Below are 40,819 nucleotides of genomic sequence, written 5' to 3' on the forward strand. Positions count from 1 at the left end.
GCTTCTTGTAACAAAATAAGTGGAGGACAACTTCAAATGGTACTTATAGCAAGAACTCTTATAAAGGATCCTAAAATATTAATAATGGATGAACCGGAATCTAATTTAGATTTAAAAAATCAAATGAAAATATTAAATATTATAGAAAAGTTAAATTCTAAAAAACAAATGGCTATAATTATTAATACTCATTTTCCACATCATGCTCTTAAAGTAGCTCAAAATACTTTAATTATAGGAGAAAATAATCATGTGCTAGGTTCCACTAAAGAAATTGTAACAAAAGAAAATATGAAACAGTATTTTGATATAGATACAGAAATAATAAGTTACTCAAAAGATAACAAAGTATATAATACTATACTACCTCTCGGACTTAGTAAAAATAAGACAGTAATTAATTAGTATAAAGATCAAATATGTAAAGATAAAATATATATGAATAACTTATTTAAAATAGTCATTTATGTACAAAATTTAGGGTATGTATATCTAAATTTTGTACATAAATCTATATAAGAATATTTGTAAACTTTACAATAATAAATTAATACAATATAATTATTGATAATGAGAATCCGTATCACTGAAATTCTTTAGTCAATATAATAAGTTATTAACATAAAATGTTTTCATAAATTATTACCGTATAGAGAATTATTTTAATATCTAGATTAGAACAGCTAAAAGGGGGATTTATATGAATAAAGAAATTGTTATTAGTAATGCAGATGATTTTTATAAGTTTTTCGTAAAAAAGTGTAATTTTGAAAATAAAAAGATAGGAATGTATGAAAGATATTATGTAAGTCCCGAATTTGGAGAGGGAAGTTTGGAGCAAATAAGATTTAAAAATGGGTTAGAACTTTGTATTACTGATTTAAATTTAAAAAAATCTATTGAATTACAATACAATCTTATAGATCCTCCTTATGAGGTAAATTATATTTTAGAGGGGAACCTTTTTCATAATGAATTAAAAGCAAAAGATATGAATTTAAGTAGTGGAAGTATAAGTGTATATTTTAGAAAAGAGATGTGTGGAATTACTAAATTTATTTCAGGTAGAAACATCAAATATATTACGATTATAGCAGATAAGCGTTTTATTGAAGAAAGTTTATTAAATAATGAATATCATAAAGAGTTAAATGATTTTAAAATGTCATCTAGAGCAATTGAACTAACTAAACCACATAGACCAAGATCAGAATTAAAATCAACCTTTTTAAAAATGAAAGATTGTGATTTTTCTAGTATTGGTAAGCTTATGTATTTACAAAGCAAAGCTATAGAAGCATTATCTTTTGTATGGGAAAAAGAAATTAAATTATTAGAAAGTAAAAATAATATATTATTTTTAGACAAACAAGCTGTTGAATCTATTGAAAAAGCTAGGCAGCTTATTGAAGAAAACATGGTAGAACCTTATACAATTGATAAAATATCTAAAGAAGTAAATATGAATGCTTATAAACTAAAAAAAGGATTTAAACAAGTTTATAATATGACTATTTTTGGATATTTAAAACATATAAGAATGATAAAAGCAAAAGAACTATTAGAGAAAAAAGAATTAAATATAGGTGAAGTGTGTTCTGCTGTAGGATATACTAATGCAAGTCATTTTGCTAAAAATTTTAAAGAGGTTTATGGAGAAACTCCAAAATATTTTCGTTTTGGAGCATAAAAACTCCTTTTGTAGGCAGAAAGAAAATAAATAAGACGATATAATCTTAAATATAGATTATATCGTCTTATTTATTTGAAAGGGGGAAGCAGAAATAGTTATTTAATTACTATTATGCAATAAAATTATTATGATTAACAGTATAAAAGAACTTATGAGTATTTGTAAAGAAGAGAGAGTGAAATTTTCTTTCTCTGTAATTTTAGGATTTTTATCCGTTATTTTTTCTATAATTCCATATTATTGTACCTTCAAAATTATTATAGAAATATATAATTTAAACTATAATGTTGAATTATATATATTAGGTGCAATTATAGGTATTGCTATGAGATTTATTTGTTTTTCTATATCTTCCTTTATTTCTCATAAAGCTACAGCAGATTTATTATGTGGTATTCGTTTAAAGATACTTGATAAACTTGAAAAGTTATCTCTTGGAGAAGTTACTAAACAAAATAGTGGTTACTATAAAAAATTGATAGTAGACGATGTAGAATCTCTAGAAAAATTTCTTGCTCATTATGTACCAGAAGTATCATCAAGCTTAGGAGTCCCAATCTTTGTTGGAATTCTACTTTTTATTTTAGATTGGAAGATGGCTCTTGCAACGGTAATAATGATTCCTATTGCTTATAAAATACTATCTGGAATGATGAAGGGCAGCGAAGAAAAAATGCAAAATTATTCGACTTCATTAATGAGAATGAATTTCTCTATCATAGAATATATTCAAGGAATGACAGTTATCAAATCTTTCAACAAAACAGATAAGGCTGTTAGAAAGATTGAATCTAATGTAGACAACTTCAAATATCATGTTCTAAATTGGTATAAATCTTGTTGGAGATATATGTCTGGTTTTGCAATACTTATAAAATCCAGTCTTTTAATTCTTTTGCCAGTAGGAGGAATATTATTTTTAAGAGGTGAAGCTGATATTGGAAAAGTTATGTTTTTCTTTTTAATGTCCTTTTCTTTTTCAGTGCCATTAGTAAAATTAGGAGAATTTACAGATACAATGCCTATGATTAATCAATCTTATCAACAAATTAGAGATTTTCTCTCTAAAAAAGAACTTGAAGATTCTAAAAAAACTGTAGATTTTAAAAATTATTCTATAAAATTTAATGATATTTGTTTTAGTTATACTAAGGAAAAACAAGTTATTAATAATATTTCTTTTGTAGCAGAAGAAGGAAGGCTTACTGCATTAGTTGGAGAATCTGGCTGTGGTAAAAGTACTATTGCAAAACTTGCTGCTCGATTTTGGGATGTAAATTCTGGCGAAATTTTAATTGGTGATATTCCAATTAGAAAAATACCAGTAAATCAACTTATGAAAAAAATAAGTTTTGTTTTTCAAGATACTATAATTTTTAATGATACTTTAAGAAATAACATTAAAATGGGAAAAACAGATGCTACAGATGAAGAAATTATAAAGGCAGCTAAACTTGCTTCTTGCAGTGATTTAATTAAAGACAAAGGACTAGATACAGTTATAGGAGACAAAAATATTAAGTTATCTGGTGGAGAAAAACAGCGAATTGCTATTGCAAGAGCTATCTTAAAAGATGCACCTATTATTATTTTAGATGAGGCTACAGCTTCTTCAGATGCAGAAAATCAAATGGAAATTCAAAAGGCAATTTCTAATTTATCAAAGAATAAAACAGTTCTTGTCATTGCACATAGACTTTCTACTATAGAAGATGCAAATAAAATAGTGGTTCTTTCACAAGGGGAAATAAAAGAAGAAGGAAACCATTATGAATTATTAAAAATTAAAGGATTATATAATGAAATGTACAAAAAATATCAGGATTCTCTTAACTTTAAAATAAATACAAAGGAGGTATGCTAATATGTTTCGTTCCATTCGTAGAATTTTAGCACTATCAGGTAATTTAAAATCAAAAGTGAAAAAAGGAATAATATATGGAACTTTAGAAAGCATATTTTCTTGTTCACCTCTTATTTTTATGATGTTTTTTATAAAAGATATGGTAGAAAATAATCTATCTAATACAAAAATTATTAGCTATACTATAGCTTTTGCTATATGTATTTTTATACAATATCTTTTTCATTTTAAAGAAACAGCAACTATCAGTAGTGTTGGTTATGAAGTAATATCACAAAAAAGAAAAGATATTGCATTATTCTTGAAAAAAATGCCAATGGGAGATTTCATGGGAAAAAGTCTTGGAGAAATAAATGCTATTGTAACTAATGAACTTACACAAATTGAACTTTATGCAATGCAACTTATATCCAAAGTAGTAAGCAGTATTACAATACTTTTAGTAACCATTTTATTTACAGCATCATTAAGTATTCCAATGACAGTAGCTTTTTTTACCGGTTTTCCTATTTCTTTTATAATAAATAAATTATGTAATAAATTATATGTTAAATCTGCAAAAACTAAATTAGAAGTGGAAAGTAATCTTATAGATAACATAGTAGAGTATACTCAAGGAATTAGTACAGTAAAAGCTTATAATGATAATGAAAATCACTCTAACAGAATGAAGTCTATTTTTAAAGAATTCTCTAACAAAACTATTAAAAAAGAAGCAAAAATTATTCCTCTACTACAAGGATATTCTATGTTTATGTATTTAGGTTTTGGAATTATGTTATCCTTAGGAACTTTCTTGCTTATAGATCAAAAGATAGATTTTACTGTATTTTTAATGTTTGCAGTTGTAGGAATCCATATTTACCAACCTTTTGAAATTTTATCAGCTTATTCAGGAACTTTGAAAGCTATGGAGGTGAGTCTTGATAAAGTGGACTATTTAATGAAATTTAAAGCAATGAAGGAACCAGATGATATAGTTAAATGTAAATCATTTGACGTAGAATTTTCTAATGTATCCTTTGGCTATACAGATGAAACTATTCTTAAAGACATTTCTTTTAAATCTCTTGAAAATACAACTACTGCAATAGTAGGAGCTTCCGGCAGTGGTAAAACAACATTAATACAGCTTTTAATGAGATTTTGGGACATAGATGCTGGTGAAATTAAAATTGGAGGGAAAAATATTAATGAATATAAGATAGAGTCTCTTATGAAATATATATCAGTAGTATTTCAAGATAATTATCTTTTTAATGACACAATATATAACAATATAAAATATGGTAATGAAGATGCAACTGATGAAGAAATAAAAACAGCATCAAAGCTTGCATGTTGTAATGAATTTATTAAAAAACTACCAAAAGGATATGAAACAATAGTTGGTGAAGGTGGTTCTACATTGTCTGGTGGAGAAAGACAAAGAATTGCTATAGCAAGAGCTATTGTGAAAAATTTACCTATTATAATTTTAGACGAAGCTACAAGCGGAGTAGATCCTATTAACGAAATTGAAATTCAAAAAGCTATAACAGAACTTATAAAAGGAAAGACTGTATTTATTATAGCTCATAAGTTTGCAACTATTACTAGTGCAGATAAAATTCTTGTTTTAGATAAAGGAAGATTAAAAGAAGAAGGTACCCATAAAGAGCTAACTTTAAAAAAAGGTATATATTATTCTTTATGGCAACGTCAGATAGGAGTAAATGAATGGAAAATTCGAGGCAACTAAAGAAAAACTCTAAAATGAAAAAGTTTGTAATTAAAAGAATTATTTCTTTATTTTTAGTACTTTTAGGAATTACTTTACTTTGTTTCTTTTTATTAAATCTTTCTCCTATAGATGCCACAGATGCGTATATTCATAAACATATGATGCCACCTACTGAAGAGACGGTACAAAAAATACAAAGAGAGTTAGGTCTTAATAAGCCGCTTTTAGAAAGATATTTTTTATGGCTAAAAAACGTTTTTACACTAAATCTAGGTGATTCTTTTGTAACAGGAAAACCTATAGCAAAAGAAATACCAATATGTTTTATTAGAACTTTTAAAGTCGTATCTGGTGCTGTAATAATTATGCTTTTTTCATCTATTATTTTAGGGATTTTATCTTTTTTAAAAAAAGATAAAATATGTGATCAAATAATTAGAGCTTTAACTTTAATGGGAATGTCAATACCTTCCTATTGGATGGGGTTTATGCTTATTTATTTATTTTCTATAAAATTAAATTTATTACCATTTATATTTAATGATACACCAAAAGCGTATATTTTACCTAGTATTTCTTTGTCAATTCCTTTTATTGCAACTTATACAAGAATGATTAGAACTAATATATTAGAGAAGTTTGGAGAAGATTTTGTTATATATGCAAAATCAAGAGGAATTCCATTATATAAAATTATTACAAAGCATATTTTAAAAAATTCTAGTGTATCTTTAGTTTTACTTTTAGGTCAAAATATTGGAAATATTTTAGCTGGCACAGCAGTTATAGAAACAGTATTTTCTATAAAAGGGTTAGGGAGATATGGTCTTGATGCCATATTATCAAGGGATAACCCTGCAATTAATGCATATGTGTTAATTATTGCACTTTCCTTTGCAACTATAAATTTACTATCAGATATTATTGCTATGAAATTAGATAAGAGAGTAGGTGAAAATAGCTTACTATGAAGAAAGTTTTAAAAAATAAACAGTGTTTTTATGGTGGTATTATTCTATTGACAATCATTCTTTTAGGTATTGTATATCCTATTATATCACCTAATGATCCTTCAGCAATATCTTCTTTAGATAGATTCAAACCTATTTCAAAAAGTTTTCCTCTAGGAACAGATAGTTTTGGAAGATGTATTTTTACAAGAATAGCTGTAGGAACTAAATATTCTCTTGGAATATCCTTTGTAATAATGATAAATATTTTTATTATTAGTTTATTAATAGGAACTATTCCAACTTATTTAGGGGGAAAATACGATCGTATTTTTGTTTCTATATGTGATGTGATTATGGCATTTCCACAAATGGTTTTTGTATTTGTTCTTATTGGAATTATGGGAAAAGGTATTGGAAATCTTATGTTATCAATGATAGTTTCACAATCTCCATGGTATGCTAAATTTGTCAGAGGATACGTATTAGAAGAAAAAAACAAAGGGTATATTAAAGCTGCTATAGCAGCTGGAAGCAGTAGCTTAGAAATAATTTTAAGACATATTATTCCTAATATATTACCTCAATTTATTGTCTATATAAGTGTAGGAATGGGAAGAATTATACTTGAACTTTCTGCATTTTCATTTTTAGGTTTTGGTGTAAGTTCAAAAGTGGCTGAATGGGGAGTTATGTTAAATGAAAGTAGGAGATACATATTCCTTCATCCTCAATTAATGCTTTATCCTGGTTTATTTATATTTGCGACTTCAATAGGATTTAATTTATTAGGTGATGGATTAAGAGATTTATTTGATAAAAAAAGAGGAGATGGAGATATCAATGTATCAATTAAATATTGAAAATCTTATAGTACAAACTCAAAATAAAGTTTTAGTGAATAATATTAATCTATCAGTAGAAAAAGGAGAAATATTAGCTGTAATAGGACAATCAGGAAGCGGAAAAACTATGACTTTTAAGGCTGCAATTGGGTTATTAGATAAAAATCAATTTAAAATTGCAGGAGATATAACTTGGAATAAAAACAGGTGCTCTCCAGAAAATATGACTGCTTTTTTAGGCAAAGAAATTTCATATGTTATGCAAAATCCTATGACTGCTTTTAATCCTGTAATAACTATTGGTTCTCATTTTAGAGAAACTCTTATGTACCATTTAAATATAAATAAAAAAGAAGCGGATTATATAGCAAAACAATGGTTGAAAAAACTTAGACTAAAAGATATAGATAGAGTATTTTCAAGCTACTGCTACGAGCTTAGTGGAGGTATGCTTCAAAGGGTTATGTTAGCACTTTCAATGGCAGTAGGAAGTAAAATATTAATAGCTGATGAACCTACTACAGCTTTAGATACTATCACTCAAAAGAAAATAATAACAGAATTTCAAAGACTTAATAAAGAATATGGAGTAACAATTGTTTTTATATCTCACGATTTTGCGATTATTAGTCAAATTGCAGATAGAATAGCAGTTATTTCTTGTGGTGAAATTGTAGAATGTGGAAATACAAAAGATACACTTACAAATCCTAAATCAGAAGTAACTAAAATAATGTTAAAGGAACTTATTAACTATGATTAAGATTAAACATTTATTAAAAGAATATGGAAATAATACTATCCTTAAAGATATTTCATTTCACCTGAAACCTAACAAAAGTTTAGCAATTGTTGGAGAAAGTGGAAGTGGCAAATCTACTATTGCCAATATTATGTTAGGATTTGAAATATGTGATAAAGGTGAAATTGTTTATAAGGGTAAATCATTAAAAAGTTTTAATAAGAAAGATTGGAAATTATATAGGAATAATATACAACCTGTTTTTCAAGACTCCAAAGATAGTTTGAATCCTAGAATGAAAATTAAAGATATAATTTCAGAACCACTTAAAAATTTTACTCTCATAGATAAAGAACAGAGATATAAAAGAGTTAAAAATGTTCTTCAGCTTATAGGTTTAAATAAAGAAGAAGGAGAAAAATATCCTTATGCTTTTAGTACTGGCCAACAAAAAAGAATAAATTTAGCTAGAGCAGTTATATGTAATCCTAAAGTTATTATTCTTGATGAAGTAACTTCAGGTCTTGATCCTAAGGTTAAAAATAATATTATAAAACTAATAAAGAAGCTTCAAAGGCATCAAAATATTACATTTGTAATAATAACTCATGATATTAGTATTGCAGAAAAATTAGCATCACATATCATTGTATTAAAAGAAGGACAAGTAGTAGAGGAGGTAGAGAATTTTAAAAACACAGATGAACTTAAAAGTAATTATTCACAAAAACTTATAGACGCAGTACCAAAACTTAAATATATAGGAGGATTAAAATGAAAAAATTAATAAATGTTTTAATTGTTTTTATGATGTTTACTGTATTATTAGTTGGATGCTCTAAAGATTCAAAAAATGAAGCAAAAGAAAATAACTCTTCAAAAAAAGATGAAATTACTGTGGCGTGGTCTAGTGATTTAGATAATTTTGGTCCACTTACATCAGAAGATGGGTTTAGCCATGAAATTTTAGGACTTGTTTATGAACCACTTATGAAATTTGATGGGAAAAAAGCAATACCTAATTTAGCAGAAAAATTTGAAATATCTAAGGATAAGAAAGAATATACATTTCATCTTAGAAAAAATGTAAAATTCTCAGATGGAGTAGCTTTTAATGCTGAGGCTGTTAAGAAAAACATGGATGGCATTTTAAAAAATGCAGATAGATTTTCTTGGATGGGGGCAATTGGAAAACTAGATAAAGTGAAAGTTATAGATGAATTTACAATTAAATTTATTTATAAAGAACCTTATTATGCTGCACTTTTAGATATGTGCTCTCAATTTCCTATTCGTATGATTAGTCCTTCTTCTATACCAGATAGTAAAAACACAGCAGAAACTTTAAAAAGTAGTGTTGGAACTGGACCATACGTATTAACTAAATCAATAAAAAATCAAGAATACATATTTGAACTTAATAAAAATTATTGGGGCGAAAAACCAAAATTTAAAAAAGTTACAGTGAAAATTATTCCAGATCATGATTCCAGAGTTATGGCATTAAAAAGTGGAGATGTAGATTTAATATATGGTGCAAAACAACTTTCATATGAAGCATATTCACAGTTTAAAAATAATGATAAAATTGGAATTGCTTGTTCTAAAAATGAATCAGAAACTAGAAGCATTTTAATGAATACAACAAATAAAATATTATCAGACATTAATGTTAGAAAAGCTATTTTACAAGGTATAAACAAAGAAGATATTATTAGTAATGCACTTTTAGGAATAGAAGAAAAAGCAAATAGTATATTAAATCCAAAACTTCCTTATTGTAATGTTTCTATAAAACCATATAAATATAATAAGAAAAAAGCATCTGAAATATTAAATAATGCTGGATGGGTATTAAAAGATGGAAAAACTATAAGAGAAAAAAATGGTAAGCCACTTTCACTAAAACTTATGTATGTAAATAGTAGAGGTGCAGAAGGAAGTATAGCACAAATGGTTGCAGCTCAAATGAAAGAAATTGGTATTGATATTAAATTAGAAAGTGTAGAATTAATGGATTGGGGTTCAAGAGGCTTTGAAGGAAAATTTGACCTTGCTTTCAATTCTACTTATGCAGCACCTTATGATCCACACAATTATATTGGAGGAATGATGAGTTATAGTCTTGATAATCCTGCCCAAAAGGGACTTCAAAATAAAAAAGATTTAGATTCTAAAATTTCTCAATTATTCTCAACTAATGATGAGAATAAAATACAAGAATGCTATGATTATATATTAAATAATCTTCATGATAGTGGAATGTATATTCCAATTTCATACCAAAAACAGATTGCTTTATATAATAAAGATGTTATATCAAAAGTGGAATTTCCTAATATTCCAGGTGAGCTAGATATGCTATTGATAAAATAGATATTTTTAAACTTATTAATAAAATATAGATTGTATTTATTAAATAGTTATCCTGTAGTAATAAAATTACCCCTATCCTATATATTTTAAGGATAGGGGCTATTTTTATGTACCATTATTTATATAATATAAAATTGCTATTTGTAAATTAGTTAGTGTAATAGCTAAAGAAATTACATGATTTAAAAATAGTAATAATTCATATCAATAATATTTACTTTATATAATAACTTAGACTAAGTTAGAAGGTTATTAGTTTTTTATAATATTTCTAATACTTCTACTTTATATTTTTCTTCTGGAGCATTAACTTCAACAATATCTCCAACGTGTTTTCCTTTTAAAGCCTTTCCTAGATCAGATTCAATACTAATTTTCATATTTTCAGGATCTAAATCCATAGTAGTTACAAGTGTTACTTCTGTTTCAAAATCATCATCTATAAATTTAATTTTAGCTTTAGTATTAACTCCTATTTTTGAAGTATCTTTATTTTCATCAGAAATTACATTTGCTGTTGAAATCATAGTCATTAAATATTGAATTCTATTATCATTTTCTCTATAATTTGCACAAGCTTCCTTATACTCTGCATTTTCTGATCTATCACCATGGGATGCAGCTATTAATTTTTCTTTTGCTATTTGAGCTCTTTTTTTAGTCATCCTATATTCTAATTCTTCTTTCAATTTTTTCATGTTTTCTTCTGTCAATGTATTATTCATAAAAAATAAGCCTCCATTAAAATATATTACTTTAACATTATACAATATTTATAAAAAAATGAAAGTAATTTAATATAAATATTATTTTTTTTATATCAAAAAAATAATAGTAGATATTTTAGATATTTTATTTTTTTATAAAGATTGTATGTATTTTAACTACAAATTATAATTTAGAAGACATATAAATATAGCAAAATATTATAAATTAAGGATAAATTTATAATATTAACTATATTATTATATAAAAATATATAGATTAATTATGTCGAAAAATTATATAGGAGGGTAAAATATATGATAAAAAAAATATTGAAAGTGCTGTTTGTGATTATTTTATTGTTTGATAATTTTATCGTTGTTAAAGCGGTTAGTAACACTGAATTTCTTCCCCAAAAATATGATTTGCGAAATGTAGATGGAAAAAGTTTTGTAACTCCTGCACGAAATCAGGGAAGAGCAGGTTCTTGTTGGGCATTTGCAGCAATGGCTTCTTTAGAATCTGGTATTATGAAAAAAAATGGTGGCATTTTAATAAAAAATCAGGAAGAGAAACATAAGGGAATTGATTTTATTGATTTATCAGAAGAACATATGGATAGAAATCATGGATATGGTTATTTTCCTAAAAAAGCAGGTCGTTATGAATGTGCAATATCTTATTTAAATAGCAGGAAAGGTCCCTACTTAGAAAAAGATTTTCCCTTTGGAAAAATTAATAGTGATGGTACATATGAATCACCAAATAACAAAGAAGTAACAGATGAAAAAATTCCTTATTTTGTTCAAGGAATACAATTCATAGAAGATATAGATGTAAATACTTTTACTGATAACAAAACTATGCTCCATAAGATAAAAGCTACTAAAAAAGCAATTATGAATTACGGTGCAGTTTCATCTAATATTTATCAAGCACATGATAAAAACGGAACTTTTCCTTATACAAATGACAAATATTACAATGAAAATACTTTTGCTTATTATTGTGATGGAAAAGATGGAAAATATGATAATAATTCTAATCATGCTATATCAATCATAGGATGGGATGATAATTTTTCTAAAGACAATTTCAAAACTAAGCCTAAATATAATGGCGCATGGATTTGCAAAGAAGAGCAAGGAAGTTCCTTTGGAGATAATGGATTTTATTATGTTTCTTATGAAAGTGCTTGTGTAACTACAACTCAATATTGCTTTAAAGATGTTGTAAAAGCTGAAGAAGGATTTGATGGAATTGTACAAAATGATAAATTAGGATTAACCGGTTTTATGGAAAATAATTTTAGTTCTTCAAAAGGTAAGGATACATATTTTAATGTATTTACTGCAAAAGAAGATTGCAAATTAAAAGCAGTTGGGTTTTATTCTATGGGAAATAGCTCTAGATACAAAATATATATAATAGACAATTTTAAAAAATTCTCAAAAGAATTTAATGGATTAAAGGATTTTTCAAACATTGGGAGTAAATATTTAAATACTTCAGGAACAACTTCTAATGCAGGATATAGTACCATTAATTTAACTAAACCATTAAATATAAAAAAAGGTCAACAATATGCTATTGGGTTATGGATAGATACTAGCGATAACTTTAATTGGATGAATATTAATAATGGGAAAAATGATTATGTTTTTGAGACAAAAAAAGATATTAATCCAAATAGTAAAAAAGCAGTAATTAATAGCAATGAAACTTATGTGTATGACGAAGAAGGTATGTTTAACATGGATTTTGAACCATGTATACTAGTGGATACACATACATTAGTTCAAGCATCTCATAGTATAAAAGCCTTTAAAAATATAGGAAATTTATGTTTGAAAGGATATTATGACAAGATTAACAATAATAAAAAAATAATAGATAAAGATTAGGCGAAAATAATAAATTAAGCTATTATAAAATGATAAAAAACTCTAAAAAATAAATTAACCAAAGTTGTTAAAAACAATTCCATGGAACTAATATACATTTATAATAAATATTGATAATAGGATAAACTATTATTTAGTTTTTAAATAATCATTGAAGATGTTATTTAATATATATTATAATTTCCTTGGCTTTAATGACAAATATTGATAAAAAACAATTTATTTCAAGGGGTGATATTCATGAAGTTAAGAAAATTGTGTATTCTTGCATTGTCTGCTACTTTGACAGCTACTATGTTTTCAGGATGTGCAAATAATAAAAAAACAGCAGAAACTGATAAAAAAGTTAAAGCAAAAGATAGTATAATTTATGCTATAAACACTGCACCATCAGGGGTTTTTAACCCGTTAATAAGTGATAGTAGATACGATGTTAATGTAAATAGTATTCTTTATTTACCGCTTTTAAATATTGATAAAAAGGGAAATTTATTACCTGCATTATCAGAGAAATATGAAGTTTCTAAAGATCAAAAAACTATTACATATAAGTTGAATCCTAAAGCTAAGTGGCATGATGGAAAAGAAATTACCGCTGAAGATGTAGTATTTACATTGGAGTCTTTAGCTAATCCTAAATACCCAGGAGAACTTTCTGGTATAGTATCAAAAATAAAAGGCATAGATGAATATAATAAGGGAGATGCGAAAACGGTTTCTGGGTTACAGGCAGTAGATAAGAATACAGTAAAAGTGGAATTAGAAGAGGTATATGCCCCTGCATTGCTTCAAATATCTAGTATACAACCCATTCCAAAGCATGTATGGGAAAAGAAGCCTATAGAAAAATGGACAGAGGCTAAAGATTTACTTACAAAACCAATCGGGTCTAATGCATATAAGCTTAAAGAATATAAAGAAGGTGAATTTGTTAAGTTTGTTGCCTCTGAAGATTTCTTTGGTAAAAAAGCTAAGACTAAAAATTTTACATTAAAGGTTACTAATCATAATACTTTACAAGCTGAACTTAAAAATCATACTGTTGATATAGCTAATACTCAAGATATGAAAAAAGCTGATGTTGAAGAAATTAAAAAGGAAGGCTATAATGTAACAACATATCCTGATTATATGTTTCAATATATGGGCTTTAACTTAAGAAAACCAATTTTTAAGGATAAAAAAATTAGACAAGCATTTATGTATGCTATTGATAGAAAATCAATGTTAGATAAACTTATAGAAGGAAGAGGAATGTCAATAAATACTGCATTACTTCCTAATACTTGGGCTTATCCAAAAGAAGGATTAAATGAGTATAAATACAATGTAGAAAAAGCTAAGAGTCTTATGAAAGAAGCAGGATGGAATGAAAAAAATGGAGTGCTTGTTAATAAGAAAGGTGAAAAATTTGATGTAACATTAAAAGTACCAACAGGATCAAAACCAAGAGAGCAATCTGCTTTAATTATACAAGAAGCCCTTAAGAAAATTGGAGTCAATGTCAAGATAGAAACAATGGAATTTCCAACATTAATGACTCAAGTTGTTAAAAATCATGAGTTTGATTTATATTTAATGGGAAATACTTTATCTTCTGATCCTGATCCAAAAGCATTTTGGTCTTCAAAAGCAGTATCAGACAAAAAAGGTGAAGTTGGATACAATATAGTTGGATATAAAAATTCACAAGTAGATAAAATTATTGAAGAAGGTCTTTCAACAATAGATAGAACTAAGAGAGCTAAAACTTACGCTAAGTTTGGTAAAATAATTAATGAAGATGTTCCAGAGGTATTCTTATATCTTCAAAATAATGATATAGCATATAACAAAAACTTAAAGAACTTTAAGCCATCAACATTTTCTGAATTTGCAAACATTGAAAACTGGGTAATACAAGAATAAAATTTAAATTAAAGAAGGTGTTTCAAAGTTATCTTATTTTGGAATGCCTTCTTAAGTATATAAGGGGTAACAAATGAAAAAGTATATTATAAAAAGATTATGTATGTCAATTGTTATGATTTTTGGAGTTTCCATTATTATATTTGTACTTATTCAAAGTCAACCTGGAAATCCATATTCAACAATGTTAAGTCCTAATATAAGCAAGGAAGCTATAGAGAATATGTTACATAAAATAGGATATTATGATCCACTATGGCTTAAGTATGTTAAGTGGTTTAAAATGAGCATTGCTTGGGATTTTGGCTATTCTATAAAATATAAAATTCCAGTTTTAGATGTGATAGTACCAAGATTATTTAATACATTTATTTTATCATTAACTTCATTTATAATAAGTGCTATTGTAGCCATATTATCTGGAGTTTATGCCGCTTCAAATAAAAATTCATTTTTTGATAAAGCAAGTGGATTTTTGGCTTTTGTTTTTTTATCAATCCCAACATTTTTCTTTGGACTTATTTTAGTAAAGTGGTTTAGTTTTGATATTAATATATTACCAACTTCAGGCATGGTTACTATAGATAAAGATTATAGTGGCTTTTATTATATTATAGATGTGGCTAAACACATGATTATGCCTACAATTGTATTGTCATTAACACAAATTGCTACACTTTTTAAGTATACAAGGTCATCAATGATAGATTCACTAGAAAAACAATATATAATAACTGCAAGAGCTAAAGGATTAAATAGAAGAAAAACAATTTGGAAACATGGTTTTAAAAATTCTATGATTTCAATTATAACTATACTTTGTATGCAAATGCCTTCTTTGTTTTCAGGAGCACTAATAACTGAAACAATATTTATTTGGCCAGGTATAGGTAGGCTTAATTATGATGCAGTAGTTTCAAGAGATTATCCTCTTATTATGGCTATAGCAATGATAACAGCTATTATTATAATTTTTTCAAATTTTTTAGCGGATATTTTATATGCAGTAATAGATCCAAGAATAAGATTAAATAAAAATTAGTGAGGTAATATTATGAGATATAAATTCAAATTCAAAAATATAATAGTTATATTGGCTGTGACGATTATTATAACACTAATTAGTATCTCTATTTTAGCTCCATATATAAGTAGATATAATCCTAATGCTAATGATCTTTATAATATGTATTCTCCACCTAGTAGTGAACATATTTTAGGAACAGATGAAGTTGGAAGAGATGTTTTTAGTAGATTGATTTACGGTGGTAGAGTATCTTTACTAGTTGGATTTTCTGCAATGATTATGCAGCTTATTTTGGGAATAATATTAGGTACAATTTCTGGTTATTTTGGTGGAATAGTAGATAAATTAATAATGATGATAATTGATATTATTATGTGTTTTCCCTTTTTTGTTATAGCCATTACAATATCAGCTATACTTGGACCTAATATATGGAATCTCATAGCAATTATAGGAATTTTATCTTGGCCACAAGTTGCAAGAATTATTAGAGCTGAAATTCTATCTTTAAAAGAAAGTGATTACATTATGGCTGCAAAAGCAATAGGGTTAAATAATATAGAAATTATCAAAAATCATTTATTGCCTAATATTTTATCTCCAATTATAGTGACAGCAACTTTAGCTGTTGCACAAGCAATATTAACAGAAGCTGCTTTGAGTTTTCTAGGTATGGGGGTAAGGCCTCCAATGCCTAGTTGGGGTAATATGTTATCTGCTTCTCAAAATGTAACTACACTGCAAAGATACTGGTGGTTATGGATTCCAGCAGGTGCTATGGTCATTGTTGTAGTTACTTCAATAAATTTCATTGGTGATGGTATTAGAGAGTATTTAAGTCCTAAAAATAAGTGATGAAATTAGAAAAATATATTTTAAAAAAGTGGCATTATTATAATTTTTTATTATGTAGGTAATATAAAATAGGTATTAACTACAAGTTTATAGTAAGTTAATAATAGTAAGTTGTATAAAGTTAATATTAGCTTAAATGAGGTGGAATATGGTGAGTATTTTAGAAGTAAAGAATTTAAAAACTTCATTTGAAATAAATAATGAAAAAGTTTTAGCTGTAAATGATGTGAGCTTTCAGTTAAAAAGTGGAGAAGTTTTAGGTATTATAGGTGAATCTGGAAGTGGTAAAAGTGTTACTGCTTTATCTATTATGAATTTGCTTCCAAAATATAAGGGGAAAATTGAGTCTGGAAGTATTATTTTTAATAATAAAGATATTACTAAATTAAATGATAAAGAAATGTGCAAAATTAGAGGAAAAGATATAAGTATAATATTCCAAGAACCAATGACAGCGTTAAATCCTATTTTAACAATTGAAAAACAGATAGGAGAAATATTAATAACTCATAATATTTGTTCTAAAAAAAATATATATAATAAAATAAAAGATGTTTTATTAAGCCTAAAAATACCTAATCCAAAGGAATTTATGAAAAAATATCCTTTTCAAATTAGTGGGGGAATGTTACAGAGAGTAGTAATTGCTATAGCAATTATTTGTAATCCTAAAATCATAATAGCAGATGAACCTACAACTGCATTAGATGTTACTACACAAGCTGAAATATTAAATTTATTAAAAAAAATTATTAAAGACATAGATACTTCAATTATTTTAATAAGCCATGATTTAGGAGTTATTGCAGAAATGGCAACAAAGGTTCTAGTAATGTATAGAGGAAAAATAGTAGAAAGTTGCCCTGTTCTTGAGTTTTTTGATAACCCAAAACATCCATATTCTAAAGGGCTTATAAATTCTAGACCTAATAATTTTAATACTAACAATAGATTTAATTCAATAAAAGGTATGGTACCTAATATATCAAAAAAAATTAATGGATGTGATTTTTATAATAGATGTGATGAGAAAAAAGATATATGTTTAAAAGAATTCCCTCCTAACACCAATATTAAAAGTAATCATAATCTTAAATGTTGGCTTTACAAAACTATATAAAGATAAGATTTAGAACAAAAGATTTAATTTAATAAAAATTTATACATAGATGAGGATATAGAATTAAAAATGGATAATTTAAATAATTTATATGAAAAAAATCAGTTTAATATAAAAAATAAGGTTGATAATCTATTAGAAGTTAAAGACTTAAAAAAATACTTTAAAACTAGAGAAAAATTTAACTTAAAGAGATATTTTAAATACGGGAAAAAGAGTTTGTTAGATTCTAAGGCTGTAGACGGAGTTTCCTTTAATATTAAGGAGGGTCAAATACTAGGATTAGTAGGAGAATCCGGTTGTGGAAAATCAACAACGGGTAAATCTATTTTAAGATTAATTGAACCTACTTTTGGGAGTGTAAGGTTTAATGGCAAGACTTTATTTGATGTAGAAAATAAAATATATATGGATAAAAATGAACTGACATATTTAAGAAAAGATATTCAATTTATTTTTCAAAATCCTTATGCTAGTTTAAATCCTAGGATGAAAATTGAAAGAATAGTTTCTGAAGGAATTAAAAAGCATAATATAGTTTCTAAGTTTGAAATTAAAGATAAGTGCCAAGAAATATTAAGTCTTTGTGGTTTATCCAAAGCTGATCTTAGTAAATTTCCTAATGAATTTAGCGGCGGACAAAGACAAAGAATTGTTATTGCTAGAGCTTTAGCTGTAAATCCTAAATTTGTTGTATGTGATGAACCAACTGCTGCATTAGATGTATCCATACAATCACAAATTTTAAATCTTATGTTAGATTTAAAAGATAAGTTTCAATTAACCTATCTTTTTATTTCTCATAATTTAGAAGTAGTAAGATATGTTTGTGATAGTATTTGTGTTATGTATTTAGGAAAAATAGTTGAAAAATCAAAAACACAGAATTTATATAGTAATCCTCTACACCCTTATTCAAGAGCATTAATTTCTTGTATACCTAAAAATCATCCTAGTGATAAAGAGGAGAAAATAATATTAAAAGGTAGTGTTCCAAGTTCATCTAATATTCCTTGCGGTTGTAGATTTAATACAAGATGCCCCTATAAAGATAAATATTGTGAAATTGTAGAACCTGAACTTAAAGAAATATTACCTGGACATTTTGTGGCTTGTCATAAAGCATAAATATAGTTAGTTTATTATATATAGGAAGATTCATTCTTTATCTAGGAGAATATTGATATATATGTTATAATATTTCATAATATTTAAGAATGTAGTAGTAAACTTAATAAAACATAGGAGGAAAAATATATAATGATAGCTGTAATAATTAATGCAGTAGCAATTGTTATAGGTAGTACTATAGGTTTAATATTTAAAAAGGGAATTTCTAAAAAATATACTGACGCAATTATGGTTGGACTGGGATTATGTACTATTTATATTGGAATATCAGGAGCTTTAAAGGGTAAAAATACTTTAATACTTATAATTTCTATGGTTATAGGAGTTACTATAGGAACTTGGATAGATATTGATAAAAAAATAAATACTTTTGGTAGTTGGCTTGGAAGTAAAAATAAATCTTCTTCTAATGATTCCATTTCAGTTTCAGAAGGATTTATTACTTCAAGTTTATTGTTTTGTGTAGGAGCAATGACAATAGTAGGTTCCTTAAATGCAGGCCTTTCTGGAGATAATAAAATGCTATTTACTAAATCTGTACTGGATTTAATATCATCTACAATGTTGTCTGTAAGTTTTGGAATTGGAGTGTTGTTTTCAGCTGCTTTTGTTCTTTTGTTTCAGGGCTCTATTGTTTTATTTGCACAATATTTGGAACCTTTTCTTACAAATTCAGCTATTGCGGAAATTAATTGCATAGGTTCTTTGATGATTATAGCCCTTGGATTAAATATAATTGGTGTTACTAAGATTAAAGTGGCAAATTATTTGCCTGGAATTATTATTGCTCCTATTTTATGTTTTATAGTAACATTAATATATTAATAAACTAAAAATGATAAAGACTATTTTATGGTAAGTAAATTAAGATAGTATGATAAAATAATCATTTTTTATTTTATATTTGTTAAACAGATTATAAACATTAAAGTTTATAGTCTGTTTTTTTTAGTTTAAAAAATTTCTAGTTAAATTGTTGATTATATGTGAAATAAGATTAATTTAATTAATATGTAATTAATGTTATAATTTACTAATAGGTATTATTAAATGTCTTTTTTATATAAAAAATAAGATGAAATCAAAGGTAAAATGGAGGTAGAAACATTATGGACAAATATAAAGTTATTAAGATTAAACAAAGTGTTTTCCAAAATAATGATAGACAAGCTGATTTACTTAGAGAGGATCTAAAAAAAGATAAAACTTTTTTACTGAATTTGATGTCATCCCCAGGTTCTGGTAAAACAACAACTGTTTTAAGGACAATTGAAAATTTGAAAGATGAAATTGCAATTGGAGTTTTAGAGGCTGATATTGATTCTGATGTAGATGCTAATACTGTTTCAAAAACCGGTGCAAAAGTAATACAATTGCATACTGGTGGAATGTGTCATCTTGATGCAGATATGACTAAACAAGGATTGTTAGCATTAGGAACAAAAGGTATTGATTTTGCCATTTTAGAGAATGTAGGAAATTTGGTATGCCCAGCAGAATTTGATACTGGTGCATCAAAAAATGCTATGATTTTAAGTGTACCTGAAGGAGATGACAAGCCTTTAAAGTATCCTTTAATGTTTTCAATTGTTGATGTTTTATTAGTTAACAAGATGGATGCTATAGGTATTTTTGATTTTGATTTAGAGAAAATGAAAAAGGAAGTAAAAAAATTAAACCCAAATATAAAAGTTATCCCAATATGCGCTAAAACCGGTGAAGGGATTGATGAATGGGCCAATTGGCTTAGAAGTGAAGTAAATGAGTGGAATGAAAAACTATAATTATAAGTTTAAGTGAATTTTAAGTAAAGTATTAATTAGTAAAAAGATATACGGTTTTATAAAATTTAAAACATAATAATTTATTAAAAAGGTGGAATTGTGATGGCAATTAGAACTAAAATTCTCGAAATGGCACAACATATCAGTGGTAAAAACAAAGACTATACTGAAAATGATCCCCAGTATTATGTATTTGCTGATTTAGTAACTGATGAGCAAGCAGATGTTGTTATTGCAATGAAAAGAAGAAAACAAGAAGCAGTAGAAGATATTGCTGAAAGAGTTCATAAAAATTATGCTGAAACTTTTGATATTTGTATGCAACTTACAGATATGGGGATTATCGAAGTTAAACCTCAATCAGATGGAACAGATAAGTTTGAACTTCCAATTTATGTTCCAGGAATATATGAATTAATGATGCTTAATCGAAAGCAAGCAGATAAACACCCTGAAATAGCCAAAGCGTTTGAACAATATACAAGAGAAACTGTTGAACCTGTTACTAAATTTATGCCCATGGGAAATGGAGCAATGCGTGTTATTCCTGTTGAATCAGCAATTAAAGCTGAAACTAGAAAAGCGTCCTACGAAGAAATATCTTACTGGTTAACTAAATATCAAAATCATATTGGACTTGCACCATGTCAATGTCGCTTAGTTCGTACTCAAATGGGGGAAGGCACTGGTAGCATAGCAGAAGAATTATGTATTGTACTTGGAGCTACTGCTGAATCTTGTATTAGAACAGGGAAAGCAAGACGTATAACAAAAGAAGAAGCAGAAGAAGTTATTTTAAAAGCTGAGAAAAAAGGATATATGCATCAAGTTACAAACATGGATGGAACTGATAAAATATGGGCAATTTGTAACTGTCAAAGAGATGTCTGTTTAGCTCTTCGAACTTCACAATATTTTAATACCCCTAATATGTCACGTTCTAATTATATTGCAGAAGTTGATCCTGAAAAATGTGCAGCCTGTGGTCAATGTGTTGAAACATGTCCTGCTAATGCTGTTAAGTTAGGACAAAATTTATGTACAAAACAGCCATTTAAGTATCCATTCACACCACTTCCTGATGATCATAATTGGGGAGAAAATCGTTACAATCCAAATTTTAGAGAAAATTTTGAAAACGTTTATGAGTGTGGTACATCGCCATGTAAAACAACATGTCCAGCTCATATTTCTGTGCAAGCATATATAAAATTAGCTGCTCAAGGGAAATATCTTGATGCTTTAGAATTAATTAAAAAGGAAAATCCATTACCAGCAGTATGTGGGCGTATTTGTCCCCATAATTGTGAAAACGAATGTACTAGATGTAATATAGATGAACCAGTTGCAATAGATGAAATTAAAAAATTTATTGCTGATATGGAATTAAATGAAAAAACAAGATTTATTCCAGAAAAATTGTATGATTTTAGTCATATTAAAATTGCTATAATAGGTTCAGGTCCAGCAGGAATTTCTTGTGCATATTATTTAGCTCAAAAAGGTTACACAATTACAATATTTGAAAAAGAAGAAAAACCTGGTGGAATGCTAACTTTGGGAATTCCTTCATTTAGACTTGAAAAAGATGTTGTTCAAGCTGAAATTGATGTAATTCGTAAATTAGGTGTTGAAATTAAATGTGGTATTGAAGTAGGAAAAGATATTACTTTAGATGAATTACGTCATGAGGGATATAAAGGATTCTATATTTCTATTGGTGCTCAAGGAGGTAGAAAACTTAACATTGAGGGAGAAGATCATGAAGATGTTATTTCTGGTGTTGATTATTTAAAAGATGTTAACCTAGGTAAAGATGTTAAAACTAAAGGTAATGTAGTTGTAATTGGAGGAGGTAATGTTGCAATTGACGTTGCAAGAACTGCCCTTAGAACATCTGCTGAAACTGTAAACATGTTTTCTTTAGAAGGAAAAACTGAAATGCCTGCTCAAGATGAAGAAGTTTTTGAAGCTAAAGAAGAAGGTATTGTTATACAAAATGGTTGGGGTCCAAAAAAAATTATTATTGAAGATGGTAAAGTTAAAGCTGTTGAATTTAAACGTTGTTTAAGTGTATTCAATGAAGAAGGAAAATTTAGTCCAAAATACGATGAAAAAGATATTAAAACAGTTAAAGCTGATAAAGTATTACTATCAATTGGTCAATCTATCCTTTGGGGTGATATGTTAAAGGGCAGCAAGGTAGATTTAAATAGAAATAAAACTGCTAAGGCGAATTCACTAACATATCAAACAAGTGAAAAAGATATATTTATTGGCGGTGATGTATACAGTGGGCCAAAATTTGCTATAGATGCTATTGCTTCTGGTAAAGAAGGAGCAGAATCATTACATCGTTTTGTTCATCCTGGTCAGTCATTAACATTAGGAAGAAATAGAAGGATTTTCAAAGGTGTTGATAAAGAAAATTTGAATCTTGATGGTTATGATAATGCTAAACGTGAAAAAGTTAATTATGATTCAACTAAAAGTAATACTTTTTCAGATCCACGTGTTACATTTACTGAAGAGCAATTAAAAAAAGAAACTGATCGCTGTTTAAAATGTGGAGTAGCTCATGTTGATCCAAATAAATGTATTGGTTGTGGAGAATGTACAACAAGATGTAAATTTGATGCAATTACGATACACCGTGAATTTGATGCTCATAGTTATGGTTATGAAAAAATTAAACCTCATGCAGCTATGAGAGCAATAAGTACAAAAATTAAAACAGCTTTAAATTCAAATAGAGATTCTTTAGATAAATAATTGTCTTTATATAGAGAGGAAAGATAGGAGATACTATGCATGAAGTAACTGTATTAGTAGGTTTGATAGATATGGTGGAAACTGCTGCAATTGAAAACAATATAGATGACATAGACACTGTTGTTGTACAAATAGGTGAAATGTCATCTATTGTACCTAGATATATGATGGAATATTTCCCTAATGCAGCAGAGAATACAATTTTAGAAGATTCTAAATTAAAAATTGAAATAATTCCAGCAAACGGATTATGTCATAACTGCAATAAGGTTTTTAAAATTGTAAAAAATAAAGGTAAGTGTCCTTATTGTAAGGATGATCAATGGGAAATGTTAAGCGGAACAGAATTTGTTCTAAAAGAAATTGTTGTTAGAGAACCTTTATAATTATATTTAATAAGAAGTACCAATTCTTTAAGATTTAAAAATTGGCACTTCTTATATTTTTTATTTAGATCTATTTTTAATATACTTTTAATAAAGTTAAAATATATAAGTTATTGTAGTGGTTTTTTATTTAGTTTAATAAGATTAATATAATGAATATACCATGTAGCTATTAATTAACAGCCCTTTTGAAATAATTAATAAAGAGGATTCCCTTAAAATATATTGTAAAAATATGTTTTATATTCAAATTATTGATATAATATTAATGATGACTACTTAAGCATAGATATTAATGCTTTTATTTTTTATTGGTATGTCCTTTATACCTTAAATAAAAATAATTATTTTAAATTTTATCTAATTTATATTAAATAAACTATTATAAAGGAGAGGTGAATAAATATGAAAGAAAATGAGATAAATGCAATATTAATTAAACCTAATGATAATGTTGCAACAGTATTTTCTAATGGAAAAGCTAATGATATAGCAAAAATTAGTAGTTTTGATGGAGATAGGATTAATATAAAAATTTCAGAAGATATTCCTTTTGGGCATAAACTGGCTGTAAAGGATATAAAAAAGGGAGAAGAAATTATTAAATATGGTGAGGAGATTGGCATAGCAAGTAAAAATATAAAAAAGGGTGATTACGTTCATATTCATAATCTTAATAGTATGAGAGGTAGAGGAGATCTTAAATCAAAGGAGGAGGATTTATAATGAACTTTATGGGATATAAAAGAAAAGATGGACAAGTTGGATCAAGAAACTACGTTGCTGTAATTCCAAGTGTTGTATGTGCAAATGAAGTTGTTGAAGCTATTGTAAGACAAACAACTATGACAAAAGGTATATTTCATCATAAAGGATGCTGTCAGCTTCCTCCAGATTTAGAATCAACAACAGAGTCTCTTATAAGACTAGGAGAAAACCCAAACGTAGGAGCTGTCCTTATTGTAAGTCTTGGGTGTGAAGGAGTAGATACTGATAAAATTGAAAGTAAAATAAGAAGCTTTGGAAAGCCTGTAGAAAGAGTTAATATTCAAGAGGTTGGAGGAACAACTGCTGCAATAAAAAAAGGATTAGATTATGCTCAAAAATTAGAAATTGAAATTTCAGCACAAAATAAAACTAAAGTAGACTTATCAAATTTTGTAATGGGAATAAAATGTGGAGCTTCAGATACTACATCAGGACTTGCATCTAATCCTGTAGTTGGATATGTAGCTGATAAAGTAATTGAAAATGGAGGTACTGTAGTTTTTGGTGAAACTACAGAATTTATTGGAGCGGAACATATATTAGCTAAAAGAGCAAAGTCAAAAGAAGTTGCTGATAAGATATATAATATAGTAAATAGAATGGAAAAAAGAGCTAAATCTGTTGGTGTTGATATGCGAAAAGGACAACCAACTCCTGGGAATATTAAAGGTGGCTTAAGCTCTATAGAAGAAAAGTCTTTAGGAGCTATTGTTAAATCAGGTACCAAGACTATTGAAGATGTTCTAGAATATAATGATAAACCAGCGGGCAAAGGTTTGTTTGCTAAAGATACACCGGGTAGAGAAATAGAAGTATTAACTGCTATGGCAATTGCAGGTAGCCAGGTAATTTTATTTTCAACAGGACGTGGAGCTCCACAAGGATTTCCTATAGTTCCTGTAATAAAAATATGTGGTAATCCTTATACTTATGAAAAAATGTCTAATGACATGGATATAAATGCTGGAGAAATAATATTAAACGAAAAATCTATTAAAGAAATTGGAGAAGAAGTTTTTGAAAAACTTTTAAGAGTTCTTTCCGGTGAAAAAACAAAGGGAGAATCTATAAAATATACAACTTCTATGGATATATATACAGAAGGACCTGTAATATAATATTAGATTTCTATTGAAAATACTATATTTATATTATAGTCTAAATATTATTTAGTGTTTTGTTTTTAAATTTAAAGTTTCCCATAAAAATATTTTTCTATATTAAGATTGCTATTTATAGATACTACTGTCTATTCATATATTTAATGCGTTTGTATTTAGAATTAAAGCTTCTAAAACTAACGCATTTTATTTTTATATTTAAAATTTAGTTTAATACTTATTAAAAATTAAAAAAAGGAAACAATATAATTATAAACAAATTTAATAATATTATGTGCTTAAAATGCAAGAATACAAACAAAGAATTTCATTTTTATGATTTATTATAGTTATTTAGTTTGGGATATACATATAAGTAAAAGAAATATTTCTATATGTTGAGCGCTAATATTTCATTAAACACAATATATAGAATAAACTTAATTTCAAATAAAATATTTAACTTTATAATATTACTTAAACCCTTACAAAAACCATGTTTTCACTTATAGTATGTATTTTTTGTTAAAAAATAATGTAATTTTCTTAAAAATGACTATATAAACAAAAGAAAGATGCATATTATGGTATACTAGGTATAGAAAGGAGGAAAAGTTATTAATAATAAAACTGAAATACCCAATAAAAATATGGAAATTTATAAGTACAGTATTGTTGAATATAGTCACAAGTATAAAAATGATTATATTAAATTAAATTTAAAATGGCTTAAAGAACATAATCTTCTTGAAGAAAAAGATGAGATAATTATTGAAAATGTAGAAGATGAGGTTATTAGTAAAGGTGGAAAGGTTTATATTTTAAAGAAGGAAGAAGAGGTTGTAGGAACTATTGGTTTAATACCAAATTCTTTTGGTTCAATTGAAATTATTAAACTTGCAGTGGATAAAAATCATACTGGATTAGGTTTAGGTAAGAAACTTATGAAAAAAGCAATTTCTGAATCCTATAAAATGGGTTTTAACAAAATAATATTATACACTAATTCAATTTTAAAACCAGCTATTGGTTTGTATGAAAAACTAGGATTTAAAAGAGTGAAATTAGACGATAATAGTGATTATGAAAAAGTTGATGTTAAAATGGTTTATGATTTTAATGTGTAAATAAATCTATCAAATAATTCTATCTTAAGTAGCAAAATATTATTATTTAAAATGAAACTTCTAGTACAAATAATTATTTTAATATGCCTTTTATTAAAATAATAGTAAAATTAATCATTCATTTCTAAAAAATAAGCATACTGAATTTCAAATGTCTATTTGTCAATAATCAAGTGTTAACTTAAATAAGGTTAATATTTTAATAACTTATCACAATTAATCAATCAAATGAATCAAAGATATTTATTGCCTATTATGGATTTTAATATATTATTACATTTTTATTTAAAAGATACTTTTAATAAACTAATTTAGTTTAAATAAAACGAATTTGTTGAAATATTATAAGTAAAATAATTATTGTAGTAGCTTTTTCATAATATTATAAATCATTATTTACATAACAATTACATGTTACATAAAAAAATATAAATTATTGTTTAATATCTCCGAAAATGTAATAGGAGGTGTGTATATAGTGATTTGTCCAAAATGTTCAAATAATATTGATGATGATAGTGTATATTGTAAAAAATGTGGATTAAAATTAAAAGAAAAAGAAATAATAAAGCCTAAAAAAGAAGAGATTCCTTTAAATGAACTAATTAAATTAAAAGAAGGAAAACCATTAAAACATGTTAAAAAATCAAATAGTAAAATAGCAATAATAGCTTTAATAATAATATTAAGTATAAGCGGAGTAGCTTTTGGTAGCTATAAATATGTATTATATAAAAAAGTAGATACTTTAGCTTCCAATGCAGATAAAGAATTTAACAAAAAAAATTATGATAAATCAATAGAATTATATAATAAAGTTTTATCTTATAAAGATGATAGTAAAATGAAAAGTAAACTTTCTTTAGCTAAAATATATAAAAAGAATCAAGGAGTATATAACTCAGGATTAAAATTAATGAATGAGAAAAAATACTTAGAAGCTATAGAAAAATTTAATGATATAGATAAAGATGCTAAAGATTTATATAAAGATTCTCAAACTAAAATTAAAGACTGCAAAAAACAATATATAAATTCTAAGCTTAGTCTGGCTAATAGTTTTATCCAAAATAAAAATTATGACAAAGCTAATGAACATCTAAATGAAATAGATAAGATAGATAATAATAATTCTAATGTAAAAGATTTAAGAGAATCCATTAATAAAAATACAACAGAATTTCAAAAACAAGAAGATAATACATATAAAGCTGCACTAAGTAATAACAATTATAATAAAAATATTAGTTTAACTAAAGAAGGTGCCTATAATATACTAAAAAAATATAACTTATATAATGATATGGAAATAGCAAAAATGAGTCCTTTATCTAAGGAGTTTTCTGTTAATGATAAAAGTATGTATGGACATAACTGTTATTATATAAATGGTAAAGGTGGAAATGCAATACTTTTCGTAATTGATGCAGTTACAAAGAAAATATATTCTTGCGAAAAAGTTGCTCTTAATAAATGGGTATTAACATTAAAAAACTAAATATAATTAATTTAAGCCTTTAAGTGTAAATTAAACACTTAAAGGCTTTTATAATAACTAGAAGTTTTGAATGATAATCAAATAGTACATAGTAGAACATTGTGATAAATGAATCATAATGGAAGCCATTTGCTTATGGTAAATATTGACTAATAGTCTACTAAATGTTAAAATTTAGGCATATAATTTTTCTCTATAAATTTAAAGATATAATTTATAGGAAATATATGAGAAGTTAAATAAAGTACATATATTACAACCCTATTTGAAACTATTAAAAGATAATAATGTGTAATTGGCTTTTAAATCCAAGAAAACGTTTTAAATAAGCTTATATAAATTTTAATAATAATATATAAAATATTTTCCATGAGAGGAGATTTAATATGGGGATTTTGTACGAAGGAGCTAATTTTAATATTGTAGCAATTTGGTTTTTTATCTTATTTGCCTTAATGGCTTTTAATGAATTTGGACGCTCAAGTAAATGGGGAGGTATTGTACTTTTTTTAATCGTACCTATAATATTAACTATTTTTGTTTGGCCAACAACTGCTGCTCCAGGTAATGAATATGGAACTGGTAATTGGTTTAATTGGGTGAAAACTTATTCAGCTCTTGCAGGCTGTCTTGGTTTTATGGCAATTCGTTATATCCCATCATTAGCAAAAAAGAAATGGGCATTATGCTTTCCAGCATTTATTTTAGCCTTTAATATATTAGAGGCAGCAATTCGTGATTTTCAATGTTTCGGTTATGGGGCATGGAATGGGGCTTATATAGATAATTTATGGGTAATATCTGGTCCTTGGAATATTATGAATGGTATTGCAGGACTTTTAAATATTATACTTATTTGTGGATGGTTTGGAATTTTTGTATCAAAGGACAAAACAAAGGATATGATTTGGCCAGACATGATTTGGATTTATGTGTTAGCTTATGATCTATGGAATTTTGCTTATACGTATAATTGTATTGCTGACCATTCTGTTTATTGTGGATTAGCACTATTATTATCATGTACTATTCCTACATTCTTTATTAAAAAAGGAGCTTGGTTACAACATAGAGCACAAACTCTTGCTTTATGGATTATGTTTGTTATGACAGTACCTACTTTTGCAGATCGTATAGCACCTGTACCTACTACTCATAATCCAACTGCATTTTTTATTGTAAGTCTATTAGCTTTAATAGCAAATGTTGTAGCAGCAGTATACCAAATTAATATTATCATGAAGAGAAAACTTAATCCATTAAAAAATGAAGTATATGTAAATACAAAAGCATATAAAAAAGTAATAGAAGAAAATAAATCATTGAAAGATGAAGTACATGTAAACATAAATATATAGATAAAGAAATACTAAAATATTAAATAAGGAAATCTACTTTTTATAAATCAGGTATCTTTAGATGATAAAGAATATAGATTATTTAAAAGAGTTGATTAATTATAAAAAATTGCATTAGTACAGGCTAATGCAATTTTTATTTTACATAAATATAGTTTATTAAAAAATAATAAACTACATTTCGTTTTATGGTTAATATGTATAATAAATCACTCCTAAGAAAATAAAGTAAAACATTCATATAATTACATTTTAAAAATTATGTCGAAGCATGATATTATAGGCATATATATTTTTTATAATTATATGAGGGGTGATCAAGTATTAAACGTTTTCTAACCACTGTGTTTTTTTTCGCTATTATTTTGTTATTAAAAACAACTTTTGTACAAGCAATGCCTAATGAACTAAGATTAGGAGGGAACAATAGATATGATACTGCTGTAAAAATTAGTATAAATCACTGGAGTCAAAGTAATAATGTAATACTAGTATCTGGTGAGAATTTTCCAGACGCATTAAGTGCATCTCCTTTAAGTAAAAAATATGATGCGCCTATATTATTAACAAGAGCACAAGAACTACCTTCTAACATATTAAATGAAATTCAAAGATTAAAAGCTAAAAATGTATATATAGTAGGAGGAATTGGTGTTGTTAACACTAATATAGAAAATACATTTAAAAAAATAGGACTTAATGTTACTAGAATAGCTGGAAAAGATAGATATGAAACAAGTGTAGAAGTTGCAAAAAAGGTAGGGAATTTTAACAATGCTATTATTGCATCCGGTAATAGTTTTCCAGATGCCTTATCTATATCATCTATTGCAGCATCAAAAGGAATCCCTATACTATTAACAGCTAAAAATAATTTACCTAGCGTAACTTTTAAATTTATAAATGATAATAATATAAATAAAGGTTATATAGTAGGTGGAACTGGTGTTGTTTCAAGCAATATATCAAATAAATTAAATGGTTTTAAAAGACTTGCTGGAAAAGATAGATTTAAAACTAATTTAGCTATAGTTTCTGAATTCACAAATTACTTGAATTATAACAACATATTTGTAGCAACAGGGTATAATTATCCAGATGCTTTAGCAGGTTCAGCAGCTGCCGCTAAACTTAATTCTCCAATATTTCTTACCAATGGTATTACTCAAATTAAACTTTCTGAAATTTTATCAAAACTTAAGACTACACAAAATTTAAAAATTCTGGGATCAACAGGGGTTGTATCTAGTACTGCAGTTAAAAGATTAATGATTAATGTTTATTCTAACAATACATTTGAATTTAAAAAATATAATAATTCCTTACATTATTATGTAAATAGACAATTTACTGAAGGGTTTAATGTTGATTATGAAAAAGGAGAAGTTACTTTAGAAAAACTAAATTATTACATGAATCCTTCTAATTTTGAAGATGATGATCGTGGTAAATATATGTTTTTAAAACTTAATTATTATGAGGGTGTTAAACTTGAAGACTTAAACAAAATTTTAAATACAAAAGGCATATTAAAAAATAAAGGACAAGTTTTTTTAACAGCTGGTCAAAGTCATAATGTAAATCCAATTTATTTAGTAGCTCACTCACTTCTTGAAACATCAAATGGTGCATCTAAATTAGCTAATGGTGTTTTGGTTTCTTCTGTAGATGGACAACCTGTTCAACCTAAAGTTGTATATAATACCTATGCTATAGGGGCTTATGATTCTAATCCTGATAAATATGGAGCAGAATTTGCTTATAAAAAAGGTTGGTTTACAGTCAATGATGCAATAATTGGTGGGACTGAATTTATTTCCAAAGGATATATAAACTCTTATAGAAAACAAGATACCTTATACAAAATGAAGTGGGATTTAAGTACTGTTTGGCATCAATATGCTACAGATATAGGTTGGGCATATAAACAAACCCATATAATAAAACAATTGGCTGATCAAGCGGAAAACTCATCATTTTATTTTGAGATACCTGTATTTGAATAAATTTATTAAAATACAAGATTATGTTTATAAATAAATATTAAGGATGTATAAAAAATAAATATTATATACAAATAAAAAATTGCGTTAGTATAATCTAATGCAATTTTTTTATTTTAAAGGAATATACTCTAATATGTTGAACCTAATTTATAGGGAGGAATTATTATGAATAAAACAATTAATGCTATGTATTTTAGTGCTACAGATACAACTAAAAAGGTCGTTTTAGAAGTTGCAAGTGAAATTTTAAAAAATAGTGCTAATGAAAAAGATATTAAAACTATTGATTTTACATTACCATCTAAAAGAGAGGTTGAAGTTTCTTTTACAAAGGATGATATAGTAGTTATTGGAGTTCCTGTTTATGCAGGAAGAGTTCCTAATAAATTAGTTGATTATTTAAATACTATAAAAGGAAATGGTGCTTTAGCAGTCTGTATAGTAGTTTATGGTAATAGAGATTATGATGATGCTCTAATAGAACTTAAAGACATTATGGAATCTGATGGCTTTAAAGTTATATCTGGAGGATCTTTTATAGGTGAACATTCTTTTTCAAAAATACTTGCAAAGAATAGACCAGATAAAAAAGATTTAACTATTGCAAAGAGATTTGGAGATAAAATATATAAAAAAATAACAACTGGAAATATACTTGGAAATGTTAAAGTAAAAGGAAATAAGCCGTATAGAAAACATTACATACCTAAAGATAAAAAAGGACATTCTTCTGATATTAGAAAGGTTATACCTAAAACAAACAGTAATTGTATTAATTGCAAGCTTTGTGCTAAAGTATGCCCTATGGGTTCAATAGATTATGATGATGTATCTAAACTAAATGGTATTTGTATAAAATGTGGTGCCTGTATTAAGAAATGTCCAACCCATGCTAAGTATTTTGATGATGAAAAATACTTAATGCATAAGAAAGAACTAGAAGAAAAATATTCAAATGTTAGAAATGAACCAGAGTTATTTATATAAAGAACTTTATTGAATTTTATCATTACTTTATTGTTATAGATAAGAAACTAAGTATTTTAAAAATAAAGATAAAACACTTATATATGAATATATATAAGTGCTTTTTTATTTGATCAAAAATTGTTTGTTTTTAATCAAATAAAATAAAAAAAGACTTGATATGCTATTATATGGTAAAATTAATTATTACTAAAAATATAATCGGAGGTATTCTTTTGAAAAATAATTTACAAAATTTTGGAATAATAATTTTCATAGTATTTATACTGGTAGTTTTAAAACCATTTAATGTTATTAAAGTTTTAGCAGCTGAAAATAAAAAAAATTTAACTATTCTTTTTACTCATGATCTTCATGATCACTTTTTACCCTCTAAGATTAGACAAGGGGATGACATTATAGAGATTGGAGGATACGAAAGACTTAAAACTGTTATAGATGAAGAAAAAGCTAAAGATCCTAATTCTATACTAGTAGATGGAGGAGATTTTTCTATGGGAACACTTTTTCAATCTATATACGAAAGTTACGCTCCAGAACTTAAAATATTAGGTGAAATGGGATATGATGTTACAACTTTAGGTAATCATGAATTTGATTTTAGAGCTGAAGGACTTACTAATGCTTTAAATTCAGCACTTAAAAGCAAAGAAAAGTTACCACAAATTGTACAATCTAATATGAAATTTCCTAAAGACAAAAATGGGAAATTAACTAATTCACTTTCAAACTTAAAGAAAGCTGTAAAGTCTTATAAAGTAAAAGAATACACAGTAATCAAAAAAGGAGATTTAAAAATAGGTGTTTTTGGTTTAATGGGGAAAGATGCTGCATCTAATGCACCAATGTCTGAAGTGGAATTTACAGATACAGTTAAAAATGCTAAAGAAGTAGTTAACACATTAAAAAATAAAGAAAAAGTGGATATTATCTTGTGTGCATCTCATTCTGGTATTGATGATGATAAATCAAAATCTGAAGATGAAAAATTAGCAAAGGAAGTACCAGATATTGATGTTATAATAAGTGGACATACTCATACAAAGCTAAATAAGCCTATAAAGATAGGCAAAACTATTATAGGATGCTGTGGTGAGTATAGTGAAAATTTAGGAGTTATAAAGCTTTCTAAAAATGGAAAAGAATCTTGGAAACTTGATAGTTATAAGCTTAAAAACATAGATTCTAATATTTTAAAAGATACTAGTATTTCACAAAAAATAGAGAAATTTAAAAAGGTAGTTCAACAAAAGTATTTAAATAAATTTGGAATGAAATTTGATGAAGTCTTAGCTAAAACGGATTTTAATTTTATAGCTTCATCTAAAATAGGGGATAAGCAGGGAGAGGAACCTTTAGGAAATCTTATTAGTGATGCCTACAAATATGCTGTAAAAAAAGCGGAAGGTTCAAATTATGATCCAGTAGATGTTTCAATTGTTCCAGCAGGAACTATAAGAGGATCATTTGTAAAGGGTAATATTACAGTAGCGGATGTTTTCACTGTAAGTTCTTTAGGCATAGGTAAAGATAGAGTTGCTGGATACCCACTTCTTTCAGTTTATATAACAGGAAAGGAATTAAAAACTGCTTGTGAAGTAGATGCATCTATTTCTCCTAAAATGAAACCTGCTCAAATTTATATGTCAGGAATAACTTATACATTTAACCCTAATAGAATGATTCTTAATAAAGTTACTGATGCAAAACTTCAAAAATCAGATGGAACATATGAAAAAATAGAAGATAAAAAATTATATAGAGTTGTAGCAGGTTTGTATTCTGCTCAAATGCTTTCAGTTGTGGGAGAAAAATCTTATGGATTATTAAAAATTGTTCCAAAAACTAAAGAAGGGAAACCAATTACTAATTTTGAAGACCATATAATATATGATACTACTAGCGGAAATAATAACGAAGTTAAAGAATGGGTAGCAATCTCAGAGTACCTTAAATCATTTAAGAAAGCAAACGGAATTTCAAAAATTCCTTTATATTATAATAAAGTTCAAGGTAGAAAAATTATTGATGATAATAAAAGTATATTAGCAATTTTAAGTCATCCAAATAAAATTGCTTTAGGAGTATATATCTTTGCAATAATTTTAATATCAATAACTGCATTTATCATTATTAAGTTAAATAAGTATAGAAATCATTCAAAAACAGTTAAAAATGGATTGTAATATAAATTTAGCCAAGTATTTGTTAATATATCAATGCTATGGTAATATATAAGCATATAAATATAGACTTATTTAATACAACTAAGGAGGAATTTAATCATGACTAATTTACCAAACTGTCCAAAATGTAATTCAGAATATACTTATGAAGATGGAAATCTTTTTGTATGTCCAGAATGTGCTTACGAATGGACTTTAGAATCAGAAAAACAAAAAGAAGAAGAAAGCTCTGTTAAAGATGCTAACGGAAATATATTAGAAGATGGTGATACTGTAACAGTAATAAAAGATCTTAAAGTAAAAGGCAGTTCATCATCTATAAAAATAGGTACAAAAGTGAAAAATATAAGATTAGTTGAAGGTGACCACAATATAGATTGTAAAATAGATGGTTTTGGAGCTATGAAGTTAAAATCAGAATTTGTTAAAAAAGCATAAATATATTTATGTTTTATAAAGTCTTGGGAATAATATTCTCAAGGCTTTTATTTATATAGAAAAACTACTAATTTAGCTAATGATCTTTTGGTATCTAATAAAAGTTTGAAAATATTAGTTTATTATACTTTTATATTATTCTATTTAACTACTTATATTTTTAATAATAATAATGTTAACTAATAAAAAATTATATATATTTTTATAATTCAGAATTTTCCTTGACATCCTCTTTTAAATGTGGTAAAAATATGAAAAAGATAATAAGAAATATACTTATAAAAAAACAAATTTTAAATTTATTAAAATAGTATTTCTAATTTTCAGATATACACGATTGATAAATTTAAATAATACAGAAAAGGATGATTAATATGCTTATAAGAAGAATAAAAAAAGAAGACAATAAAAATGTAGAAAAAATAATAAGAGATGTACTAACAGAATTTGGTGGCAATAGAGAAGGTCTTGCTTGGGCAGATCCTGAACTTTCTTATCTTTCAGAAGTTTATAAAAAAGAAAATACAGCTTACTGGGTAGCAGAAAAAGATGGCAAACTTGTAGGCGGCTGTGGAATAGGCCCAGTTGAAGGCGCTGAAGGTGTATGTGAACTTCAAAAAATGTATTTCTTAGAGGAAAGTAGAGGTACAGGAGTAGCAGGACAAATGATTGAAAAAGCTTTAGACTTTGCAAGTAATTACTATGATAAATGTTATCTTGAAACACTATCAAATATGAAAGCTGCAAATAGATTTTACCAAAAACATGGATTTCATAAAATTGATAAACCTATATTAGATTCAGAACATTATGCTTGTGATGTTTGGTACATAAAAGATTTAAAATAATATTTTTAATAGGAATACTGATACTGTAAAAATGTATAATACCATTTTTACAGTATTTTTTTATATATAATTAATATTTATTACATTAGATGTAAAATTATTTTTAAAAAAATTAACTTTTTCTACAAGAAATTTTACAGAAAAATATTAAATGGTTAAAAAAGATTGAAAAAAATTAAAATAAAATATATAATAGTGTTAATATATACTAAAAAGTGTATATTTAGCCTTAGGAAAATGGTAGGTATGTCATTATGTTTTATCACAACTGGTAATTACATTATGACATTATATCGTTTTAAATTTCTTATATGTAAATATTTAAATAGGGAGGTGAGAAGAATAGGTTAGAAATACTAAAAAATTAAAGAGGTGAATTATGTGAAAAATAATAAACTTAGAAAAATATCTATAATTAATATTTTCTTATTTGTTTTATCCATACTTTTTAGCAATCAAGTAAACGTTTATGCAACCTCGAATAGTCAAAATTTACTAGGAAATATAAGCACTATTAATAAAAATCAAAATACTATAGACATAACAACAAGCACTTCTAAAAAAGTTAAGATAATTTTTTATAAAAATAATACATTTAGAATATGGACAGACCCAACAGAAAAATTTGATGATTCTACTAAAGGGAAAATTCTACAGCAAAATGCCTTACAACCTGGTAGCATTTCTTATTCAGATGGAGGAGAGTATTACAAACTAGAAACCAGTAACTATATAGTTAGAGCATATAAAAGTCCTTTAAGATTTGCAATGTACAAAAAAGATAACTCTACAGTTATATGGGAAGAGGAAGCTCCACTAAAGCTAACTTCTCAATCTACAGAACAAAATTTAAAACCACAAAGTGGTGAGAATTTTTATGGTGGAGGTATGCAAAACGGATATTCAAGACAAAATGGTAGAAGTGTTTTGATTAAAAACCATGTAGGAGATCCTGATAGATACAATTGGGATACAAATTCGGTTTCAAATCCTGTTCCTTTTTATTTAAGCACAAAAGGATATGGAGCATATAGAAACACTTTTACTCCTGGAACATACGATTTTTTTAATGATACTACAAGATTACAACATAAAGAAAATCAATTTGATACTTTCTATTTTTATGGACCTAATATACCCAATGTTATAAATGAGTATACATCATTAACGGGCAGACCTTCTTTAATACCAAGATGGGGTTTAGGATCAGGATATGCAGATGCTTTCAATAGATCAAATCCTACTTATAAAGGATCTCCAGAGGAAGGTAAAATGCATACTTTAGAAGGATTAGATTATGCAAAAGCATTTAATGACAATGATATGCCGTCTTCATGGATGCTTCCCAATGATGGATATGGTTGTGGATATGAAAATTTACCACAGTTTGTTGAAGGAGCAAAACAATATGGAATTAAAACTGGTCTTTGGACACAATCTGGAGTTAAAGGTGAATCAGAAGTTGGACAAGCAGGAAGTAGCATGTATAAATTAGATGTAGCATGGGTAGGAAGAGGATATGAATTTGCATTAGATGCTCAAAAAGAATCTGCAGATGCAATAGAAGAAAATTCAGATGCTAGAAGATTCCTTTTATCAGTTTGTGGTTGGGCAGGCAGTCAAAAATATTCTACTGTATGGACTGGAGATCAAGTTGGAGGTGTATTTGATTATATTAAATATCATATACCAACTTATGTAGGTTCCGGATTGTCTGGAATGCCATATGTAGCTAGTGATATAGATGGTATCTTTGGAGGTAATGGTAAAACATATACTAGAGATCTTCAATGGAAAGTCTTTACCCCTATAATGATAAATATGTCTGGATGGGCAGATAAAGATAAATTACCTTGGGCATATGGTGAACCTTATACAAGCATAAATAGAAAATACCTAAAATTAAAACAAAGGTTAATGCCTTATATCTATACCTATGCAAATGAAGCAAGTAAAACTGGAGCACCTATGGTAAGACCAATGTTTTGGGATTTTCCAAATGATAAAGTTGCTCATACTGATAAAACTAAATATCAATTTATGCTTGGAAAATCATTTTTAGTTGCACCAGTATATGAAGATTCAGATAAAAGAGATGGAATATACCTTCCAGATTCTAAATGGATAGACTATTGGAGCGGAAAAGAATATGCAGGAAATCAATTTTTAAATGGATATGATGCACCAATTGATAAATTACCTGTATTCGTTAAAAAAGGTGCTATAATTCCAATGTATCCTTCTTCTAATTATGATGGAGAAAAAATGCCAGGAGACACTTATCCTATAACATTTGATATATATCCATCTGGAGAATCTTCTTTTGATCTTTATGAAGATGATGGAGAAACAAAAGAATACAGAAATGGGAAATCGTCAAAAACTAAAATTCAAGTAGTTGCTCCTGAAAATGGAGAAGGAAATTCTACAGTTACAGTTAATCCTACAGAAGGATCTTACAAAGGAATGGTAACTTCCAGGAAAAATCAATTTACTATTCATTCAAAATCTGCTCCTCAAACTTTAACACTAGTAGTAGATGGTGAAACTAAAACATTAACTAAAGCATCTACTAAAGAAGCTTATGATAAGAACAACTCTAATGTATGGTTCTTTGATTCTAAGGAAAAAGGTGGAATTTTATATGCTAAAACTGAATCAATAGATGTAACCAAAAAAATTGTTCTTAATATAGATAAAGTAAATAATCAATCTGAATCAATTACTAATTTAGATGGAAGTATTCCTCAAAATTTAAAAACTAGTGATATAACTAAAAGAAGTATAAATATTCAGTGGGATTCAATAGGCAATGCTAAATCTTATGATTTAATGATAGATGGATTAGTATATTCTAATGTTAAAAGTCCATTCATACATAAAGATTTAAATACTAATGAAACTCATAAATATAAAGTTAGAGTAGTTAAAGATTCAGGTGTTTCTAACTGGTCAAATGAAGTTTCAGCTACAACTAAAGAGGGGATTAAAATTACTTCAGCTACAGCCACTACTTATGAATCTGCAATGCCAGGTGGAGTAGAACCATATTATCCTGAAAACTCAATTGATGGCAATAATTCTACTAAATGGATGAGTGATGCTGGTCAAAAGGGATTAATAAAAAATGGTGAACAATCAATTAATTTATATTTAGAAAAAACAAGTAAAGTTAATAAATTAGAATATACTCCTCCAGCTAAAGGTTTAACAGGAGTCATAACTAAATTTGATATTTTTGCAAGCCACGATGGGAAAAACTTTAATAAAATAGTAAGTGATGGAACATGGGAAGATAACGGGGAAGTTAAAACTGCTGAATTCCCGTGGATAGAAGCAAAAATTATTAAATTAAAAGCTAAAGAGGGAAATAACGATAAAGCTGCTGCTGTTGAATTATCCCTTTCATATGATGAAACTATAGCAAATAAACTTGGAGAATTTGAAATACCACCTAGTAATGAAGATGAAAAAATACAGTCTAGTAGCATATCTTCTGTTGTAGCTACAAGTGAAACTTTAGCAAAAGATTATGGTATAGATAATTCAGCTAAAAATGTTATAGATGGAGATAGAAGTACTATTTGGCATAGTGAATTTTGGCCAGAAAAAAAAGAATTACCACAATCTATAACTTTAACCCTTAAAAACCCAATTGAAATTTCTAGATTAGAATATATACCAAGAGTAGAATCAGGAGCTAATGGAACTATTACTAAATATAATTTATATGTTAGTGCAGATGGTAATGAATTTACTAAAGTTGTAACTGATGGTATTTGGGAAAATAATAACGATAATAAAGAAGTTAAAATTACAAATTCTTCAAAAATAAAGGCTATAAAACTTGAAGCTTTAGAAGGTGTTGGTGGATTTGCTTCTGCAGCAGAAATTAATTTATTTAAATCAGCAATAGAAACTACTGATAGTCCGACAAATGGAGATTCTAATCTTGTTTTAGAAATACCTGGAAGTGAAAATGATGGAAATAGTGTAGATAAACCTGAAACTGATTCAGGAAATGCTGATGCTCAAGCTAATAGCCAAAAAATAGCAGAACTACAAAAACTATTAGATGCTGCTAAAGCACAACTTGAATCAACAACTACAGAATTAGAATCTGCCAAACAAGAAACTGCTAAATTAAAAGAAGATACAAAGAAACAAGTAGATACTTTAACTACACAAGCTCAAGAGCTTAGAAATGATTTAAATGAATCAACAAATCAATTAAATGAAGCAAAAGAAGATTTAGCAAATGCTAATAAAGAAATAGAAAATCTTAAAAATACAATTGAAGAATTAAATAATAGAGTTACAGAAGTAGAAAAACAAACAAATGAAGTTAAACAAGAAACAGATAATCAAGGTAATGAAAATGGACAAACTAACGAAGAATCTCAAGTTGAAAATGCTATAAGACTAGGAGGACAAACAAGATTTGATACAGCAACTTCTATAGCAAACAAAATGTACAGCGATAAAGTATCAAACATAGTTGTAACAAATGCCTTTTCATTTGCAGATCAAATAACATCAAGTGTAATTGCAAATAAAAATGATGCTCCTGTTTTATTAGTAGGAACTAATAAAGAAGATAACACTAAAACTTTAGATTATATTAAATCTCACATGAAAGAAGACACTAAAGTAACTATCGTTGGTGGTACTGGCGTTGTAACAACTGAAACTGAAGATAGTATTAAAGCTTTAGGAAT

31 protein-coding genes (1 of these 31 running past the window's edge) are annotated in these 40,819 nt (G+C 26.9%); 30 read left to right on the forward strand and 1 reads right to left on the reverse strand.

The window, feature by feature from the left end:
• The 9 genes from ABDZ71_RS01600 to nikA all read left to right on the forward strand — a co-directional run.
• Positions 1 to 405, forward strand: partial view of an ABC transporter ATP-binding protein gene (locus tag ABDZ71_RS01600; RefSeq protein WP_343758169.1) — the 3' portion only. It extends 399 nt beyond the left edge of the window; the window shows 405 of its 804 coding nt (coding positions 400–804); the start codon falls outside the window, past its left edge; it ends in the stop codon at positions 403 to 405.
• A 295-nt stretch (positions 406 to 700) separates the two neighbouring features.
• The gene (locus tag ABDZ71_RS01605; RefSeq protein WP_343758171.1) at positions 701 to 1,690 is read left to right on the forward strand and encodes a helix-turn-helix domain-containing protein; all 990 of its coding nucleotides are present in this window, start codon (positions 701 to 703) and stop codon (positions 1,688 to 1,690) included.
• A gap of 130 nt (positions 1,691 to 1,820) precedes the next feature.
• Positions 1,821 to 3,557 carry an ABC transporter ATP-binding protein gene (locus ABDZ71_RS01610; protein ID WP_343758174.1) on the forward strand — a complete coding sequence of 579 codons (1,737 nt, stop codon included), beginning with the start codon at positions 1,821 to 1,823 and terminating at the stop codon, positions 3,555 to 3,557.
• A gap of 1 nt (position 3,558) precedes the next feature.
• Positions 3,559 to 5,298: an ABC transporter ATP-binding protein gene (locus tag ABDZ71_RS01615; protein WP_343758175.1), complete on the forward strand. Its 1,740-nt coding sequence runs from the start codon at positions 3,559 to 3,561 to the stop codon at positions 5,296 to 5,298.
• Positions 5,277 to 6,251, forward strand: coding sequence for an ABC transporter permease (locus tag ABDZ71_RS01620; protein WP_343758177.1), 975 nt, complete (start codon positions 5,277 to 5,279; stop codon positions 6,249 to 6,251). The genes ABDZ71_RS01615 and ABDZ71_RS01620 overlap by 22 nt, the downstream gene beginning before the upstream one ends.
• Complete coding sequence (locus ABDZ71_RS01625; RefSeq protein WP_343758179.1) at positions 6,248 to 7,093, forward strand: ABC transporter permease; 846 nt, start codon at positions 6,248 to 6,250, stop codon at positions 7,091 to 7,093. The genes ABDZ71_RS01620 and ABDZ71_RS01625 overlap by 4 nt, the downstream gene beginning before the upstream one ends.
• Positions 7,074 to 7,838, forward strand: a complete 765-nt coding sequence (locus ABDZ71_RS01630; protein WP_343758181.1) for an ATP-binding cassette domain-containing protein — start codon at positions 7,074 to 7,076, stop codon at positions 7,836 to 7,838. The genes ABDZ71_RS01625 and ABDZ71_RS01630 overlap by 20 nt, the downstream gene beginning before the upstream one ends.
• Positions 7,831 to 8,595, forward strand: coding sequence for an ABC transporter ATP-binding protein (locus tag ABDZ71_RS01635; protein WP_343758183.1), 765 nt, complete (start codon positions 7,831 to 7,833; stop codon positions 8,593 to 8,595). Before ABDZ71_RS01630 ends, ABDZ71_RS01635 begins: the two co-directional genes overlap by 8 nt.
• Positions 8,592 to 10,193: a nickel ABC transporter substrate-binding protein gene (nikA, locus tag ABDZ71_RS01640; RefSeq protein ID WP_343758185.1), complete on the forward strand. Its 1,602-nt coding sequence runs from the start codon at positions 8,592 to 8,594 to the stop codon at positions 10,191 to 10,193. The genes ABDZ71_RS01635 and nikA overlap by 4 nt, the downstream gene beginning before the upstream one ends.
• A gap of 260 nt (positions 10,194 to 10,453) precedes the next feature.
• Here nikA and greA read toward each other — a convergent pair whose 3' ends face one another.
• Positions 10,454 to 10,918 (reverse strand): transcription elongation factor GreA, encoded by a 465-nt coding sequence (gene greA, locus ABDZ71_RS01645; RefSeq protein WP_343758187.1) that lies wholly within the window; start codon positions 10,916 to 10,918, stop codon positions 10,454 to 10,456.
• A gap of 297 nt (positions 10,919 to 11,215) precedes the next feature.
• On the opposite strand from greA, the gene ABDZ71_RS01650 reads away from it, so the two are divergent.
• From ABDZ71_RS01650 to ABDZ71_RS01750, 21 genes are all read left to right on the forward strand, one after another.
• Positions 11,216 to 12,802 (forward strand): C1 family peptidase, encoded by a 1,587-nt coding sequence (locus ABDZ71_RS01650; protein ID WP_343758189.1) that lies wholly within the window; start codon positions 11,216 to 11,218, stop codon positions 12,800 to 12,802.
• A 240-nt stretch (positions 12,803 to 13,042) separates the two neighbouring features.
• On the forward strand, positions 13,043 to 14,710 hold the full coding sequence (locus ABDZ71_RS01655) for an ABC transporter substrate-binding protein (RefSeq protein ID WP_343758191.1): 1,668 nt from the start codon (positions 13,043 to 13,045) through the stop codon (positions 14,708 to 14,710).
• A 73-nt stretch (positions 14,711 to 14,783) separates the two neighbouring features.
• The gene (locus tag ABDZ71_RS01660) at positions 14,784 to 15,752 is read left to right on the forward strand and encodes an ABC transporter permease (protein WP_343758193.1); all 969 of its coding nucleotides are present in this window, start codon (positions 14,784 to 14,786) and stop codon (positions 15,750 to 15,752) included.
• A gap of 12 nt (positions 15,753 to 15,764) precedes the next feature.
• Entirely contained in the window at positions 15,765 to 16,592 is an 828-nt protein-coding gene (gene opp4C, locus ABDZ71_RS01665; RefSeq protein WP_343758196.1) for an oligopeptide ABC transporter permease, read from the forward strand.
• 151 nt (positions 16,593 to 16,743) lie between these two features.
• Positions 16,744 to 17,712 (forward strand): ABC transporter ATP-binding protein, encoded by a 969-nt coding sequence (locus ABDZ71_RS01670; RefSeq protein WP_425544678.1) that lies wholly within the window; start codon positions 16,744 to 16,746, stop codon positions 17,710 to 17,712.
• Between the two features lie 69 nt (positions 17,713 to 17,781).
• Complete coding sequence (locus ABDZ71_RS01675; protein ID WP_343758200.1) at positions 17,782 to 18,840, forward strand: ABC transporter ATP-binding protein; 1,059 nt, start codon at positions 17,782 to 17,784, stop codon at positions 18,838 to 18,840.
• Between the two features lie 132 nt (positions 18,841 to 18,972).
• Positions 18,973 to 19,668, forward strand: coding sequence for a DUF554 domain-containing protein (locus ABDZ71_RS01680; protein ID WP_343758202.1), 696 nt, complete (start codon positions 18,973 to 18,975; stop codon positions 19,666 to 19,668).
• Between the two features lie 284 nt (positions 19,669 to 19,952).
• Positions 19,953 to 20,627, forward strand: coding sequence for a hydrogenase nickel incorporation protein HypB (gene hypB, locus ABDZ71_RS01685; protein WP_343758204.1), 675 nt, complete (start codon positions 19,953 to 19,955; stop codon positions 20,625 to 20,627).
• A gap of 102 nt (positions 20,628 to 20,729) precedes the next feature.
• Positions 20,730 to 23,399: an FAD-dependent oxidoreductase gene (locus ABDZ71_RS01690; protein WP_343758206.1), complete on the forward strand. Its 2,670-nt coding sequence runs from the start codon at positions 20,730 to 20,732 to the stop codon at positions 23,397 to 23,399.
• Positions 23,400 to 23,434: 35 nt separating this feature from the next.
• Positions 23,435 to 23,785, forward strand: a complete 351-nt coding sequence (locus ABDZ71_RS01695; protein WP_343758208.1) for a hydrogenase maturation nickel metallochaperone HypA/HybF — start codon at positions 23,435 to 23,437, stop codon at positions 23,783 to 23,785.
• Positions 23,786 to 24,190: 405 nt separating this feature from the next.
• Complete coding sequence (locus tag ABDZ71_RS01700; RefSeq protein WP_343758210.1) at positions 24,191 to 24,511, forward strand: UxaA family hydrolase; 321 nt, start codon at positions 24,191 to 24,193, stop codon at positions 24,509 to 24,511.
• Complete coding sequence (locus ABDZ71_RS01705) at positions 24,511 to 25,671, forward strand: UxaA family hydrolase (protein WP_343758212.1); 1,161 nt, start codon at positions 24,511 to 24,513, stop codon at positions 25,669 to 25,671. Before ABDZ71_RS01700 ends, ABDZ71_RS01705 begins: the two co-directional genes overlap by 1 nt.
• Positions 25,672 to 26,303: 632 nt before the next feature.
• Positions 26,304 to 26,780, forward strand: a complete 477-nt coding sequence (locus ABDZ71_RS01710; RefSeq protein WP_343758214.1) for a GNAT family N-acetyltransferase — start codon at positions 26,304 to 26,306, stop codon at positions 26,778 to 26,780.
• A 478-nt stretch (positions 26,781 to 27,258) separates the two neighbouring features.
• Positions 27,259 to 28,278 carry a zinc ribbon domain-containing protein gene (locus ABDZ71_RS01715; RefSeq protein WP_343758216.1) on the forward strand — a complete coding sequence of 340 codons (1,020 nt, stop codon included), beginning with the start codon at positions 27,259 to 27,261 and terminating at the stop codon, positions 28,276 to 28,278.
• Positions 28,279 to 28,664: 386 nt separating this feature from the next.
• Positions 28,665 to 29,636: a DUF5692 family protein gene (locus tag ABDZ71_RS01720; RefSeq protein WP_343758218.1), complete on the forward strand. Its 972-nt coding sequence runs from the start codon at positions 28,665 to 28,667 to the stop codon at positions 29,634 to 29,636.
• Between the two features lie 344 nt (positions 29,637 to 29,980).
• Positions 29,981 to 31,642, forward strand: coding sequence for a cell wall-binding repeat-containing protein (locus ABDZ71_RS01725; RefSeq protein WP_343758220.1), 1,662 nt, complete (start codon positions 29,981 to 29,983; stop codon positions 31,640 to 31,642).
• A 165-nt stretch (positions 31,643 to 31,807) separates the two neighbouring features.
• Positions 31,808 to 32,629, forward strand: a complete 822-nt coding sequence (locus tag ABDZ71_RS01730) for an EFR1 family ferrodoxin (protein WP_343758222.1) — start codon at positions 31,808 to 31,810, stop codon at positions 32,627 to 32,629.
• A 215-nt stretch (positions 32,630 to 32,844) separates the two neighbouring features.
• A complete protein-coding gene (locus ABDZ71_RS01735) occupies positions 32,845 to 34,815 on the forward strand; it encodes a bifunctional metallophosphatase/5'-nucleotidase (RefSeq protein WP_343758224.1) in 1,971 nt (656 codons plus the stop codon).
• Between the two features lie 99 nt (positions 34,816 to 34,914).
• Entirely contained in the window at positions 34,915 to 35,253 is a 339-nt protein-coding gene (locus ABDZ71_RS01740; RefSeq protein ID WP_343758226.1) for a zinc ribbon domain-containing protein YjdM, read from the forward strand.
• Between the two features lie 374 nt (positions 35,254 to 35,627).
• Positions 35,628 to 36,101, forward strand: coding sequence for a GNAT family N-acetyltransferase (locus ABDZ71_RS01745; protein ID WP_343758228.1), 474 nt, complete (start codon positions 35,628 to 35,630; stop codon positions 36,099 to 36,101).
• Positions 36,102 to 36,482: 381 nt separating this feature from the next.
• The coding region (locus ABDZ71_RS01750; RefSeq protein ID WP_343758230.1) for a discoidin domain-containing protein at positions 36,483 to 40,819 on the forward strand (4,337 nt) is incomplete at its 3' end.

Source organism: Clostridium oceanicum (assembly GCF_039521385.1).
Classification (GTDB): Bacteria; Bacillota; Clostridia; order Clostridiales; family Clostridiaceae; genus Clostridium_F; species Clostridium_F oceanicum.

Excerpts from the sequence above, each read along its gene's own strand:
- ABDZ71_RS01675 (WP_343758200.1), top strand. The coding sequence starts at position 17,782 with ATGGATAATTTAAATAATTTATATGAAAAAAATCAGTTTAATATAAAA.
- ABDZ71_RS01690 (WP_343758206.1), top strand. The coding sequence starts at position 20,730 with ATGGCAATTAGAACTAAAATTCTCGAAATGGCACAACATATCAGTGGT.
- ABDZ71_RS01605 (WP_343758171.1), top strand. The coding sequence starts at position 701 with ATGAATAAAGAAATTGTTATTAGTAATGCAGATGATTTTTATAAGTTT.
- ABDZ71_RS01630 (WP_343758181.1), top strand. The coding sequence starts at position 7,074 with ATGTATCAATTAAATATTGAAAATCTTATAGTACAAACTCAAAATAAA.
- ABDZ71_RS01635 (WP_343758183.1), top strand. The coding sequence starts at position 7,831 with ATGATTAAGATTAAACATTTATTAAAAGAATATGGAAATAATACTATC.
- ABDZ71_RS01610 (WP_343758174.1), top strand. The coding sequence starts at position 1,821 with ATGATTAACAGTATAAAAGAACTTATGAGTATTTGTAAAGAAGAGAGA.
- ABDZ71_RS01680 (WP_343758202.1), top strand. The coding sequence starts at position 18,973 with ATGATAGCTGTAATAATTAATGCAGTAGCAATTGTTATAGGTAGTACT.
- ABDZ71_RS01695 (WP_343758208.1), top strand. The coding sequence starts at position 23,435 with ATGCATGAAGTAACTGTATTAGTAGGTTTGATAGATATGGTGGAAACT.
- ABDZ71_RS01720 (WP_343758218.1), top strand. The coding sequence starts at position 28,665 with ATGGGGATTTTGTACGAAGGAGCTAATTTTAATATTGTAGCAATTTGG.
- ABDZ71_RS01705 (WP_343758212.1), top strand. The coding sequence starts at position 24,511 with ATGAACTTTATGGGATATAAAAGAAAAGATGGACAAGTTGGATCAAGA.
- opp4C (WP_343758196.1), top strand. The coding sequence starts at position 15,765 with ATGAGATATAAATTCAAATTCAAAAATATAATAGTTATATTGGCTGTG.
- ABDZ71_RS01660 (WP_343758193.1), top strand. The coding sequence starts at position 14,784 with ATGAAAAAGTATATTATAAAAAGATTATGTATGTCAATTGTTATGATT.
- ABDZ71_RS01745 (WP_343758228.1), top strand. The coding sequence starts at position 35,628 with ATGCTTATAAGAAGAATAAAAAAAGAAGACAATAAAAATGTAGAAAAA.
- ABDZ71_RS01700 (WP_343758210.1), top strand. The coding sequence starts at position 24,191 with ATGAAAGAAAATGAGATAAATGCAATATTAATTAAACCTAATGATAAT.
- ABDZ71_RS01710 (WP_343758214.1), top strand. The coding sequence starts at position 26,304 with ATGGAAATTTATAAGTACAGTATTGTTGAATATAGTCACAAGTATAAA.
- ABDZ71_RS01615 (WP_343758175.1), top strand. The coding sequence starts at position 3,559 with ATGTTTCGTTCCATTCGTAGAATTTTAGCACTATCAGGTAATTTAAAA.
- ABDZ71_RS01625 (WP_343758179.1), top strand. The coding sequence starts at position 6,248 with ATGAAGAAAGTTTTAAAAAATAAACAGTGTTTTTATGGTGGTATTATT.
- hypB (WP_343758204.1), top strand. The coding sequence starts at position 19,953 with ATGGACAAATATAAAGTTATTAAGATTAAACAAAGTGTTTTCCAAAAT.
- ABDZ71_RS01650 (WP_343758189.1), top strand. The coding sequence starts at position 11,216 with ATGATAAAAAAAATATTGAAAGTGCTGTTTGTGATTATTTTATTGTTT.
- ABDZ71_RS01655 (WP_343758191.1), top strand. The coding sequence starts at position 13,043 with ATGAAGTTAAGAAAATTGTGTATTCTTGCATTGTCTGCTACTTTGACA.
- ABDZ71_RS01730 (WP_343758222.1), top strand. The coding sequence starts at position 31,808 with ATGAATAAAACAATTAATGCTATGTATTTTAGTGCTACAGATACAACT.
- ABDZ71_RS01620 (WP_343758177.1), top strand. The coding sequence starts at position 5,277 with ATGGAAAATTCGAGGCAACTAAAGAAAAACTCTAAAATGAAAAAGTTT.
- ABDZ71_RS01740 (WP_343758226.1), top strand. The coding sequence starts at position 34,915 with ATGACTAATTTACCAAACTGTCCAAAATGTAATTCAGAATATACTTAT.
- greA (WP_343758187.1), bottom strand. The coding sequence starts at position 10,918 with ATGAATAATACATTGACAGAAGAAAACATGAAAAAATTGAAAGAAGAA.
- nikA (WP_343758185.1), top strand. The coding sequence starts at position 8,592 with ATGAAAAAATTAATAAATGTTTTAATTGTTTTTATGATGTTTACTGTA.